This is a genomic window from Roseimaritima sediminicola, assembly GCF_009618275.1.
In the GTDB taxonomy this organism is placed as follows: Bacteria; Planctomycetota; Planctomycetia; order Pirellulales; family Pirellulaceae; genus Roseimaritima; species Roseimaritima sediminicola.
The window spans coordinates 1-57671 of record NZ_WIAD01000016.1 but is presented as its reverse complement, the minus strand read 5'-3'; the positions used below and the strand labels follow the sequence as shown (position 1 = coordinate 57671).

At 62.2% G+C, this 57671-nt stretch carries 44 protein-coding genes and 1 tRNA gene (1 of these 45 running past the window's edge); 13 read left to right on the top strand and 32 right to left on the bottom strand.

Annotated features, from left to right (window positions below; translation table 11 throughout):
- A protein-coding gene (locus GE027_RS10305; protein WP_153557111.1) for a TatD family hydrolase crosses the window boundary here: on the top strand, positions 1-754 show its 3' portion. 59 nt of this gene lie to the left of the window's left edge; 754 of the gene's 813 nt are visible here — the last part of the coding sequence; the start codon falls outside the window, past its left edge; it ends in the stop codon at positions 752-754.
- Between the two features lie 94 nt (positions 755-848).
- Here GE027_RS10305 and GE027_RS10300 read toward each other — a convergent pair whose 3' ends face one another.
- Together GE027_RS10300 and GE027_RS10295 are read right to left on the bottom strand one after the other, a co-directional pair.
- Complete coding sequence (locus tag GE027_RS10300) at positions 849-1877, bottom strand: transglutaminase-like domain-containing protein (RefSeq protein ID WP_153557110.1); 1029 nt, start codon at positions 1875-1877, stop codon at positions 849-851.
- 41 nt (positions 1878-1918) lie between these two features.
- Entirely contained in the window at positions 1919-2296 is a 378-nt protein-coding gene (locus GE027_RS10295) for a hypothetical protein (protein WP_162006668.1), read from the bottom strand.
- 190 nt (positions 2297-2486) lie between these two features.
- Between GE027_RS10295 and GE027_RS10290 the strand changes: the two genes are divergently transcribed.
- The 3 genes from GE027_RS10290 to GE027_RS10280 all read left to right on the top strand — a co-directional run bounded on the left by GE027_RS10290 (position 2487) and on the right by GE027_RS10280 (position 5348).
- Positions 2487-3527, top strand: a complete 1041-nt coding sequence (locus tag GE027_RS10290; RefSeq protein WP_153557108.1) for a hypothetical protein — start codon at positions 2487-2489, stop codon at positions 3525-3527.
- The gene (locus GE027_RS10285) at positions 3524-4384 is read left to right on the top strand and encodes an aminotransferase class IV (protein ID WP_162006667.1); all 861 of its coding nucleotides are present in this window, start codon (positions 3524-3526) and stop codon (positions 4382-4384) included. Before GE027_RS10290 ends, GE027_RS10285 begins: the two co-directional genes overlap by 4 nt.
- Positions 4385-4550: 166 nt before the next feature.
- Complete coding sequence (locus GE027_RS10280) at positions 4551-5348, top strand: SDR family NAD(P)-dependent oxidoreductase (RefSeq protein ID WP_153557106.1); 798 nt, start codon at positions 4551-4553, stop codon at positions 5346-5348.
- 80 nt (positions 5349-5428) lie between these two features.
- Here the strand turns inward: GE027_RS10280 and GE027_RS10275 are convergent, their stop codons facing one another.
- Entirely contained in the window at positions 5429-6106 is a 678-nt protein-coding gene (locus GE027_RS10275; protein WP_153557105.1) for an RsmD family RNA methyltransferase, read from the bottom strand.
- A gap of 112 nt (positions 6107-6218) precedes the next feature.
- On the opposite strand from GE027_RS10275, the gene GE027_RS10270 reads away from it, so the two are divergent.
- On the top strand, positions 6219-7571 hold the full coding sequence (locus GE027_RS10270; RefSeq protein ID WP_162006666.1) for a peptidylprolyl isomerase: 1353 nt from the start codon (positions 6219-6221) through the stop codon (positions 7569-7571).
- 127 nt (positions 7572-7698) lie between these two features.
- Here the strand turns inward: GE027_RS10270 and GE027_RS10265 are convergent, their stop codons facing one another.
- The 11 genes from GE027_RS10265 to GE027_RS10215 all read right to left on the bottom strand — a co-directional run bounded on the left by GE027_RS10265 (position 7699) and on the right by GE027_RS10215 (position 19450).
- On the bottom strand, positions 7699-8118 hold the full coding sequence (locus GE027_RS10265) for an SMI1/KNR4 family protein (RefSeq protein WP_153557103.1): 420 nt from the start codon (positions 8116-8118) through the stop codon (positions 7699-7701).
- A complete protein-coding gene (locus tag GE027_RS10260) occupies positions 8115-9011 on the bottom strand; it encodes a YwqG family protein (RefSeq protein WP_153557102.1) in 897 nt (298 codons plus the stop codon). The genes GE027_RS10265 and GE027_RS10260 overlap by 4 nt, the downstream gene beginning before the upstream one ends.
- A gap of 851 nt (positions 9012-9862) precedes the next feature.
- A complete protein-coding gene (locus tag GE027_RS10255) occupies positions 9863-10654 on the bottom strand; it encodes a hypothetical protein (RefSeq protein WP_153557101.1) in 792 nt (263 codons plus the stop codon).
- A 105-nt stretch (positions 10655-10759) separates the two neighbouring features.
- Entirely contained in the window at positions 10760-11173 is a 414-nt protein-coding gene (locus GE027_RS10250; protein ID WP_153557100.1) for a hypothetical protein, read from the bottom strand.
- Between the two features lie 135 nt (positions 11174-11308).
- Positions 11309-12058, bottom strand: coding sequence for a hypothetical protein (locus GE027_RS10245; protein ID WP_153557099.1), 750 nt, complete (start codon positions 12056-12058; stop codon positions 11309-11311).
- Positions 12059-12199: 141 nt separating this feature from the next.
- Complete coding sequence (locus tag GE027_RS10240; protein WP_153557098.1) at positions 12200-12505, bottom strand: hypothetical protein; 306 nt, start codon at positions 12503-12505, stop codon at positions 12200-12202.
- 1362 nt (positions 12506-13867) lie between these two features.
- On the bottom strand, positions 13868-15613 hold the full coding sequence (locus GE027_RS10235) for a hypothetical protein (RefSeq protein ID WP_153557097.1): 1746 nt from the start codon (positions 15611-15613) through the stop codon (positions 13868-13870).
- A 782-nt stretch (positions 15614-16395) separates the two neighbouring features.
- On the bottom strand, positions 16396-16971 hold the full coding sequence (gene lptE / locus GE027_RS10230; protein ID WP_237607445.1) for an LPS assembly lipoprotein LptE: 576 nt from the start codon (positions 16969-16971) through the stop codon (positions 16396-16398).
- Positions 16972-16975: 4 nt separating this feature from the next.
- Positions 16976-18334 (bottom strand): tetratricopeptide repeat protein, encoded by a 1359-nt coding sequence (locus tag GE027_RS10225; RefSeq protein ID WP_153557096.1) that lies wholly within the window; start codon positions 18332-18334, stop codon positions 16976-16978.
- A gap of 24 nt (positions 18335-18358) precedes the next feature.
- Positions 18359-19123 carry a DNA repair protein RecO gene (recO, locus tag GE027_RS10220; protein ID WP_153557095.1) on the bottom strand — a complete coding sequence of 255 codons (765 nt, stop codon included), beginning with the start codon at positions 19121-19123 and terminating at the stop codon, positions 18359-18361.
- A gap of 3 nt (positions 19124-19126) precedes the next feature.
- A complete protein-coding gene (locus GE027_RS10215; RefSeq protein ID WP_153557094.1) occupies positions 19127-19450 on the bottom strand; it encodes a tetratricopeptide repeat protein in 324 nt (107 codons plus the stop codon).
- A gap of 137 nt (positions 19451-19587) precedes the next feature.
- Here GE027_RS10215 and GE027_RS10210 point away from each other — a divergent pair, with 137 nt between their 5' ends.
- Positions 19588-22440: a DUF11 domain-containing protein gene (locus tag GE027_RS10210; RefSeq protein WP_153557093.1), complete on the top strand. Its 2853-nt coding sequence runs from the start codon at positions 19588-19590 to the stop codon at positions 22438-22440.
- Positions 22441-22958: 518 nt separating this feature from the next.
- Here GE027_RS10210 and queF read toward each other — a convergent pair.
- Positions 22959-23312, bottom strand: coding sequence for a preQ(1) synthase (gene queF, locus GE027_RS10205; protein ID WP_153557092.1), 354 nt, complete (start codon positions 23310-23312; stop codon positions 22959-22961).
- Positions 23313-23401: 89 nt separating this feature from the next.
- Between queF and GE027_RS10200 the strand changes: the two genes are divergently transcribed.
- The gene (locus tag GE027_RS10200; RefSeq protein ID WP_237607444.1) at positions 23402-24124 is read left to right on the top strand and encodes a 7-carboxy-7-deazaguanine synthase QueE; all 723 of its coding nucleotides are present in this window, start codon (positions 23402-23404) and stop codon (positions 24122-24124) included.
- On the opposite strand, the gene GE027_RS10195 is transcribed toward GE027_RS10200, so the two are convergent.
- The 7 genes from GE027_RS10195 to GE027_RS10165 form a co-directional block, all read right to left on the bottom strand.
- Positions 24121-25557 carry a DUF1501 domain-containing protein gene (locus GE027_RS10195; protein ID WP_153557146.1) on the bottom strand — a complete coding sequence of 479 codons (1437 nt, stop codon included), beginning with the start codon at positions 25555-25557 and terminating at the stop codon, positions 24121-24123. The two genes, GE027_RS10200 and GE027_RS10195, sit on opposite strands and share 4 nt — an antisense overlap.
- Before the next feature lie 17 nt (positions 25558-25574).
- The gene (locus tag GE027_RS10190) at positions 25575-28226 is read right to left on the bottom strand and encodes a PSD1 and planctomycete cytochrome C domain-containing protein (RefSeq protein WP_237607443.1); all 2652 of its coding nucleotides are present in this window, start codon (positions 28224-28226) and stop codon (positions 25575-25577) included.
- 507 nt (positions 28227-28733) lie between these two features.
- Positions 28734-29339, bottom strand: a complete 606-nt coding sequence (locus GE027_RS10185; protein ID WP_153557090.1) for a DUF6702 family protein — start codon at positions 29337-29339, stop codon at positions 28734-28736.
- A 109-nt stretch (positions 29340-29448) separates the two neighbouring features.
- Positions 29449-34536 (bottom strand): Ig-like domain-containing protein, encoded by a 5088-nt coding sequence (locus GE027_RS10180; protein WP_153557089.1) that lies wholly within the window; start codon positions 34534-34536, stop codon positions 29449-29451.
- A 294-nt stretch (positions 34537-34830) separates the two neighbouring features.
- Positions 34831-35631: an SDR family NAD(P)-dependent oxidoreductase gene (locus tag GE027_RS10175; protein WP_153557088.1), complete on the bottom strand. Its 801-nt coding sequence runs from the start codon at positions 35629-35631 to the stop codon at positions 34831-34833.
- 102 nt (positions 35632-35733) lie between these two features.
- Complete coding sequence (yidD, locus tag GE027_RS10170) at positions 35734-35943, bottom strand: membrane protein insertion efficiency factor YidD (protein WP_153557087.1); 210 nt, start codon at positions 35941-35943, stop codon at positions 35734-35736.
- 2 nt (positions 35944-35945) lie between these two features.
- A complete protein-coding gene (locus tag GE027_RS10165; RefSeq protein WP_237607453.1) occupies positions 35946-37466 on the bottom strand; it encodes a sulfatase family protein in 1521 nt (506 codons plus the stop codon).
- 218 nt (positions 37467-37684) lie between these two features.
- On the opposite strand from GE027_RS10165, the gene GE027_RS10160 reads away from it, so the two are divergent.
- Positions 37685-39487, top strand: a complete 1803-nt coding sequence (locus GE027_RS10160; RefSeq protein ID WP_153557085.1) for an ATP-binding cassette domain-containing protein — start codon at positions 37685-37687, stop codon at positions 39485-39487.
- 111 nt (positions 39488-39598) lie between these two features.
- Here GE027_RS10160 and GE027_RS10155 read toward each other — a convergent pair whose 3' ends face one another.
- The 3 genes from GE027_RS10155 to GE027_RS10145 form a co-directional block, all read right to left on the bottom strand.
- A complete protein-coding gene (locus GE027_RS10155; protein WP_237607442.1) occupies positions 39599-40702 on the bottom strand; it encodes a polysaccharide biosynthesis/export family protein in 1104 nt (367 codons plus the stop codon).
- A gap of 140 nt (positions 40703-40842) precedes the next feature.
- A complete protein-coding gene (locus tag GE027_RS10150; protein ID WP_153557083.1) occupies positions 40843-42354 on the bottom strand; it encodes a tetratricopeptide repeat protein in 1512 nt (503 codons plus the stop codon).
- 323 nt (positions 42355-42677) lie between these two features.
- Positions 42678-43163, bottom strand: coding sequence for an FHA domain-containing protein (locus GE027_RS10145; RefSeq protein ID WP_153557082.1), 486 nt, complete (start codon positions 43161-43163; stop codon positions 42678-42680).
- Between the two features lie 92 nt (positions 43164-43255).
- Here GE027_RS10145 and GE027_RS10140 point away from each other — a divergent pair, with 92 nt between their 5' ends.
- Complete coding sequence (locus GE027_RS10140) at positions 43256-44503, top strand: TIGR01212 family radical SAM protein (protein ID WP_390621583.1); 1248 nt, start codon at positions 43256-43258, stop codon at positions 44501-44503.
- On the opposite strand, the gene GE027_RS10135 is transcribed toward GE027_RS10140, so the two are convergent.
- On the bottom strand, positions 44500-45810 hold the full coding sequence (locus GE027_RS10135; protein WP_153557080.1) for a Gfo/Idh/MocA family protein: 1311 nt from the start codon (positions 45808-45810) through the stop codon (positions 44500-44502). The two genes, GE027_RS10140 and GE027_RS10135, sit on opposite strands and share 4 nt — an antisense overlap.
- Positions 45811-46066: 256 nt before the next feature.
- Here GE027_RS10135 and GE027_RS10130 point away from each other — a divergent pair, with 256 nt between their 5' ends.
- A complete protein-coding gene (locus GE027_RS10130) occupies positions 46067-46948 on the top strand; it encodes an AraC family transcriptional regulator (protein WP_153557079.1) in 882 nt (293 codons plus the stop codon).
- Between the two features lie 5 nt (positions 46949-46953).
- On the opposite strand, the gene xseB is transcribed toward GE027_RS10130, so the two are convergent.
- Together xseB and GE027_RS10120 are read right to left on the bottom strand one after the other, a co-directional pair.
- The gene (gene xseB, locus GE027_RS23720) at positions 46954-47319 is read right to left on the bottom strand and encodes an exodeoxyribonuclease VII small subunit (RefSeq protein WP_390621581.1); all 366 of its coding nucleotides are present in this window, start codon (positions 47317-47319) and stop codon (positions 46954-46956) included.
- 2 nt (positions 47320-47321) lie between these two features.
- Positions 47322-50387 (bottom strand): vitamin B12-dependent ribonucleotide reductase, encoded by a 3066-nt coding sequence (locus GE027_RS10120; RefSeq protein WP_153557077.1) that lies wholly within the window; start codon positions 50385-50387, stop codon positions 47322-47324.
- A gap of 420 nt (positions 50388-50807) precedes the next feature.
- On the opposite strand from GE027_RS10120, the gene GE027_RS10115 reads away from it, so the two are divergent.
- From GE027_RS10115 to GE027_RS10105, 3 genes are all read left to right on the top strand, one after another.
- Positions 50808-51371: a hypothetical protein gene (locus tag GE027_RS10115; RefSeq protein WP_153557076.1), complete on the top strand. Its 564-nt coding sequence runs from the start codon at positions 50808-50810 to the stop codon at positions 51369-51371.
- 150 nt (positions 51372-51521) lie between these two features.
- On the top strand, positions 51522-53450 hold the full coding sequence (locus GE027_RS10110; protein ID WP_153557075.1) for a cation:proton antiporter: 1929 nt from the start codon (positions 51522-51524) through the stop codon (positions 53448-53450).
- Positions 53451-53504: 54 nt separating this feature from the next.
- A complete protein-coding gene (locus GE027_RS10105) occupies positions 53505-54038 on the top strand; it encodes a dual specificity protein phosphatase family protein (protein WP_153557074.1) in 534 nt (177 codons plus the stop codon).
- A gap of 130 nt (positions 54039-54168) precedes the next feature.
- On the opposite strand, the gene GE027_RS10100 is transcribed toward GE027_RS10105, so the two are convergent.
- From GE027_RS10100 to GE027_RS10085, 4 genes are all read right to left on the bottom strand, one after another.
- Positions 54169-55119, bottom strand: coding sequence for a diacylglycerol/lipid kinase family protein (locus tag GE027_RS10100; RefSeq protein WP_162006665.1), 951 nt, complete (start codon positions 55117-55119; stop codon positions 54169-54171).
- Between the two features lie 147 nt (positions 55120-55266).
- Positions 55267-55341 (bottom strand) — tRNA-Pro (locus tag GE027_RS10095).
- A 138-nt stretch (positions 55342-55479) separates the two neighbouring features.
- The gene (locus tag GE027_RS10090) at positions 55480-56568 is read right to left on the bottom strand and encodes a ParB/RepB/Spo0J family partition protein (protein ID WP_237607441.1); all 1089 of its coding nucleotides are present in this window, start codon (positions 56566-56568) and stop codon (positions 55480-55482) included.
- Positions 56561-57307, bottom strand: a complete 747-nt coding sequence (locus GE027_RS10085) for a ParA family protein (protein WP_202617381.1) — start codon at positions 57305-57307, stop codon at positions 56561-56563. The genes GE027_RS10090 and GE027_RS10085 overlap by 8 nt, the downstream gene beginning before the upstream one ends.
- Positions 57308-57671: the final 364 nt, after the last annotated feature.

Genomic DNA, 57671 nt, shown 5'->3' with positions numbered 1-57671 from the left:
GCTCGCCCGCATGGGCTGTGTGGCGATCAGCGAACCGGCGTTTTGGGCCGGTTTCGACCGCGGTTCGGCCGATGGTTTTCGGGATTACTTTCGGCAACTGACCGAAGTGGAACCGCAACGCGCCGCCCAGTACGGCATCCAGCACTTCTGCTGGCTGTGTATCAATGCCAAAGAGGCGGAGAACGTCTCGCTGGCTCGCGATGTGATCGCGATGATCCCCGAATTTCTCGACGCCCCGGGCGTGTTGGGGATCGGCGAAATCGGGCTGAACAAGAACACGCGTAACGAGTCGATCGTGTTTCTCGAACACATGGAATTGGCCATCAAGCATGACCAGCCGATCCTGATCCACACGCCGCACCTGGAAGACAAGTACCAGGGAACCCGCATGATCCTCGATATGCTCAACGGCGACTCGCGAATCGATCGCTCGCGCGTCCTGGTCGATCATGTCGAAGAACACACGATCCGAGCCGTGCTGGACGACGGTTACTGGGCCGGCATGACGCTGTATCCGGTCTCCAAATGCACGCCCCAGCGCGCGGCCGACATGATCGAAATGGTCGGCCCCGAGCGGTTACTGGCCAATTCCGCGGGCGACTGGGGCCCGAGCAAACCGACGGCCGTGCCGGATCTGATTTTCGAACTGCGGCAGCGCGGCCACAGCGAATCGCTGATCCGTAAGGTCGTTTACGACAACCCCCGCGAGTTCTTCGCCAAAAGCAAAAACTTCCGCTTCACCCCACGCTCCTAAAGCACCATGTTCGTAGCTGAAGTCGCCAGACTTTGGACCAGACATATCCTTCGCGTTTCCCCACCCCACCAAACTCTGGCGAGTTCGGCTACGTTTACTCGACCAATTCGCGGATGAAAACGGGCTGGGGGTCGCCGTTGCCGCGGAGCTTGTTGCAGGTGAAGAACTCCGAAACGTAACGCTGGGGCGCGGAGTGTTCGGGGACTTTGAATCGATCGCCTTTCTGCAACACCGGACGGTACTCGTCCATCTTGCCAAACTGCCGCGTTCCGGCGACCTGACAGGGAAACCAGTGCCCGTTTCCTTCGGCGTCTTCCAAGTAGAACTCCGGATAGCAGTGACCGGGAATCCAGACCATGCGAGCCGGCACGCGGAGGTTGCGGCAGATGGCGATGAACAGGCTGGTCAGTTCTTCGCAGTCGCCCGTGCCGTCGCGGAGTGCTTCGTCGGCGGCTTTGATCGGTCCTTCGGTATAGGTCACGTTGTCTCGGACCCAGTCGTAGGCCAGCTCGACGCGGTGCCAGTCGTTCTCCGCTTCCATGGCGGCGATCTCGCGAGCGACCGCGCGGATGCGGGCGTCGGTGGTCTGAATGTAGGGACTGTTGCCCATCGCCAGACGCAACTCACGGTCGATCCGCTTGGGGATCCGCAGCTCGGCCGCCTGTTCCGGAGTCGGACCCAGGATTCGCGAACGTTCAATCTCGAACGTCAACAACAGCGCTACTTCGCTACCTGCCGGAGCACGATCCATCAGGACGCGAACCTGACGCACGCCACCGGCAAGGTCACGCGGTCCCCAGTTGCTGACCAGCGGATCCACCTGCTGGTCGACCAGACGGACTTTCTGTTCGGGCCATTCCACCGGCACCGGAAACGTGGCCTGGATGTTCACACAGTTCGCGCCACGGGTTTCCAAACGCAGGCCGATCTGCCATGTCTGCGTCTGCCCGTCGGCGTATTCCAGCAGCGGTCGGTCGGCGCCCGCCTCATCGGCCGCGGGATCGCCGGCGTCCGGGTCCAGGCCGGCTTGTGCATAAACCGACGGCGACGCCAGCCCCAGGGCAACCGTCACACAGCAGAGGGAAATCAGGGCCTGTTTCAGGCCGAAAGATACAGTGCTCATACGATCCATGGTAATCGGCGAGGGACGAACAAGAGCGACGACTACGGCGAAACGCTACCCATATTCGTGCTGGGCGTCATCGGCTGTGGCGGGGCACCGTCGCTGTAGAACGTGGATCCGGGCACCGTGTACTCGCCGCGCGGCGTCCAGGGATTACCGACACCACCGTAGGGCAGCCCCGTTCCGATGATGCCACCGTCAAAAGCCGGCGCGTAACTGGTTGCTCCCTCGTACCCGCATCCGGGCTCGCCGGCGTAGGGCGAGACCGCCGGTCCGCAGGCTCCGCCACAGGGTGAAGGCATGGCCGGCGGCGCGATGTTCAGAGCCGGAGCGTCGGAGGCGCAGGGGCCGCAAGCGGCTCCGCGACCAAACAGGATATTCCGAAGGCCACAGCAACCGGTCGTGGACAACGTTGTCAAAGCCAAAACAGCCATTAAAACTTGAGTCTTCATTACATTCCCCATGTCGTGCAAAGCGAGCGTATTCGATTGACTCCCACACGGAGCCGTACAAATCTAGGACGCCGTTGGTGTGGTGCAAACGCAACATGTGTTTTTTGGGCAACAATTTGTTGAGGCAACTCCACAACACCCTTGATTGATCACTCCCATGTTCGCACGGCAATTCCTGTTTATCTTCTGCATGACGCTCACGGCACCGGTCGCCGTGGTGCGCGGCACCACGCCCGATCGAGTTGCGGTTTCGCGGGACGCTGCGCCGTCGCTCGGGGTGCCCGCTCCCGACTCGCCGGCGATCCGCACTGCCGGCACGCCCCAAACGCCGTCCGATTCGCTGTGGTTGTTGGATACTCGCCGCCTGACGACAAACGTCTGCCGGGCCGATCTCCAGCACCCCGGGTTTCGGATCAGCCGTCTGGATCGCTGCGGCCGGGCTGCCGCGTCGAGTTTGGCAGAATACTTGGCCGCCGAACCGGAGGAAGTCTTCGTCATCTATATCCATGGCAATCGCATGGAAGCCGGACGTGCTGCGCACCGCGGTTTGTTGGTCTATCGCCGGACCATGGCTCACCGCTGCGAGCTCACCCCGCCGGTGCGTTGGTTGATCTGGAGCTGGCCCAGTGCGCAGGAAGGTTTGCTGTTGTCCGACGCTCGCGAAAAGGCCCAGCGAACCGATTCGCAGGGTCTGTACCTGGCATGGTTGATGCGTGAATTGATCGACCGAGGGCACCGTCCGCGGTTGATCGGCTACAGCTTCGGCGGCCGCATCGCGACCGGCGGTCTGCACGCCCTGGGCGGGGGAAACCTGGCCGGCCGCTCCTTGCCGCCGCCGCACATCCAGGGCGCTCATGTCTCGGCGGGGTTGATCGCTCCGGCGCTGGGTGAGGATTGGTTGTGCGCCCACGGCTATCATGGCGGTGCCACGCGCAACTTGGCGTCGTTGACGATTCTTTACAATCGCCGCGACGCCGTCCTCAAACGCTATCCGTTTCTCGATCCCGGTTCGCAGGCACTCGGTTATCGCGGTCCCCAAGGTTTCGGACCGCGCTATGACGGCAGCCGGTTGCCGGTGCGGGCGCGCAACTGTGCGGGAACCGTCGGCCGGCGACATGTCGAAGCCGATTACTACCTGGGCGAATGCAACGCCGGAGCCGAGATGTACCGCATGCTGCTGAAAGAAACGCCCCAGTGAGCAACATCGGCAATGACGCAACCATCGGTTTTCTGTCCGGCGACTGGATGCCGCGATCCGAAATGCGAATCGCACTGGAAGACTTCGCCTTCCTGCAGGGCGTGACCGCGGTCGAACGACTGCGCAGCTACGGCGGCAAACTGTTTCAGGTGCCGGCACACCTGGCGCGCCTGCAGCGCTGCTTGACCGGACTGCAGATCGATGCGGCGGACTACGATTTTGATTCGCTGCTGCGAGAACTCGTTGTGCGGAACGCCGACTGGATCGCCACGCAGACCGCTTTCGGCGTCACCCTCTTCGTCACGCCCGGACTGTTTCACGCCGATCAGCCCACCGTCGGCCTGCACTGCAATGCCCTGGACCCTGTGCGGATCGCTCGGCACCAACACGAGGGACAACCGCTGGTCCTGACCGACGTGCATCAACCCAGCGAGCGGTGTTGGCCGCGGAGCTGGAAGGTTCGCACTCGGCTGCATTACTACTTGGCCGATCAAGCGGCCAGAAGAGTTCATCCGGAGGCCCTGGGCGTGCTTCGTGACGACGACGGCTCCCTGACCGAAACCAGCGTCGCCAATCTGGCAATCGTCGCTGGCGAAACCATCGTTAGTCCACCGCGGGATCGTGTGCTGCCCGGCATCACGCAGGAATTTTTGCAGCGGCACGCCCGGCTGGAAGGGATTCCGTGGCGGCACCAACCGCTCCGGCCGGCAGAATTGCGTCAGGCCGACGAGATCCTGTTGTTCGGTACCACGGCCGGCGTCTGGAACGGCTACTGCGACGACAGCGATCTGCGTCCACCCGCCGGGGGTGGCCCGATGTGTCGCCGGCTACGCGCGGCTTTCCCGCACGGCGGCTGACCCTCGGCTGGCAAGGCGGTATACTTTGACCGCGCCGGCCATGCCGCTGCCGTTTACGGGCCCGCCCCGTTTGCGGAGTGTACTGCGTCCAGCCGGCGAGAGGCGTTCTGGTTCAACTTGATTTCAAGCATGATGATTGCTCCGGCCGGAGGAGAGGCAGATTTCCATGGGTGTATTAAGCGGCAAGAAAGCGTTGGTCACGGGTTCTTCGCGAGGAATCGGCCGTGGGGTGGCTGAGGAACTGGCGCGGGCCGGCGCGGACGTGATCGTCAATTACCGCAGCCACGGCGACGAAGCCGAACAGGTGTGCGAGACCTGCCGCGCCCAGGGAGTCCAAGCCCACGCGATCCGTGCTGATATGGGCCAGCAGGAACAAGTCGAAGACCTGGTCGATCAAGCGGTCGACAAACTGGGCGGCCTGGACATCGTGGTTTCCAACGCCGTGTACAGCGACCGCGAACTGTTCTATCAAGCGGACTTGGACGGGTTTCGCAAAACCATCGACGTCAGCATGTGGGGCGCGTTCTATTTGGTCCGCAAAGCATCCCTCACCATGCAGGCCTCCGGAACCCAGGGAAACATCGTCGCGATCAGCAGCCCCCATGCGCACCTGGCCATCCCCGGCGCCATGGCCTACAACATGGCCAAAGCCGCCGTCGATCAAATGGCTCGCACCGCCGCGGTCGAATTGGCTGAGTTCGGCATTCGCGTGAACATCATCCATCCCGGCTGGACCGATACGCCCGGCGAACGCAAATTCTTTTCCGAAGAAACGCTCCGCGAACGCGGCAGCGAATTGCCGCTGGGCCGACTGGGACACAGCGACGAGATCGGCAAAGGCGTCGTCTTCTTGGTCAGTCCCGAAAACGCCTACATCACCGGCAGCACCCTGACGATCGACGGCGGGATCCAGTTGCCCTGGCGCGAGATGTATCGCACCAAAGAGAAACCGGCCGAGGCCTGAACCGGGCAGGCACCTGGGCCGGGCAGGCACCTGGGCCGGGCAGGCACCTGAACCGGACAGGCACCTGGGCCGGGTAGGCGTTAATCGAGCCCGGCGCACAGCGCCGGCGGCTCGTAGAAGCCCAGCTGCGTCGATCCGTAACGGCGGATGTCCCAGGGTTCCATCGGCAACTGAGCCATGTCCCAGTGGGCATCGGTTTCGGTCACGATCACGCTGCCTTGTGGTGCGTGGGCGGCAACCCATCGCAGCATCTCGAACAACTCTTTCTGCTTCTCGTCCCAGAACACGTAGGGCGGGCAGACGAAGACCAACCAGGGCACTGGTTCCTCCTCGCGCGTCATCAACTGCGGCAACATGCGAAACGCGTCCCCGATCACGACGCGCAACCGGTCCTCCACCTGCAGTTGCTTGACCGCTTCGTGGATCGAGCGGGCCATCGGTCGGTTGGTTTCAAAACACACCGCCCGGGCGGCTCCACGGCTGAGCGATTCGAAGCCCAGGACGCCGGTCCCGGCGAATACGTCCCAGGCGACCGCGCCCTGCACCGCTTGCTTTCCCAACACATTGAATAAGTTTTCGCGAACGCTGTCCTTCATCGGCCGAGTCGAACGCTGGCCGTTGTAGCGAATCTGGCGGCCGCCCATCGAGCCGCCGATGATCCGCAGATTCGTCGGTCCAATCGACTTCAGCGGACGCTTTGTTTTGGTTTCGCCACTCTTGCGCGACGAGCGTGTTCGCGGTCCGGATCGCCCAGCCATACAATGCCTTTTTTCGTGTTCGACCGGCCCACCAGCGAAGCATTCTGTGTGGCGGGGGTGGTCGAAGGAGTGCCCATCAAACCTTTCAGGATCGTCCTGCGTAGTGTACCGCATGAATACCGTCCACCGGAACCATCGTTTATTCGTCTGTGCCGCTTCCCTCGTCCTCGCCCTGGCACTGCCCTGGTCGCTTGCGGCCCAGGACAATGGGGGGGATGCCATCGGCCCTGTCCCGCCAGTCGACGCCCAGGATCACTCAGGGCACGTCCATGAAGCACCGCCGGCCGCCCCCGCAACCAGGCCCCCGCGATTTTCCTCCGCGGCCGCGATCAATGTCGATGTCGACCCCGAGATGCAGGAGATGATGACGGAGTTCGACCGGCTGACGACCGCCTGGGCTGAGGAGATCGGGGTCGTCCGCGAGGCTCAGATCCGTTTCCACAACGGGACCGACCAAACCGAACAGGAATATCGGCAGATCGTCCAGCAACACCAACAGGTGGTCCGCGAGCGGTTCGAGGACGTGTTCCAGCAGGCGATCAAAATGCTGCGGCATCAGTCCGAAGGGCAGGGTTACCTGAAAAGGTTTCTGTCCCGCACGGTCGCCCATCGCGGCAACCTGGACTGGTATGAAGGTTTGGCCGAAGCGGTCGATATGCTGGAGCAGTTTCTGGGAGAACACGCCGAGCCGAGTTTCTACTCGGTCGCCGGACGGGTGCACACGGTGGCCGGCAATTTCGAGAAAGCCAAAAACTACCTGCAACAAGCCCTGCAGACCGAGGAGCCGCAGGATAACGACCTGCGGCTGCTGGCCACCATGGACAAGCTGGCCGAGGCGTATCAGGCCGAGCAACAGCGTTTGGCCAACGATCCCGACGACCTGCCGCTGGTGGAACTGAACACAACCCGGGGACGCGTCGTGATCGAACTGTATGAAGACCAGGCACCCAACACGGTGGCGAACTTCATCCAACTGGTCGAGCAGGGTTTCTACGACGAACTGCCGTTTTATCAGGTCATGGAACACCTGTTCGCCATGACCGGCGACCCCTACGGCGACGGCACCGGCAACTCCGGCCAATACATCCCCGACGAAGCCGATCACCCCGACGCTCGCGCGGCCCTGCACGGATCTCTGGTGATGGCCAAGTTAGCGATTGCCCGAGATCCCGAAGGCCGTACCGTTCCCGATTCGGCCAGCAGCCAATTCATGATCATGTACCTGCCGATGGACTTTCGACAAGGCAAGTACACGACGTTCGGGCGAGTTGTCGAAGGCATGTCTGCGGTCGCCTACTTCACGCGGATCGACCCCACCAAGGAAAAGGACGAGAACGAAGTCCAGTTGCCTCCGGACCGTATTCTGACCGCCCGAGTGCTACGTAAACGCGACCACGACTACGCCGTCGAGTACGTCGAACGCGAATCGGCTCTGACACCTGCCGGGCTGCCTGCGAGCAACTAAGCACGTCGCAACCTTTATTTCGGCATCACTCTCCCTTTGGGAGAGTCGGGCTCTTAGGCCCGGAGAGGGTTTGCATCGTCAAAAACGACGGCTCCGCGACCCCGGTATACCGCACTGCTCCGTCGCATCATCTGTTCGAGAGGAGTCCACGTTCGAGAAAAGCCTCGAACGACGGAGCCAGCTCATGGATGCCGCCGAAGTTGTGGTCCTCGACCAACACTTTGCCGGTCGGCGTCTCAATCCCAAACGGATTGCCGCCACCGTCCCATCCGATGACGAACACACCAGCCATTGTCCATCCGGCCTCACGCTCGCATTCTGCCCTGAACCTGCGATGTGTTTCGGGCAGTTCATCGATTCCATCGACCCATTCGCTACCGATCGTGCCACCCCCGCATTGAAGTAGGAACCAGCGAAAGTCATCCGGAATCGGACCAAAGGTCGATTCAAACGCCTTCAGTTGACCTTCCGTTGCGCTGGCGTGCTTGCATCCGTCCGGCAGTGCGGCGAATGCATCGGCCAGCTGATCACGTTTCGAATCGTTCATACCATTTTCCCCACCGTCGGTTGGGGGCAGCAGCATTGTAGCGTCATCCATGCGTTCTCGAATCGTTGATTCACCAAGTCATCTTTGCGAATCCAATAATAGAGCATTCCGCAATCGCCCCACATGATGTCCACGCCGTCGTCGCTGTCGAGCTGGAGCAATAGGACCCAATCATCGGCACCTGGCTCGAGTGTTCTTCGCCTTGGATCTTCGTATCCGGTCGGATCGCCGCAATACAGCCCGTTGGTGACCAGTTGAGCTTCAAGCTGCATGTCGCCTTGGATGTTTGAAGAATGACCGAGCAAGTGATGGTTGCCAGCATTCTCGCGAATTGAGTAAAGATCTTCGATCTGTGCTGACAGTTCAAAATACGAATTCAACTCTTCGTCGGAGAATTGCGCCGTTGCCATAAGCGAATCCCCGGCACGCGAGCCGAAATGCGGCAGCGTTTGCATCGCATAAAAACGAATTGCGCATTCAGAAAGAGCGAACTGGTCGTCGGGAATGTCGTGCGACCGTAGCTCACTCACATCGGGCGTATAGATGACACGGAAACCATCGAGATCCGCCGGGTCGTAGCCCCAGGGTTGGTCGTTGAGGTCGTATAGGAATGTGAGCAGTCCAGAGGCGGGAAGAAGACGCGTTGACTCGTACTCGTGTGCTTCGGCAAGGTTAATTTGGAGCAAAAAGTCCAGCGGCCGCCCCTTGTTGGTTGGCCAAGCGAAATTCGGTGGAAGGTCGGGCCGTCCGCCGAGTTTGCTTACAGCCAACGCGCGCGTCCTTGACATCGGTTCCAGCGAGATGCCGACCGCAGGCATCGCCGCTTCACGAAGTTGCGAAGCGATTCGCGTCAACCCTGCGCTGGTCAAAAGCTTGTCAAATCGTGGGTGCATGATTCTGGTGAAAAACGTCAACGATTACCGGGTCGCGGCGCTTGATGTTCCATCGACTTCGGAAGTTCCATTCGGCGGCTCACCTGCATCCGATGGTTCGCCGCCATGGGAACGGGACAATCTCTGATCCGTGTCAACATCAAGCAAATCCATCCTATCGTGATCCCAAACGACGACTTGCGTACCACGCTCGCCGTTTTCATCAGGCTCAGCACGAAGGTATGGCCCGACGCGTATGTGTCCCGCGTACTTTCCGTCACCTTTGTAACTTAGAAGAAAACTGAGCCATCCGGGAACTTCGTGGGTTTATCCAGACTGCGGGATTTTTGCTAGGCATAGCGGTGGTGTCCGAAGGGTGTGGTCTAACGGACCAAAGATGCTGGCGGCAGGCGATGCTTGCCGCCAGCCAGAGGCACCACGGGTCGCACCCCGACCGCGATATCCCTGGCACCCCCGCGTCCCCGCAGAGCTTGCTTCCGTTTCTCACGGCAACTTCAACGTAAAGGCTGGAGACTCCTTAGGCGATTCACCCGGGCACTACCACGGGTGCCTCCGAAAATCTACTATCCTTGGCTTTCCCACGACAACCCCGGAGGCACCTAAATATCGGTCCATCCGGGATTCTCGTGGGTTCATCTCAACTGCGGGATTTTCTTAGGCATAACGGTGGTGTCCGAAGGGTGTGGTCTAACGGATCAAAAATGCTGGCGGCAGGCAATGCTTGCCGCCAGCCAGGGGCACCACGGGGTGCACCCCGACCGCGATATCCCTGGCACCCCCGCGTCCCCGCAGAGCTTGCTTCCGTTTCTCGCGGCAACTTCAACGTAATGGATGAAGACACCACAGGCACATCATTCGGACACCACGGCAATGCCTCCGAAAATCCACCATCCTTGGCTTTCCCACGACGAACCCGGAGGGACCGAATAGATGGACACGGGAGTCGTTGATTGCAGGTCTTTCGTAATCAACACACCGATAACACGTAGTTCAGCCAGGCTCGTTGCTGGGAAGGCGAGGCAGGTCAACAAGGTCAGTAAGGGAAGTACGCGAATCTGCCACGGTCCTCGCTGTTTAAGAACCGTTGGGAAACACCTTCGACATTTCCCAACGGTTGCTGGAGCAACCGTTGGGCAGATGAAATTGCGGCGTGACAGCCACGGCAGTGGCGACATGTGGTAGCCCTGGGTGCGGGCCCCAGGGAACGGCCCCCCGCCACCACGCAAGTCCCGGAGGGACGACAGGAACTGAAACAACCAAGGCGGTTTCGTGTCGGTTGGAATCTGCGAGTCATCGAGGTAAACGGTCAGAATGATTCGTTCCATATGGTACCAGCCTAACACAATCTCATCGGGTACGATCCCGACAGATCGAAGGTGTGAATTCAACAGTTGGCAGTACGGTTCGGCATCGGTGGCGAAGGAGTGACTCTGCGACGGATGGGTACCGTCACTCAGTTTGCGCTGGTCATCGGAGGACAATGTTGCGGCGTGCTTGGCAAAGAGGTGTCGTCGCAGTTCGCCGTACTCCGCGATGTACCGATTACGGAGTTCAGCGTCGTCTAGCGAGACGAACCCCGCCGGTACGTTTTCCCCCGCCATCCAGGCGTCAACGGAATCGTAGAGCAGATGCCGAGGCGTCATGGATTGTGAATCATTTCATCGACAGAACGTAACCAATCACCCGGCGGCGACGAGAGATTGTCCATCTGAGAACGCCCGAATTCGCCGCTCGGGTGCATTGGATTGTTACCCGCTGTCTGGGCGTTGCAGTTCGGTTTCGCGGTCTAGCGCTTCCCCCCAGATATTGATTTCGCACTCAAATCGTTTCGGGTCTGATGCTTCGATTTTGATCGCCATTGGTATGAAGCTGCGGCCGCGATACTCAGGGACGGCTGAGTAGTTCTGGAGGTCGCCGGATTCAACCAACGGAGCAATGACATTAAGGTCCGTACTGCGTTTGATGTCCGCGATTCCAATTGGAACGTAAACGATGTTTCTGGGGTCTTCAGCACCACCGAATTCCGGTGGCATTAAATACAGCGGTTCGAGTTGCCCTTTTTCGACCAGCGCAAGAGCCTTTTCTCGCGTATCGACGTCGGAGAAATCGGGGCCGTGTGCCGGTGTTCCGAGCTCCTTCGATTTACGTTTCCAGAACGGCATCGGCCTCTTCGCTCCATGGTTGTTGAGTCAGACTCGAATGCGGATAACGTCGGCCATCACCGGGCACGGCCATTGTGGCTTTCATTTGTGAACGCGCCATGCCGTGCTCCGGTGGATGGCATGGTTATGCGGCCTTTACGCATCCTGGAAGTCATCTAAGTCATCAGCAACGTCGCGCGCGGTTGGCCGATAATTATCACCCGAAAACAACCCGCATGCCATCCCAAGCCAACCAAATACACCGCAGCCAAATATGTACATATGCCATGCAGGAACCCGTGCACCTGGGACAATTGCAGTCGCAAGACCGGCGCCAATGACAGCACCAACGAACGTTCCAAGCACAATGTTTCGACGATGGACACCTGATACCGTAAGCGAACCCAATGTGGCACCACACCCGCCGCCGACAAATGCAATGAAGGCGATGCCAATGATTATTCGCTTCACGATTTCAAGGACCATCGGATCAGGCTCTCGATTCGCATCCTGCATGTACATCGCGATCAGTATCGCCGGCGACACGGCAAGGACGGCACCGACCTTCATGCCGAAATACATCCGCTTATCCAATGCGACGGGATCAGCGCTTTGGCCGTGCCTACCTTCAGTATCCTTTTCTTTAACAGGTACGAATTTTTCGCCGCCGGGTATATTTTTCGCAGCGGTGAGTTTCAGGAATATAAGCAAGCCGCGCGAGAATGTTTCTGCGGAGCTAGTTTTGTACAAGACGTTGGAGATAGCCAAGACAATACCGAAAACGCCGCCAATAATCGCGAGTCCAATCCCGTGCTCAATTCGGCCTGCAGTAATCAGTGCGACACCGAGGCCAGAGCCAATGGCGCAACCAATGGTGCAGCGAAGTATGACCATCAATGACTTCATCGTTTCAGGATACAAGGCAAATCGCCAGCTACTCTTGCCGCAGAACGGCAGCGGTAACGGGACCGCCGCCATAAAACTATGATTTCAAAACCGGCGTCTTCGGCGTCTCCCGTTCACCGCATTCTTCTGTCGCGATTCTTGTCAAACGGTAAACCACTTCCATTCCGATTCATCGAGTTCGCGAACGTAGGCAAGCCGCAATCTAGGGGGCGAATGTTCGACCGATTCTACACGAAACTCGTGATGTGCCCAAGGAATGGTACTTGTGTCGCGGTTTGTGATTGAAACAGCAATGGAGTATTCCATTTTGAGGCGGGGTGACCAGAAGAATATCTCGGCATCGGGATGGTCGGATGGCATTGTCTTGGCGTGCATGGTCTGACCAACATCGGGAATCGAGTCGCCGCAGTCGGTTGTCTGATAATGAACGCCAAGTTGTTCGAGCAATAGAGTGTTATTCCGACAGGCTGGGCATCTTGCGAGCTCGCCGGAACACATGCTACCTGCGGGAATTCGATCCGAAATCAGGAATTGCCGGTCGCAGTCGGGGCATCTTGGTGGTTGATATAGGAACGGGATACGAACCGCGGATTTGACAGATGAGCAAGTCAAGCACCCATACAAGTGTTCGACGAAGCAGAATGGTTGACTTTGGAAACCGCATTCACATCGGAGTAATGCTTCGCCGGGCGGCAATTCAAAATCAGGCGGCACATCGTTCATTTAACGCCCCAGCGACAGAACGTCAGTGGTCACACGGCGGCGACCCAGGATTGTGTGAACACGAAACGACGTTGCCGCCGCTCGTGTGCACCACATGGTTCTTGCGCGGCGATTGCATTGGCGGACGGTTCGCCAAGGCTGCCGATCTAGCTCAACTTCAGGATACCGGCCGGATCGGGACCTAGCAACAATTGACCGCGCAACCTGCAAGTCACACCGTGTATTTTCCTACCTCCATTTTCCTACCATCTGCTCGCGAGGGACAGGTAAGAACATGGAGGTAGGAAGATATGTGGGGGTCGATATCCGCGCCCGGTTCTCACCCAACGGCAGGGGCGAAGACTAACGGGAAGTCCAGCAACCATCGGAAATCTTTGCGGTCGACCGTGCGTCCAATACGGACCTGCCCCTTACGAGGCTTGGCACTTGCGGATCGGGGCATTCGACCGCGCAACGACAGACAGCAAGAACAATGGATTATTAGCGGGTTAGTGGGGCATTATAGGGGGTTTTGCGCGGGTCAGCCGGGCTTTTTGCGGAGTTTTGCCGGCTCACCCGGTCATTATTACAAACCACCCGCTAGGACTGTGGGCCTTTGCGTATCCAACAGAAAGTGCGGAGCGTCGTTTGATTGATAGTCGAATCCCAGGACGTCGCCCTAGGCTGACATAAGGTTGCCCCCTTGGGCCGCGGATCGCCCAACGTAGACCGGCCGGGACAGCCGGGCTAGTGTTGCTTGCATTTCACAGGCTGGAAGCCTATGCCACTGTTCACAGGCTGGAAGCCTATGCCACTGTTCACAGGCTGGAAGCCTATGCCGCTGCTCACAGGCTGGAAGCCTATGCCACTGTTCACAGGCTGGAAGCCTATGCCACTGCTCACAGGCTGGAAGCCTATGCCACTGCTCACAGGCTGGAAGCCTATGCCACTGCTCACAGGCTGGAAGCCTATGCCACTACTCACAGGCTGGAAGCCTATGCCACTGCTCACAGGCTGGAAGCCTTTTGCTACGGGTTGCGGCCGGGGAGGGGGAGTTGGACTGTTTCCTTCGCCCTCCCCGGCTTTGATGCTGCGGCCAGGGGACCGTTACCGGGCCAGGGTGTCGGTTTCCTGGCCCCCGTTGGCGATGCGGGGCTGGAACGGGCTGGAGATCGAGCGGACGAAGTCCAGAACCGCTTGCAGGTTCGCGTCGATCTCCTCGAGCCGCTCTGCCGCCAACGCAGCGCCGAGGTCGCCGTCACTGCCAGCTTCCGCCACTGCGTCACCGACTTCAGGAGCATCGAGCTGGACAAGCTCCGAGGCGGCCGGTTCCGAGCGGTCGGTTTCGACTGCGGCAAACGCCTCCTCCGCTTCGCTGTACTCGTACACGTCGGCGAAGTCTTCCAGCGGGCAGCAGACGGTCGGCGTGTCGCGGCGGTCTTCGATGACCACCGCCAGCGACGACTCGGCCGGCTCCGCAACCTCCACCGCCGCGACACTGGCCGCCGGCTCCGCGGCCGGAGCCATCTCGACCGCCAGGGCGTCCGCCTGGGGAGCGGGCGGTCCGACCAGGGCTGGAGCCGCGGCCGCCGCCGGCAGTTGCTCGCCCAGCGAAGCGAGCAGCGACTGGGCCTCGTCGACCGCGCGGTAGCTGGCCGAGTACAGCCGCGCGCCAAAGTGGGCCGGTTGGAGGCGGGTCCGCAGCCAACCATCCTCTGCGAGCGCCTCGCCGGCTCGCCACTTCAGGTCTTCCAGCAAACAGTCCAGCGACCCGACCTGCCGCGCAAGCGCCGCGTCCAAGATCGACTGGGCCGGCTCCGGAGCACTGGCTACGGCCGCCGCGGTCGACGCGCTGGCGAAGGGTTCGATCCGTCCATCGTCGATCTTGTCCAGCTCGGTCGCCACCAGCGGCTGCTCAACCGCCGCGGACGCCTCCGGCTGTGTGGGCTGGGCAAACAGCTCTTCGGCCGCCGGCTCGTGTTCGACCAGCTCGTGCGTGACCGGCTCTTCTTCGGCAAACTCGGCCATGGCGGTGTCGGCGGCCAGCGGAATCTGCAGTTCACGGCGGGGCCGGGGGATGCCGTCCGCGAAGATCTGCCACTCGAGAGCATCGGTCGCCGTCAGGTCATACGGCAGGTACTCTTCCGGATCGCGAAGCGTGCAGATGATGGGCGCGTCCATCAGCCGCGCGACCTCGGGCATCGCCCGCGGCTGGCCGTCGACCAATTCTTCCACCTGCTCGACCACCTCGGTGACCACTTCGATCGCTGGCAGCGTGCTCTCGGGTTCGTCAACAACCGCAACTTCCGCAGCGGCGTCTTCACCGAGCGGAGCGACTTCCTCGGCTTCGGCCGCCTCGCCACCGCTTGCGACGATCTCCGCCACCTCGACCGCTTCCGCCGCTTCGACCATTTCCGTGTTAGCCGCTTCGACTTCAGCGATTTCGACTTCGGCGACTTCGACTTCAGCTTCTACGACTTCGGCTTCTACGACTTCGGCTTCGATGACTTCGATTTCGGCGACCGCGACTTCGGCGGCGGGGTTGTCGAGCGACTGCTGGCCGGCCTGGCAATCGATCTGCGTTCCTAGTTCGGCCTCAGTCGCCGCTTCGGCTTGCGAGCATTCGGCGGCCACTTCCGAATCTGCCTCGAGGGGCGTTTCTTCAGGAACGCAGTAGGTTATGCCGGCCAGGGCGTTGGCCGCGGCGATTCGGGCCGCTTCGTCTGTGGTTACTTCGGCGTTAATCGGAACCGGCGAATGGGAACATTGGTTGATAAAGTGCTGGGCTTGGGCGAACGTGGGGAACAAACACAAAGCCAAGCCGGCCAACCAAGTGCGCAGTTGGAGTTTCATCTTCGAGTCCTCCTGACAAAGCTCGCCGAGCATCCATGATGCGGATATAAGGCAGGCGAGTTTGTAAATAATTTGGGGTGGGAATAAAAAGGATGGGCGACGCGAGGGTCGCAGGGGGATCTGATGAATGCTATCGGCGACTTTGCGGAGGAGGGTCAAGGTGCCGGTTGCGAAAAGCCAGACGATTCGCGGTGTCGGTGCCGGTTGGGTGGTTTGGACCGGTTCGTTGGCGGCGGACCGGGTGTCCGGATTGACCGAGCGCCGAACCCTAGGGGCAATGCGGCGGTTCACAGGCTGGAAGCGGGGTGCCACAGAGTAGCTCGGCTGTCCCAGCCGAGGCGCGTTCTTCCGGAATCGCGGAGCGATTGAGTGTGGTAACCCCGGGCGCAAGCCTGCGGAAACGCCGAAACTCGAACCACAAAGCCCTGGAAGGGCGACATGACGGCGCGGCCGCGGAATTTCATGTCGTCCCTCCGGGACTTTCGCGGTGTGTGGGACGCCGCCACCCCAGGCTCGCGCCTGGGGCTACCGCATGTCGCCACTGTGTGGCTGTTCTTCACAGGCTGGAAGCCTATGCCACTGGGGTTGCCGCATGTCGCCACTGTGTGGCTGTTCTTCACAGGCTGGAAGCCTATGCCACTGCTCACAGGCTGGAAGCCTATGCCACTGTTCACAGGCTGGAAGCCTATGCCACTGTTCACAGGCTGGAAGCCTATGCCACTGTTCACAGGCTGGAAGCCTCTGCCACTGGCTACGGATTGGACGCGTTTGCTGTGGCGACGCTACCAGCGGATTTCCATCTGGGAGACGATCCTGGAGGCGAGGTCTTCGATCGCGTCCTGCAGCTCGGTCTCAATCGACTGGCCGGCTTCGGGCACTAGACGCCCGTTCTGGGAAAAGGTGAACGCCAGGCTGTTGTCGGGCAGCAGCTGGTTCTGCATCAACACCTGCCCTTGGCGGTCGATCCAAGCGGCTTGCACCGAGACGACCGCGTCGAGGGCCCGTGGATCGTCGCCGCTGGTTTCGGTCAGCACGCGTTTGGTCTCGGTCAGAAAACGCATCGTCAAGGTGCTGTCGGCCGTTGGGTCGCCGGTCACCTTGTATGGTGTCCGCCGCTCGATCTCCCGAATCACGGCTTCGGTCAACCGCACGCCAAGATCGTGCCGAAAAGTATCGTTTCTGGCGATCGGGACGTGGATTGTGCGGACGTCACTGCGGTACATCGCATAGGGACCGACCTGGTACCCGGTACAGCCGACGATCGATAGCGCCGCCAGAACGAGGCTCAAAAGCCACGCCCGGCCGGTCGCTGCGCCGGCACACGCCGCGTCGTTATTCCGCTGCGGTAACATCACCATCGCCTTATCGCAGTACCGTGCCGCCTTCGGAAAGAATCAGAGGCTTGCTACGGCGTTCATTGGGAAACGCATCGGACAACCAGGCAAACCGTTTGGGCGGCATGTCCGGTCGATCGGCAAACGCCGCCATCTGCTCTCGAGCCCGTGCGGCAAACGGCGTCGAAGGATGCTTCTCCAGCACCTCCTGGTAATACACGCGAGCGGCGCCGTATTCCTTGCGGCGCTCTCGATAACGTGCTCGGTGATCCAGCTTCTCCGCTTTGCGAAAATCAATCTCCGCGGCCACCTTGGTCAACTCTTGGCTCAACTGCTGATCCTGCAGGCGATCCGGGAACCGACGACGGGTTTGCCGCAGCAGTTTCTCTGCCTCGTCCAGCATGATCCCGCTGTAGCTGGGACCGGCATAGATCAACAACTTGCAGCGGAGGCCCATGATGTGGGCGTTGAACTGGTGCTCGCTGTCGGGAAAGGTTTCGCGCAGGTCGGTAAAGAATTCGTCGGCTTCCTGATAACGTCCTTGACGCATCTTCTCGACTCCGGCCGCCATGGTGGCATCGTCGGACAACAGACCGGTGGGATCGTTGTAGCGGATATTGTCCAGGACGCGGATGGCGTGCCCGTCGGCATCCATGAAGGGCCGTGAGGGGTCAAAGAAATTTACCGGCATCCAGCTGCGGTCGCCCACCTTGGCGGTTTCGATCCAGAACTGGCTGATCTCGAACAAGCGAGCGGCCGCACGGTCGTTGTGACGGTTTCGCGGATGTTCCTTTTGCAATTTGCTGAACATTTCCTCCGCGTCGGTCAGGCGATCGGCAAAGAAGAAACTCTCGCCAGCCATCAACAGGGCGTCCTGTTCCAGAGCCGTACCGCGATGCGCTTCGCCCGCTCGGACAAACAGCTTTGCGGCCCGCTGGTACTCGGCTTTGGCCTGTTCCCGAGGCAGTTCGGCGGCGGCTTGGAACACGCGGTCGCCTTCCTGATACAGCTGGCGAGCCCGCTCGCGGTTTTCGGGTTCGCGGCCGGTCAGGTAGCTGACCAGCCGGTTGGTCGATCGTTCGGCTGCGGCCCGCACGCCGGTTTCCTCTGCCGGTTCGTGCTGAGCCGTTTCAGAAACGCTGGTCGGACGGTTCTCCGGCGACGGACCCTCGAGCGTTCGCACCGAGGGACCGGAATCGGCCAGCCGGGGTCCGGTCAGGCTCTGACACCCGCCGACCGCCGGCACCAACAACACCACCAACAGAGGCGACGCCCAGCGCCGCGCCGGGTACCAGCGGTCGGCGGCTCGGGGAGCCGACGGTGCGCAGCGGCAACCCGGTCGTGACACAGCCGAGGCCGGGTGTTGGTTGCGGATCAGTTCAGACATCCATGTCCTCAACAAGTTCAGTGCTTAGGTGTCAACGGAGCTGGGCAAAAAGGGGCTCAGCCGCGGCGCATAGCCCAGTTGATTGCGAATGTATCGCGATAACAGGACACGCAGCTCGGCATAGGTCGCCGGCGAAACGGCGGGCACCCCGTCGTCCTGTGTCAAAAGTTGTTTTAATTGTCGGAAGCCATCCGCTGAGATCACTTTGGTTTCATGGTGCAGGCGTCGACATCTATCGCACAAAACCCCGCCGGCGATCAACCCGAATGTTTGTGCCCCCTGCTGCGGCACGGCGCCCCCGCAGGCGACGCAGCGATCGGTGCCGGGGGCGTGCCCGAGCATCCGCAGAGCCTGCAGCTCGAAAACCAAGACGGCCGGCCCCAGCGGTGCCGTGCCATCGATGCGGGCGAGCGTATCGAGGGTCAATTGATAAAGTTCCGGATGCGATTCGCCCTCGTCGGTCCAGTGCCGCAGCATTTCAGCAATGTAATAGGCGGCGTACAGCCGCTGCATTCTTTCTGCGGAGGTCAGTCCCGGCAGCTCGGTGACGCGGAAGCGGCGTTCCAGTTTGGCTTCGGTCAACAGGTCCAGCGTATCGCCCGGCTTGCGAATCAGCACCACGCGGCAAACGGCCAACAGGTCCAGGGCGCCTTCGAAAGGTCCCTTGGGCCGCCGGGCCCCTTTGGCCATAGCGCCCAGCTTGCCAAACTCCCGCGTCAGCAGGGTCACGACCAGGCTGGTTTCGCTGAATTCAATCGTGCGCAGGACGATCGCCTCGGACTTTTCCATCGACTACTCGCCTGCGCGTCCCAACATGGCCAGGTACTCGCTCATTTCTCCGGCCGCGTGAGAGTCGTTCTGCCGGCGAGCCTCCTCGATGCCGTCACGTAAGAACGTTCGAGCTTCGTCGACGCGGTCCAGGTCGACCAGCAGCTGGGCGGCCATAAAGAACGCGGGCACATAGGGCGGCGATTCCTGGGTCAATCCGGTGAAGCCGCTGATCGCTTCGTCATTAAGGCCTTCGCTACGCTGCTCCATGGCCAAGCTGTAGCGGAGGAAGGTGTCGCCGGGGTCGTCGGCCAGCATGGCTTCGATCTGTTTGCGTCGTTGGCTCATTGTGTTTCTCGGAGTGGGGGCTCGGGCGATACAACCAGATTAATCGGTACAAACCTCCAAATTGGTTTAACTGAACACGAACGATTTACCGATATCGATGACCGTAGAGATGGAATTTCCCTTGCAGAGGTTTGCGCATGTCTCGCGGCATCAGATACACGCTGGGTGTGAGCCTGTTGGTCGGATTGAGTTTCGGCACAGCGGACGCCCAGGAGGCTCACAGCAATCAAACGATCCAGCAGGTCGTGGGCAAACAGCCCGGCGGTCGGCGGGCTCCGGTCCAGCAGGCGGCCGTTACCGGGCAGACTTCCGGTATCCTGGGTCGCTTGATGACCCTGGGACGCGGTGGCGACGACCGATCGCGTACCGCGCCGCAGCCCAGCGCCCAGCGTGAACCGGCCGACTGGACCGGTGTACCCTACCACGAGGTGCCCGCCGGCAAACAGGCCAGCAGCCGCCGCCGCTCGGCTCCGGTTTCCGACCCCGGTTCGGCCCGGACCGCTCGCAGCACAAAGGCTTCCTCGGCACCTCGCTCGGCACCGGCCAACTCGTCCGCCCTGGGCCCCATCCCTACGCCGCCCAGTATGGACAGCCTGCACGTACCCACCGGCAAGGATCCGGTTATCGAAGTCGGCGACGAACCGGAATCGTTCTCGGCCACGTTCAGCAGCCGTCGCAACGGCCGCCGCAATGTCCAGCCGCTCGAGGCCGATGCCCCCAAGCCTTCGGCAGGGTCCACGCCATCGCCAACAGCGCAAGCGGACAAAGACCCTCGAGTCGCTAGCAACCGATCAACCAAAGTCGCAAGGAGCGAAACGGATACCGAGCCCGGCCCTAAATCCGCATCGACGACCAGTTCCCGGCGGACTCGCCCGAGCGGGACGACGGCGGGGCCCGCACCCGGGTTGGCCGCTGGGCCTCAAGCCGGCAGCACCGCAACCGAAGCCAACACGGCCGCTCGTTCGCCGCGTGCCACAGAGGCGCCGGCCGAATCGCGGCAGATGCCTCGCGCCCACACCCCGCCCAGCCTGAGCCGCAGCACGCCGGCTCCAGCCACCGGCGGCGAAGCCACCGCGGCGGCTCCGCAACACCCCCAGTTGGCGGCTCCCGAACTGGAAATGCCGACGGCCCCGGACGTTCCCACCCTGGCCGGACCGGCTTCGGCTTCGCCCAGCGACCGCGAAGCAGCCGACAACGCGCTGATGATCCCCAGCCCCACTGCGGCCTCGTCAGAACCGACTGCGGCCTCGCCAGACCCCGCTGCGGAGCCGGCCCCCGCCACAGTCGCCGGCAACCAGGCCCTGACGCTCACCCCGGCCGACATGGTCGCGGCAGGCCAACGTGCTAGCGCCCAGAACAAGAACAAGCCAACCGCTGCAAAGCCCAACCCGGCCAGCGGGGACCGTGACAACTCGGTCGCCACGACCGACGCGCCGATCGGATCCGGAGTGGCGCAGCCGGGCACCGAAACGCCCGGCGGCCAGATCAAACTGCACGCCACAGCCGACGGAACGGGCCAAGCTGCGTCCTCGCCTGGCGGATCGATGCAGCCGCGGACCAGTTCGCCGGCCGCGGACACCGTGGCCGCCGAAGCGGCCGAGGTGCCGGGATTGCGTGTGATCGCCGAGGGACCCTCGCAGATCATGATCCGCCAGAACACGACCTACGAGATCCGCGTCGAGAACCGTGGTGCGGTGGCCGCCCCGGGTGTGCTGGTCCGCACCGCCATCCCGGGCTGGATCGGCGTCCGCAGCAATGCGGCGACCCGCGGCGACGTCCAGATCGAACAGGACGGCGGCGATCGGCATCTGCTGTGGCGAATCGAGAAGCTGCCGGCCGGCAAGACCGAACGCTTGTCCCTCGAGGTGCAAGCCGAAAGAGCCGGTTCGTTCGGCGTGGCCGTCGACTGGACGCTGCTGCCGCAAGCGAACAACCTGATGGTCCACGTTCGCGAACCCAAACTGCAGCTGTTGATCGAAGGCCCCGACCAGGTGGTCTTCGGCGAGTCGGAAACCTACAAGGTTCGCGTGTTGAACCCCGGCGATGGACTGGCTCCCAACGTAACGTTCACCCTGTCGCCCAATTCGGCGACGCCTCAAACACAATCCATCGGCGCGATTCCGCCCGGCAAGGAAGCCCACTTCAACGTGGAACTGACGGCCCAGGATTTGGGAGACCTGCAGATTCACGGGTTGGCGACCGCCGACCTGCAGCTGCGAAGCGAAGCGGCCAAGACGATCCGTGTCGCGGCGGCTGAACTAGAAGCGATCCTGACCGGACCGCCGCTGCGTTACCAGAACGGCGAAGCGTCCTACAAGTTGACGCTTGAAAACACCGGAGCGGCGGCCAGCCGCAACGTGGCGGCCAAGTTGCAATTGCCCTCGGGCATCCAGTACGTCGACGGCATGCAGGGCGTCCAGCAAACCGGCCAGACGCTGCAGTGGACCATCGACGAGTTGGCCCCCGGCGCCAGCCGCGACTACGAATTCCGCTGCCAATTGAACGAAACCGGCGCCCACCACCTGGCGTTTGAGTGCCAGGGATCGGCCGCGGGCCAGGCCGCCGTCTCGCTGACCACCAAGGTCGAAGCCCTGGCGGACCTGGTGCTGGCCATCAACGACCCGCCCGCTCCGGCACCGACCGGCCAGGCCGTGACCTACGAGTTGAACATCACCAACCGCGGCTCCAAAGCGGCCGCCGACGTGCACGCCCTGGCTCACTTCAGCGATCACATCGAACCGGAACGCGTCGAGGGCCACAGCGGCAAGGTCAGCGTCGGCCAGGTATTGCTGGATCCGATCGCTCGCATCGAGCCCGGCCAGACCGTGACGGTCCGGATCGTCGCCAAGGCGATGCAGGAAGGCCATCACCGTTTCCGCGCCGAAGTCAGCTGTGGCGAAACGATCCTGGTCGCCGAGGAAGCCACCCGCTACATGAGCCCGGTGGACGATCAGATCAGCCGCCGCAGCAGCGAAACCTCGGCCCGGTAAAGAGAGTCGCCTTTCGCTCCGCCGAAAGTTGCAGAGAGTCGCCTTTCGCTCCGCCGAAAGTTGCCTCAGCGCAGCAACAACAACTTTCGCGGGACGCAAGGCGACACGGCCAGGCCGCCTGGGCCGACGCTAAAGCTTCACGTCGCCGCTTCGTTTGTAGGATCGCCCCGCTGGAGCTTTTCGTCGCGGAGTCGGTCGAGACCCCGTGGCGGTGCCTTGGGCTGGCATCAGGCTACCCTTTTGGGGCGGATTGCCCAAAGCCGCTCGGCTGTCCCAGCCGAGGGCCGAACACCGCTGACGGCTGGGACAGCCGAGCTAAGCACGTCGCAACTTTAATTCGGCATCACTCTCCCTTTGGGAGAGTCGGGCTCTTAGGCCCGGAGAGGGTTTTCGCAGGGCCCTCCCCGGGCCTAAGAGCCCGACCCTCCCGCTGCGCGGGAGGGTGTTGTCGCGGGGTTTCACCGAAAGATTTATGCCGACGTGCTTACTTAACTTTCGCGGAGCGAAAGGCGGCTCTGCTATTCGGGGTACTGGACGGTGATCACGCTGCTGATCCCCCCTCGCGGGGTCCAGCGGCTCTCCAGCGTGCAGCTTCGCGGCTGGACGACGGCGACAAAGTCGTCCATGATGCGGTTCGTGATTCGCTCGTAGAAGATCCCCTCGTTGCGGTACTTTTGCAGGTACAGCTTCAGGCTCTTCAGTTCAATGCAGTGCTGATCTGCGACGTAGCGAAACGTCAATGTGCCGAAATCCGGCTGGCCCGTCTTGGGGCACACCGAGGTAAACTCGGGACATTGGATCTCGATCGTATAATCCCGCTCCGGTCGCGGGTTCTCAAACGTTTCTAACGTCTCTCGAAAACTGTCGGACAAAGTTGGTTCCTCCCGAAAAAGTTGCCGAATTCTCGCATTCTCTGCCCGTTTCGAACAGGGGCGAAACGGCGGCGACGTCGCGTTTGCGCGTGACCGAAACGTTCGACAGCCGGCAGGGTGAAGGCAAACTGACCGGGACGCAGAGCCACTTCATTCGCCTGGCCGGCTGCAACCTGCGATGCTGGTTCTGCGATACCCCCTACGCCTCCTGGGCTCCGGAAGGCGATTCCGAGTCGATCGACCGGATCATCGAGCGGATGGAGCGGTCGGAGTGCCGGCATGTGGTTTTGACCGGCGGCGAACCGCTGATGTTCAAGCAGGTCACCGAGCTGGCCGAGCGAATCCGCCGCACGGGGCGTCACCTGACGATCGAAACCGCCGGCACGCTCGCTCCTCCGATCACCGCCGACCTGATGAGTATCAGTCCGAAACTGGCCAGCAGCGGCCCTGAACACGGTTGCCAAGACGCGGCCACGATGCCGGTTGAGATGGCCCCCGACCAACTGGCCCGCTGGCAAACGATGCACGAGCAGCGCCGGTTCGCACCGCAGGCAATCGCCAGTTTGATCGCCGACAGTGTGGACTACCAAATTAAATTCGTGCTGGACACACCGGCCGATACCGCCGAGACGCTGGAACTGATTCGGCAGATCGATGTTGCCGCCGATCACGTCTGGATCATGCCACAGGGCGTTACCGTCGACCAGCTTCGGCAACAGGCCCGCTGGCTACAGCCCTGGTGCCGCCAGCACGGTTTTCACTACTGCGACCGGATGCACATCCACTGGTACGGCAACCGACGCGGCACCTAGGCCAGCACGTCTTCGATGATCCGTCCGTGGACGTCGGTCAAGCGAAAATCGCGTCCCGCATAGCGATAGGTCAGCCGTTTGTGGTCAAAGCCCATCAACCGCAGGATGGTCGCGTGCAGGTCGTGAACGTGCACACGATTTTCCACGGCTTTGAAGCCCAGTTCGTCGGTGCGGCCATAGCGTTGACCGCCTCGGACGCCGCCGCCCGCCATCCACACCGTAAAACCGTGGTGGTTGTGATCGCGGCCGTTCATCTTGCCCTGATTAGCGCCCTCCTTGGGCATTTCCACGACCGGCGTCCGTCCGAACTCGCCGCCCCAGATCACCAGCGTATCTTCCAACAGCCCACGCGCCTTCAAGTCGCTCAGCAGGGCTCCGATTGCGCGGTCGCACTGACCGGCCAATCGGCGATGATTGGTTGCCAGGTCGTCGTGGTTGTCCCAGGGCTGGCCCGCGCCGTGCCACAATTGCACGTAGCGGACGCCGCGTTCGACCAGCCGCCGCGCGATCAGAATCTGCCGGGCCTGCACGCCGGGACCGTAGGCGTCCAGCACGTGTTGGGGCTCCCGCGACACATCGAAGGCATCGGCCGCGTCGCTTTGCATGCGATAAGCCAATTCGAAGGATTCAACGCGAGCCTGCAGACGTTGGTCGGTTTCCCGCTGAGCCGCAAACTGCTGGTTCACCTGCTGCAGCAAGTCCAACTGTTGACGCTGGGCATCGCGGCTGATGCGGCGGTTGTTGATGTTGGCGATCAAGCGGTCGATGCGGGTATGGCTGCTGTCGACGTACGTGCCCTGGTAGCTGCCGGGCAGAAACGCCGACTGCCAATTCTGGGATTCTTTGATCGGGTAACCGCCGGGACACATCGCGATGAATGCCGGCAGGTTTTGATTCTCGGTTCCCAGACCGTAGGTCAACCACGATCCCAGGCTGGGCCGGACCTGCAGCGATTCGCCGGTGTTCATCAACATCAGCGACGGTTCATGGTTGGGCACATTGGCGTGCATCGAATTGATGACGCAGATATCGTCGATATGCTCCGCCGTGTGCGGAAACAAGTCGCTGACGTGGATACCACTTTCGCCGTACTGCTGGAACTTGTAGGGCGAGCCCATCACGTTGCCGGTCGGCCGCTCGGTCTTGAGGTTTCCGCCCGGCGCCGTCTTGCCATCGAACTTGGCCAGTTCCGGCTTGTAGTCGAACGAATCGACGTGGCTGGGACCGCCATTCATGAACAAGTGGATCACCCGTTTGGCACGCGGCGGGAAGTGCGGCTGACGAACGGCCAGAGGCGACCCTTCGGCGGCGGCCTGCTGGGTCAGCATCTCGCCCAGGGCGAGCGTTCCCAGGCCCGTGCCACACATCCGCAACATCGCTCGCCGCGAGCATCCGCTGGTCGCGCCGCCGGTCAAGTCGTTTGGATCGATCATGTTTTCGTACACGGCAATTAATCCACAAAAATAAATTCGTTGCTCATCAACAGGGCGTGCGCCAGTTGTTCGGCGCGACCGAGCGGTTGCTGTTCGCCTTGTTGCCAGGGGCCGGAGAAGTCCGATTCGCTGTCCGATTCGATCCGCTCGCCATGGTCGCCTTCGAATTGGATCGCGATTTTCCAGTAGAAAGAATCGCTGTTCAGGTCGCCTTTGTCGGAGGTCAGGAAATCGATCGCTTGACCTTTGCGAACGCGGAAAGTAATCGGACCGTAGGGTCGCGGACGTTTGGCCAGATGGGTTTGCCAGAGAACGCGGTTCTCCGTGGCGATCGTCATCTGCACGCCGTTACCGTTCATCGAGGGATGTTCCATCGTCCCGATCACGCGGCAGCGTCCATCGGCCGGAGCGGTCCAGCGGCGGTTGGTGGCCAGATCGTTGCCGGGACCGGGATGCCCGCCGGTGCGAGTCAGTTGCAGGTAACGGAATTTCCCGCCCTTGGCGAAATCGGGGTGCTGCCAGCGACCATCGTGATAGTGGGTAAAGGGTTCGAAACTTTTGGCCGTCAGGTCTTCGCCAACAGTGCTGAACCCGTACTGCCACAGGGCTCGCGGATCGGGCAGGGGTTCCATTTCGCTTTGCGGCAATTCCAGAAACGCGAGTGCCGTTCGCAGCTCGGTTTCGCTGGGTGCACGGGCCAGCACGGTTTCGTAGATTGCTCGCACCAATTCCGTTTCTGCATCGCCTCCCGTTCCCGCGCCGGAACCTTCCGTTCCCGCACTCGAAGTTTCCACCGACCGCTGGGCAAAATCCGCGACGCGGCCCGCCGCGGCCAGGACCGTCGGATCGTTCATCATGAACAGGGCCTGCTGGGGCACGGTCGTATAGGGTCGACGCGGCGTGTGAGCATCGGGACTGGCGAAGTCGAAGATGCGGAATACGCCGGGCAGGTTCTGGCGATCGATAAAGGCGTACACCGTACGGCGCGGTGGCGTGGGCGTGCCCTGGAGGTCCACCGGTTCGCCGCCCACCTGGCTGCGAAGATGCTTCGAAACAACCAACAAAGCATCGCGGAGGGATTCGAAGTCTCGGCGTCGCCGCGTCGCTCGCGCAAAACATTCGTTCTCGGGATCGGCCTGTAGCGCGGCCGGCGAGGTATGCGAGCTGCGCCGATAGATGTCGGTCATGACAATCCGCCGCACCAACCGTTTGACGCTCCAGTCGCGATAGAAATCCGCGGCCAGATCTTCCAACAACTCGGGGATCTGCGGCTGAGGGCTGCGAACGCCAAAGTCGCTGGGCGTGTTCACCAGGGGCGTTCCGATCAGATGCGTCCAAACGCGGTTCACAAACACGCGTCCGGTCAGCGGATTCTCGGTGGTGGCGATTTTTTCGGCCAAGTCCAACCGCCCGCTGCCCGTCTTCAGCTGCCAATGCTGGGCAGGTTCCGCCGGCGTCCGCAGGGCGGTCAAGAACCTTCGCGGCGCGACCTCGCCGCGGTTGCCGGCTTGGCCACGAATGAACACCCGAGCATCGGAGGGTTTATGGTCTTCCAACATCAACGGCGACGGTCCGTCCTCCTTCAAGCGACTGCTTCGCATCACGCCGTACAGGGCGTAATAGTCGACCGTGGGAATCGGGTCGAATTTATGGTCGTGGCACCGCGCGCAGGCCACGGTTAATCCCAACAGTCCGCGGCTGACGACGTCGATGCGATCGTCGATCGTGTCGTTGCGGTTGAGAAACCGACGGCCCACCGTCAAGAATCCCATCGCGTCCAGATGGCCGTCCAAATTTTCGGGGTCCAGCCGATCCGCCGCCAACTGGTAACGGATCATCGCGTCAAAAGGCAGGTCACGATTGAACGCAGCGATGACCCAGTCGCGGTATTGATGGCTGCCCGCCAGGCGGCGCTCGCGGCCGGCCAGCGTATAACCGACGGTGTCGGCATAACGGGCCACGTCCAACCAGTGCCGCCCGAAACGCTCTCCAAACTGGGGCGAAGCCAACAAGCGATCGACCAAGCGTTCGTAGGCATCGGGGCGGGAATTGTCGAGGTACGCGTCGACCTGTTCGCGGCTGGGCGGCAGACCGGTCAGGTCATAGTACAAGCGGCGCACCAGCGTCGCGGGATCGGCGGGCGGATTGACCTGCAAGCCGTCGTCGCGACTGCGCAGGTGGTCGGCGACAAAAGCATCCAGCCGACTGGACTGACCGTCGGCATGCCGCGGCGCCGCGGGGGAATGGACCTTCTGAAAAGCCCAGTGATCGGCCGGGTCGACCTCCGCGGTCTCGTCCTCGGCCGGGGCATCTCCATCCGGTTCGCGTGGATCGACAGCCCCATCCTCGATCCATTTTCGCAGCACCTCGATCTGCTCGTCTTCCAAGCGTCCCTCGGGCGGCATCTCCAGTTCGCCATCTTCGTAGGTGACCGCACGCAGGAGCAGGCTTTCTTCCGGTTCGCCCGGCACGACGGCCGGCCCACGCGTGCCACCGGACCGCAGCGCCTCGCGGGTATCGACAAGCAACTCGCCCGAGGATTCGCCGGTTTCCACGCTGTGACACTCATAACAGTGCTGGACCAGCAGCGGGCGGACCTTGGATTCAAAGAAGTCCAGACGTTCATCGGCGGTCGTCTCACCGGCGGCGAACGCCACAACCAGTAGCACGTAACACAAAAACCAGCTCGCTTTCCGCGGCGGAAAAGCAAGCCCAAAGCGACGTATCATGCAGGAACCGTCCGAGGCGGGAGACGTGGGAGGGGCGTGCGAGGCGGATCCCAAGTCGGTGGAAGGTGGGTGGAGTGATTTTACAATCAGTATTTTGTATTGTACACCCTGCGGCAATCGCGTGGGCCCAGAGTAGCTCGGCTGTCCCAGCCGAGAACAGGTCTTTCGGAATCGCGGAGCGATTGAGTGTGGTAGCCCCAAAACACAAGCCCGGGGAAACGCCGAAACTCGAACCACAAAGCCCTGGAAGGGCGACATGGCGGTGCGGCCGCGGAATCTCATGTCGTCCCTCCGGGACTTGCGCGGTGTGTGGGACACCGACACCCCAGGCTCGCGCCTGGGGCTACCGCATGTCGCCACTGCGTGGCTGTTTTTCACAGGCTGGAAGCCTATGCCACTGTTCACAGGCTGGAAGCCTATGCCACTGGCTTTACGCACTGCTGCTCGTTATTGCTTGGCGGCGGATTGCTCGGATTCGATCCAGCGCTGTTCGGCCTTGTCGCGGCTGAACACCAAGGCGGGCCGCTTGCGGCTGTCCGAAAAGACCCAGGTGCTCAGGTGTGTCGGTTCCGTCTTCATCAACAGACGATTTTCCATCCACAGCGATCCCTCGCCGGGCGGTGGCGACCACTCGAAATAGGCCCACAGGAACTTGCCGCGATCGTCCAGCTCGTAGCCCACCCAGTGCATGGTCGCCCGAGCGGCGTCGCTGTCGGCTGCGTCGCCACCGCGCCGCGAGAGCTGGAGGACGTGATGCAGGTAACCGGCCAAAAGCTTTTCGCCCTCGCGGTCGGTTGCGATGACCAACGATTCGCGATCCGACGAGTCCTGCTGTGCGGAATCCTCGTCGGCTTGCGCCAGCGCCGCGGCGGCGGCGTCCAGGTGTTCCAGGTTCACGCGGCGACCGTAGTGGTCGGAGAGGGCGGATTCGAGATCCCGCGGATCGATTCGCAACGCCACTTCATAGCGGTTCGACTGCGCGTTCCATTCCACTTCGGCCAGCGTGCGATGGTAGGGATGGATCAGCGTAAAGAGCAGCAATGTCCACAGCATGGTACTTCCTTATCGATCACGGGCTGGGCGAGGGTTTGCAAAAAAGAACGACGAGCCGATCACTGCGTCGGCTCGCCGTTCATTGTTTTACCGAAAAGCTCGGTGGGTCCTAGGACCAGACGTTGGAGACATCGTCGGCCAACAGGCTCAGCACGTCATCCTCGTCGTCGTCCTGCCCATCCTGGCGAGACTCCACTTGCGGCACGACCGAGACGTGCGGCGAAGCGGACGGTCCGTCGTCATCGAAGGACATCGCGGTACCACTCGCGTCGTTACCGAGCGACTGGAAGACGTCGTCGGCCGATCGCGCGGCTGCATCGCCGGCGGCAAACGTCGAGGGCGCCTCGCCATTGACGTGGCTGGCTCGTGCTCGCTCGTTCAAGTGATTGACAACCTTCAACACGTCGAACGGCGTGATCTGGTTATCGCCGTTAACGTCGGCGAACACTCCGCCGGGCAGGGCTGCGGATTCACCCTGCGCGACGCCGGCTCGTCCCATGTAGTTGAGCGTGTTGATCACACCCAGGGCATCGATCGGCGAGACGTAGCCGTCGGCGTTGACGTCCAACGGGTTCAGACCGTTCTGCATCGGCGATTCGCCAGCAGGCATGGTGATCTGAATCGTTTCGACGTCGTAACGAATCCGATCCGGCTCGACTCGTTCCGGCGGCTCATACAGCAGCGTATCCTGGAACGGCGAGAAGTCCGCCTTGTCACCGACGACTCGCAGATCGCCGGCCGCATCGGCACGGAAGAACAACGTCGCCATCAACTGAGGCTCGGCTCCGAGCGGTCCGGTTGTGCCCTCGGGATCATTCTGGAAGGCACCGAATTCGTTGATAAAGCCGGGTGCCGTTAGCTGGCCCACGGCTCCCTCGGCCTCGAACGCAGGCGAGAAGACCACGTCGAATCCGAAGCGTGTACCCAGCGTATCGGTCGGCGTAATCAGCATCCGGTCATAAAGGATGTCCAGGTATCCGGCGAAGACGCCGAACGTCGTTGCCGCCTGCGGACCACGCAGGTCATCCAGATAAACCTCGACGCCGAAGCGGTCGCCGACATTGATCTCGTTGATCGGGTTGCCGGCTTCGTCGACGTAGCGGAAATCGATAAACACCTCGTCGTCGGCGGCCGCGGCCCCCACGGCCAAGCTGACTTCGGCCGAACTGCGGAAGCCATCGGCGTCAACAATCACATAGGTAAAGCGATCTACGCCATTAACGCCGGCGTTGGCGCGATACTCGACAAAGTCGTCCGAGAAATCATCGGGAGTGCCGTTCCGATTGATCGTGGCGGTGCCAAAGTTCGGATTGGGACTGTTCTGAATTTCAAACTGGATCAATCGGCCGCTCGGGCCAACAAGGTCATTCGCCAAGACGTCCAGGGCAACGTTGCTGCCGCCCTGGATTAAGGTACCATCGGGAAGCAAGCCGTCGGGGTACGAATCATCGACCGCCTTGGTCGGTTGGCCGTCCGCCGAGTCCAGGATCAACAGCTCGGTGCCGCCCAATCGCAGGCCTTCGACCGGTACCGGCGTGTCGCTGCCCAGGACCAACGTTTCGCTGACCGCCAGGTCAGCCGGATCGGCCTGGAACGTGGCCACGCCTGCGCCCACGGCCTGCATCCGCACGGTAAACAGGACCGTCGGATCGGTGTGCTGTTCGCCTTGGCCGCCCGGCCCACTGCCAAAGGGCTGCGTGCCGCCGATCTCGTTCAGCAGTCCCGGCGTCTGGGCATCGCCCAGCGTGAAGGTCGCACCGCTGAACAACGGTCCGAACGTCACGTCGAAGGGGAATCCGTTGGTGGCGTCGTTGACCGGAATGGTGGACACCAGTTCGTCGTTGTACAACATGTCCAGGAAGGCGCTGCCGACACCTTCAAAGGTCTGGAACGGCTCGTTGCGAACGTCTTCAACCAATACCGACACCAGAAACTCGTCGCCGACCTGCACGTTGTCCAGCAAACGGTTGTCGACCGGATCGCGGATCTCGAAGGAGAACGCCACCTGGTCGTCGTCCAACGCATCGGGCAGAACGTTGATCGTCACCTGGGCCGTACTGGACTGGCCCAGTGCGTCGGAGACCGAGTACGAGAATTGCTCGGTGCCGGCAAAACCGATCGCCGGCGAATAACGCAGCGACTGGCCGCCACCGACCATTTCGATCCGGCCACCCTGGTTGCCCTGACTGAACGAGGTGATCGCCAACCCGCCGTTGATGCTGGCGACGTCGTTGTCCAGCACGTTCAACGGTCGATTGCTCGAACCCCGAGCCACCTCGTAGGTGTCGTCGACGGCGATCGGTACGTTGGTCTGGAAGTTGACATTGACCGTCACCAGTGCCGACTGTTCGCCACCGCCGGGGACCGGTACGAAGTAACGGAACTGGTCGATGCCCACAAACCCGTTGGGCGGCGTGTACAAGACCGTTCGGCTGTCGGCTCCGATCGTGACCACGCCCCGGGTGCCGGTGGTCTGCAAGCGGCTGATCGCCAAGGACGTGCCCGGCAACTCGAAGTCGTTGCTCAGCACGTCCAGCGAATTGGCCAAGCTGTTGCGGGCGACCGTATAGCGGTCCTCGTTAACCACATCCGCCGTGGCTTGAATGGTGAAGATGTGATCCTCGACTTCGCCGGAGTCGGCCGCGCCGGTGGGAGCCAAATCTCGCGTGTGGCTGTAGCGGAAGCGAGCCACGACATCGCCCGTGGCGACGCCGGCGGGGACACTGACCGAGACGTCCCGGGTGCCGGTGCCCAGTTCGAGGTTCGTGACGATCTGTTCGCCGGGATCGGACCAGTCGCCATCGCGGTTAAAGTCCATCCAGGCCTGTAGATAGGCCGGCATTCCGGTCGTGTTGGTGGTTGTCACGCTGAGCGCCGAAGTGGCTCCGGGTGACAGGGGGGCGACCACCGTGACGCCGTCTTCGTCGTCCAGAATCGTGCCGTCCAGCTGGGGAACGCCGTTCAGGTCATCGAAATCAGCGTTCGGACTGTTGGTACCGTCCAGCTCGCGATCAACCGTGGTGCCCAGCGTCAGCCCCGTCACGATCCCGTGATTCGCACCGTCGTCGGCCGCCGTTACCGGATAACCTTCGGGAGCGTCACCCCAGTCCCGAGCCGGCAGATTGCCAAAGTTAAAGTTTCCGTTGAGCGCTCTGCCGTCGAAGACCACCGTGTGTTCGCCCGACGCCGGGAAGGTCTGGATGAATCCGGCTTCGACAACCTCGCGAATCGTATAGGTCCCAGGCCCCGGGAAGTTAATACTGTACGTTCCATCGGCGGCCGTGATCGCGCGCGGTTCGCCCAAGTCGGGCCGGTCGTCGCCGTCGAGATCCAGATAGATAAAGACACCGCCGATCCCGGGTTCGCCTGCTTCGCGGGTGCCATTGCCATTCAAATCGGCAAACTTGACGCCCGTGATGTCCGAGCGGACTTGATTGAATCCAAACGCAAGCGCTTCGACTTGCCCCGCCGAAGCCGACTGGGCCGTCGCCGTCGTGGCCACGTAATTGGTCGGCGTGATCGCGCGAATCGTGTGTTCGCCCGCGGCCACGGTCAGCGAAAACGAACCGTCGGCGGCCGACACCGTGGACTGCTCGGTGGGATCCAGCACCCCGTCTCCGTCGACGTCGTCGAACACGGTGACCCCGGCTAATCCGGGATCGCCGGCCGCCAAGCCGTTGGCATTGACATCGTTGAACACGACGCCCGTGATCGTCTGGCCAGCCATCCCGGTGGACAGTCCGAAGGCGAGGTTCACCGCCGGATCTTCGACGCCCAACAAAACGCCTTCGGCAGGCGAATAAATGTCGTAGACAAAGTCGATGTCTTCGTCGTCAGCGGTACCAAAAATGCCGTCCGGGCCGACTTCGGTAAAGGCCGGGATGTCACCGCCCTGGTCCATCAGCGACAAACGCGAATTGGAATTGTCCTGATGCCAGGCGCCAAAGAAGTGGCCGGCTTCGTGCGCCGCAACGTTGCCGATAAAGGTGGCGAACTGCTCGATCCGGCTGACCCCGCCGGCCCGTGGGATGGGGTCGACCAAGTCAAAAATCTGGTCCAACAACACGATCGACGATTCTTCGGTGTCGAAGTTACCGATGTCGATACTGGCCGCCAAACCAATCGTATCCTCGCCCGATTCGGCAACCGTTCCGCCGATAATGATCCGGCTGACGTTGGGCTGACCATACGGATCCGCATGATCGCGACTGTTGAGGATCTTGATGCCGAACTCGCCGGGCGTCCCCGAGTCGGCAAAGCTGCCGTTCAGGCCGTTGAGCGGCAGGGATTCAAGGAAATTCTCTTCGACCTTGGCAACGACCTCATCGATAAAACGATCTTCGTCCGACGGCAGGATCTCCCAGCTCTCCAAGAACGAACTCAGCGGCGATAGCCGCGCCGTGCCCGTCGTCGGCAACCCCGTCACCGGATCCAATGCGGTCAATTCCGACCGCGAATAGATCGCTCCGTCAAAATCCAGGAACAACACCTGCTCGGTGCCGATCGGCTCGCTCTCCAGGACCGGGCGGTAAACCCGCAAGCCCGCCGTGTAACTGCCCGACGTTCCATCGGGTGCCACGCGCAGGTAGTAGGTTCCGTCAAACGGCACCACCGTCGCTCCGATCGCATCGCCGGCCGTCTGCAGTGGAGACTTGAACGGGTAGGGCGACGTCAGCGTGGAATTGCCCGCAGCATTGACATTGGCCCCGAATAGATGATCACCGTACTGGTAGGGCAGGGTGTCTTGATAAAAGACGTCAAACTCCCCTACGCCACCGCTGACCGACACATCCAGAATGTCGCCGGCCCGCAGATCAAACCGAAACCAGTCTACGTCTTCGGGGATCCGGTTGGTGAAATCCACCAGCGACAGCGAACCCGACACGTCGATCGTGTCCTCGTCGTCCGGCCCCGTTCCCAAAGGCAGAAACTCCGCCGTCGCCTTGGTGTCGTTCAGCCCCACCGTGCCCAGGGATTCCGATTCGGCGGCGACAAAGGCGGGCACCGAACCCACATTGCGGGCCTGGGTAACCGTTCGCACCCCCACGTCCGCCGCAAAGGCGCCGCCGGGAAATAGATTTGCCGCTAGCAATTGACGGGCTTCCAAACCTTCCAGTGTCAAGCGACGCTTGGCATGCGTGGACTGAACGGCTCGTGACCGGCGACGATTGGCTTTGATTGAGGCTGACTTCACCATCTAGTCCCTGCTCGATTGAACGGAGCATCGCAAATCAATGCGATCCAAAACGATTTTCTTGAAAGCGGAATTGCGAAACTGAACGTGCTAGCTGCATCGAATCACACGACAGCAAACGGTATCGACGGATTAAGGTGCACAGTTTCGGCAAACTGGGTTATTTCGGACACCTGGATAAGTTGTGGTCCCGATTCTAGTTAAGGCCCCTAACCTGTCAACGAAACGCTTTTCTTGCGATGCGCGTTTCCTGCCTGAAGTTCCGATTATGCGTCCGAATTGACCGAATAACCGTCGCTATTGTAATTTACGGCCCTGGATGCCCGCCACAATTCGCGCCGACAGGGCGCGAGGCATCCAGCGGGTAGCCAAGGTTCCCAACCGATTGCCCCATCCGGGCGTGCAATTCCGCTTGCCGCGGCGGAAGGCGCGGTGTCCGGCGGCGGCCACCCGATCCGCTGGCAGGCTGTTGCGGTCGAAAAAGCCCAGCGAATCGATTCCGCTGCGACTGGCGAACTCCGAGTCGACCGGTCCTGGGGCCAGCGAGGTGACCGTCAGCGGGGAGTCGCGGAGCTCGTGGCGGAGGGCGTCTGAAAACGACTGGACGTACGCTTTGCAAGCGTAATACACGGCCATCAGCGGTCCCGGCGGATAGGCCGCGACCGAGGAAACATTCAAAATCCCGCCTCGGCCGCCCTGGAGCATGCCCGGCAGCAGGCGATGGGTCAGCTCGGTCACGGCGGAAACATTGACGGCGATCATGGCCATCTGCAGGGGGCGTTTGGAATCGGCAAAGGGTCCGAGGATGCCAAAGCCGGCATTGTTGACCAATACATCGACCACCAAACCGCGACCGGCGATTTCCTCGCACAACGCCGCCGGCCCGTCGGGAGCGGCCAGATCCACCGGGATCACCTCCACACGCACGCCGTGACGCTCAACCAGTTTTCCCGCGACCTCGGTAAGTTCTTTCTCGCGACGAGCGGCCAGAATCACCGTCGCTCCGTCGGCGGCAAAGCACTCGGCCAACGCCGCACCGATTCCGGAACTGGCGCCGGTGATGAGCACCGTTTCAGGCGTTCGAATCGCATTGGTCATCGATAAAAACTTTTCGTTGGCACAGGATTGTAGCGCGACTCGGCTGGGACAGCCGAGCTACTTTGTGGCATAGGCTTCTAGCCTGTGAACATCGCGACTCGGCTAGGGCGGGTCGTAGCCGCCGCGGTTCCAGGGGTGACAACGGGCGATGCGGCGGACCGCTTTCCAGCCGCCGCGCAGCAGCCCGTAACGCTGCAGCGCCTCGATCGCATACTGGCTGCACGTGGGCGTGAACCGACAACACGGCCCGACCAGCGGGCTGATCCCCTGCTGGTAGAACCGAATCAGCGCGATCGCGAGGCGGCGAAACAAACCTACTGGGCCTCGCGATTCAGCGGTTCTTCGACCACGAACGCTTCGGGAAAGTCCGCAGCCTCGTGCCCGCCCCGCTCGGCCCAGCGTTTATTCTGCGAGCGGCCGCGTGGCTGATTCATGGGGATGTCCATGCCGCCGGTCTGACCGAGCATCGCGTACAGGCGGTTTTCCATCTTCTTGCCGATCTGGCGATACTGGGGGTCGTACAGCAAGTTCTTGGTTTCCCCTGGATCGGCTTGCAAATCGTACAGTTCGTCGGCGTCCCACAGGCCGTAGTACGTGATGTACTTGTAACGGTCACCGCGGAGGGCGAACTGGGTGGGGGTTTGGGGAAAGTTCTTCTCCCAGTAGTAAACGTACAGAAAATAATCACGCCACTGGGCATCGTCCTGATTCGGTAGCCGCAGGAAACTGCGTCCGTCCATGTAGTCCGGTGTCGACAACCCGGCGGCGTCCAGGATGGTGGGACCGACATCGATATTGCCGATCACCTGTTCCAAGACCTGGCCCCCGGAATACAGCTCGGGGCACTGCACCATCATGGGCACGCGGATCGAGGCTTCGTAGGAGACGCGTTTGTCGATCAGTCCGTGCTCGCCGAACATGAAGCCGTTGTCGCCCATGTAAATCACCAGCGTCTCGTCGTGCACGCCCATCTTCTTCAACTGGTCGAGAACACGGCCCACGCTGTCGTCCACCGCCAACAGGGATTCGCAGTAGCGGCGGTACAGGTAGTCCAGGCCTTTATCGCTGTGGTAGGAGAAATCGATCCCGTGCCAGCTGTTGCGTTGATCGCGGACCCAGCGGGGCGTATTGTTCTCGGCCGAGAGTGCCTCGCCGCGGGGCAGGAAGTCCAGGTTTGCCTCGGCGTAGCGACCGGCGTGCCGCTCGGCCGGCGTGAAATTGGCATGCACCGCTTTGTGCGACAGGTACAGAAAGAACGGTTTTTCGCTGTCGCGTTGTTCCAGCCACTGCACGGCGTAATCGGTCAATTCGTCGGTGATGTAACCGCGCTGGGGCACGCGTTTGCCGTTCACGTTCAAGGTGTATTTGGGCCCGGGCGCGAGGTAATGGCCTTGGCCGCGGAAACTGATCCAGTGATCAAAGCCCGGGCGGGGATCGTCGTGATGGCCTCCCATGTGCCATTTGCCGACGAAGGCTGTCTCGTAACCGGAACGCTGGAGGTACTGGGGAAAGAAAATCGTTCCCTCGGGCACCAAGCGATTGTTGTCGATCACGCGATGGCGATGGGTGTACAGCCCGGTCAGGATCGACGCTCGGCTGGGCGAGCACAGGGAGGTGGTCACCAAGGCGTTCTTGACGTGCACGCCGTTGGAGGCCAACGAATCCAGGTGCGGCGTTTCCAGAAACGGATGCCCCATAAACCCCATCGCGTCGTACCGATGATCGTCGGTCAAAATAAAAACGACGTTTCGGGGTTTCGCATCGGGACGTTGTTCGAGCGTGGGCAGGTCGGCCTCGGCCGCCTGCGTTTCGGCCGCGTTGTTCCCCCACAGCATTGCCAGACACCAGGCCGCCAGGATCAGCGTGGGACGAGAGAGCAGACAGGACATAGACAACCAACCCATTTTGCAAAACCAAGAGGAACGATCAGAAAACCGCCCTTGATGATAACCCGTCGCGCCGGCGGTCGGCTAGAATGGAAGACGCGCTGCGGTAACCGCGTCGCCGCGATTGCAGTGGCGTTTCCGCGACGGCCCTCGATGAGACGACACCCATGATTTTTTCTGGTTCCTTTGCAAACGCCCGTCACGAAGTCGACGGCCGCCAATCGGTTGGCGGGACCATTGCCGCGGTCCTGGCGGCGTTGATCATTCCGATCCTGATTGTTCTGATGGGATTGATCGCGTACGTCCTGGCCCCGGGCCTGAGTACCTCGCCGGTCGTGCTGGGCCGGCGGCTATCGATCCCGCTGCCGGACTCGTTGCTGGAGCGGACACCGACACAGCAGTTGATGGTATTGATTGCGATCGCGGCGGTCCTGGCGATCTGTCTGGCAGGTTTGCTGTGGCGAAATCAACTGGGGATGCTGCGCCGCAGCCGGCTGGTCATCGAACACTTTCATCGCCAGATCCTCGAGCGTTCCCTGGTCCGCGCCCAGCGCGAGGGCGCCAGCGCCCAGCGAGCGCGCGTGCAGGAATTGATCGCCCATCGTTTGCCGGTCCTGCGGTCCGGATTGGTGGCCTGGTGGCGGGTGGTGCCGCGAGCCGTATTGGTGCTGGTCGGATGCGTGGTGCTGGGCCTGTTGGTCGATATTTGGTTGGCGCTGTTGGCCGTGATCTGCGGCTTGATCGTCTGGCGGCTGTACGTGTGGCTGGCCGACGAGGAAACCGATCGCACGGTCGACTGGGAACTGGCCCGCAGCCAGAACCATCTGGTGGAGCTGGTGCAGAAGGCGCCGTTGTTGGCGAGATTGCAAAGTCAGGCAATCGTGGCCGAAGCGTTCGAGGCGGAGCTGCAGCGGATGCAGCGGCGTCACAATTACCTGGACAACCGCCGTTCGCGAGTCATTCCGGCCGTGGCCCTGGCCGCGCTGTTGGGCATCTGTTTGTTCCTGCTGGCCCTGGGCGTCAATCGTTTCAGCACCACCGACGCGCTGGGATTGCCCGCCGCGGTCGTGCTGGGGCTGTCCCTATCGGCGGTCGCCGTTTCGGCGCTGCGGATCGGACAAACGGTTTACCGGACGCGAGCGGCGGCCGATGCGGCCACGCAGATCTATCGCTTTCTGTCCAACGACCAAGACACCGATCCCGGCGAGCGGTTGGGGATTACGGGGTTGCGGGAGTCGGTGGACCTGGACAATGTCACCCTGACCAACGACGCCGGACGCGAGATCCTCAGCAGTCTGACGCTGCGTTTGCAACCCCGCAGTCTGGTCGCCGTGATGGGGACCGACCCGGTCAGCACGTCGGCGTTGATCGAGTTGTTGCTGGGATTCGGCCAGCCCTGCGGTGGCGGCATCGCCATCGATGGCCTGCCGATCGGCGAGATCCACACCAATTCCCTGTCGCGACAGGTGTCCTGGGTCGGTCAGGACGGGCCGATCTGGCACGGTACGGTGTCGGAAAACCTGCTGGGCAATCACGCCGGCGGCGGCGAAGCGGCGATGCAGGAAGCCCTGCGCCGGGTGGGCGTGTACGAAAAATTAAGTGACTTGAGCGACGGCCTGCAAACCGTACTCAGCCCCGACGACGAACGCCTGGACAGCTCGACCCGCTATGCGATCGGCGTGGCCCGAGCGCTGATTCGGCGACCGGCGATCGTCGTGGTGGAAGAGCCCGATACCGAGGAATCCTTCGACGACGACGCCTGTTTGGACGCCCTGTTATTCCTGGCCGAGAACGGTTCGCTGGTGATCATCCTGCCGCGGCGGCTGCGAACCCTGCGAGCGGCCGACCGCGTGATACTGCTCAATGGCAGCCGCTTGGCCGGTGAGGGCAAGCACGACCATCTGCTGGCCAACAGCGACCTGTACCGGCACTTGAACTATCTGCTGTTCAATCCCTACCGCAATCGCTGAACCGAGCCCCATAGTAGCACGGCCCCATAGTAGCACGGCTGTCCCAGCCGTGAATGAAGCTCCTCTCGGCTGGGACAGCCGAGCTACTTTGTGAAGCGGGATGCACGGCTCTTAAAAAGCGTTCTGCTCGATCGTGAATCCGTTGAAGGGAACGACACCGTAGATCCCGTTGGTGAAGACTTGTTGGACGAAATCGTTCAGCACGCGAATCGGCGACTTGGGCACGATCACGACGTCGCCGTCGCGCAGCCAGATCTCATCGGCCGGCGTGGGCCGTTTGCCCAGAACCGCGCCCTGCAGGTCCAGCATCGTGGCCACCAATCGCCAATCGTCGGCTCGCCGCAACACGACCACCTGTCGCATGTTGGCGCCGGGCAGGTACCCGCCGGCCATCGCGATCGCGCCGAGCACTGTGGTCGGGGCTTCCATCTGAAAGCGGTTCGAGGTGCCGACTTCGCCCAAGACATAGACAAAGTGCGGAGCCTGCTGGGCGAGGATCGGCTCGACTTCCAATCCGACCACGATCTGCTCGTACTGCAGGTTGATCTCTTCTTTCAGCTCGCTGAGTGATAAACCTTGTGCGCGGACCGATCCCACGCCGGGCAAGCGAATTTTTCCATCGGGCGTGACCCGCACGGTGACCGCTTGTTGCTGCAGACCGCTTTGGCCACCCACGGCGTTGCGGATGTCTTCGGCCAGGGTATTGGTTTTTACCGGCGTCACGTCGATGGCCGGTTCGTTGTAAAACCGTTGGTATCGTTTCTCCAGCAAGCGCCGCAGTTGATCCACCGTCAAACCGGCCGCGTGCACCTGCCCCAACAAACGGACGGTGATCGTCCCGTCGGGCTGAATCTGCAGTCCCGACTCCAGCGTGCCGCGTTGGAGGTCGTCATTGGAAATCGATTCGATCAGTACTTCGTCGCCCACGGTCAAGCGGTACTCGCCGGCGGTTTGCCGGCGAGTGATCAGGTAGATCAGCTGGACTTCGTCGCCCGGCCGCAAGCGGTACTGCGCCAGGTGCGCCAGCCGCGGCGGACCGGCGTACTCGCCCTGGGCATAGGGCTGGAAGTCCATGGGTTTCATGTCCTGCCAACGGGCTTCGGCTCCGCTGCACGTCTGGCTGTCGACCGCCTGCATGCAGGGCTGGCCGCGGCCGTCGCCGGCGCACAGCGGTGGGCCCTGGGCGCGGGCCGGACCGGCGACCGACGCGAGCAAAACGATCGCCGCCGCGAGCCCCGCTGTGAATCCGAATGTGCGTCGCCCAGGACTCCTGCGTCGATCCCTCACGCGACGCTGAGGCTCTGGACCGTGGCTCCGTTTGCCGGATTGTTGTTTCAGCGCATCCATGGCGAAACTCACTTCCAAAGTTCAGAAAGGGCACTGGCGACACGACCGACGACGCTCTCGGACTCGGCGGGTCGAGCCGGCTGGACCGGAGTCGGTTCGGCGGCCGGCCCGGCGGTGGCCTGGGGCAGCGGCCTGGCGGTGGCTTGGACTTGGCTGCCGGCCTGCAACTGCGGGGCGGCCTGCGACGCCGGCGCGGAGAGCGACGGCGGGGCCGGACCGATTGCGGGCCGGGACGGCAGCGACGTCGGCGGCGACATCGCGGCAAACTGCTGGGGGCTGAGGGCCAGCAGTTGCGGGGCCGCCGGCCGATCCTGGGGCAGGGTCGCCATTGCGGCGACCACCTGTCGCGCCGCGGCTACGTCGCCGCGTTGCCGCAGGGTCTCGGCCAAGTTCATCGCCGCCACCCGGCTCGGACGCAGCCGGTAACTGTGCGTGAGCGACCACTGAGCTTCCTCGAGCAATCCCTGGCGGAGCAACTGGTAGCCCAGTTCGTTGGCGACCACCGGATCATCGGGAGCCGCCTGCAGGGCCGCTCGCAGCAAACTGATGACTACCGCGTCGTTGACCGGCCCCTCGTTCGTCCCGGCCTCGCCGGCATCCCCGTCCGCTCCGGCTCGCCGCGTCTCGGCCAACACCATCAGGGCCTCGATCGCGATCGGATTGGCATCGGCTACCTCGGCGAACTTCGACCGTGCGAAATCCAAATACAGATCGATCGCGCGGCCTCCGTTCAGCCCCTGCGTGTCGCAGTGCTGCAGCACCGGCGTCTGATGCGACGCGACCAGCCGTGCGATCGCTTCGGGGCCGACCGGCCCATACTTGCCGGTGAAATGCTCCGCTTCACGCAGCGCCTGCTCGGCCTGCACCAGGGCGGTCGCCGAACGGACCGAGCCGTCCAGCAAATCGTTGGCGTCGGCGATCAGTGCCAGGGCTTGCCGAGCGCTCTGGCGGGCCGACAACCACGTGCCGCGACGGGTCTGCGCCCGCGCTTCGGCCAGTCGATCGGCCGCTTGCTGGGCCAGGCGCCGCGAGGTCAGCGTGGCGACCTGGGGGACCGGCGGCGGGGCGCTAGCATCGCGGTGCTGCGTCAGAATCTGACGGCTGACCTGACGAGCGATCCGCGACCGTTGTGAGTCGTCCGATTCATTCGGCGAACGCTGCGACACTGCCGCGTCTTCCCGTGCCGCGTCTGCCCGTGCCGCGTCTGCCGGTGCCGCGTCTGCCCGTGTCTGCTGCGCCAAGGATGGCAGCCGCACGGGCGGGGCCGGCGTCGAGGCGCGTGACGGAGCGGGGCGGTCGCGATCTGCCGGTTCTCGCACGGGCCGAAACGCGGCCACACGCTGCGGTTCGCGGATTGCCCCGGCAGGCGCCGCCTGGGCCTCCTGCTGGACCAGCACCGGTTCGCGAATCGCAAACGGATCGACCGGATCGCCAGCGGCTTGCGGCACCGCACCGGCCGCCACGACACAACCGGTCAGGATGCGCTGCAGGAGCTGGCGGCGACGTTTGCTGACATCCATGTCCACAGGTCACGATTCCGATTTGTAAGAGACGAACCGACGGCACCGCACAGCCACAGGCGGCAAGCCACGCGACGGCAAGCCACGCGGCTTCAGGCGAAGCTCACATGACGCGGTGACCGGTGCGCGGCCAGCCATCCATTGGTCGGCCACGGGGGCGAAGCGAAACCGCTTCCTGCTGTCTCCATCGGCCGTCGACACACAGAGGGGCATCAAAACCCGCTGGCCCCGGCCCCGAAACTCGGTTCGAGGCGAATCAATCCTTGCGAGGCCCATAACCCGTCGAGCCGTTACAACCGGACGGGATCAACCTGTGGCATAGGCTAGTCGTCCAGCACGTTCTTGTTGGTACCGGGTTTGGAGGGGTTGCGGCGAGTCAACCCGGCGCGATCCATCAGCGAACGGCGGAGCAGTTCTTCGGCGTCGTCGTCGTCCGGCGGCGGGGTGCCAAAGGCGCCCAGAGCTTGCGGATTGTATTCGACTTTATAGTCGTGCTTGGCGATCGACAGCACACAGCCCGGATCCAACCGCTTGCGAAAGATGCGTCGACCGTCCACCTTGGTACCGTTGCGGCTGTTCAGATCCCGGGCGAACCAGTACCCGCTCTCCAGAGAAAGCCGACAGTGTTGTCCGGACACATTGGCGAACTTCAACGAAATATCGCAGGCTTCGCGACGGCCGATGACCAGTTTGGATTTGAACAACGGGATCGGGTCGCCGCCACCACAGGGGACCAATTCCCCCAGGTCTTTGCCCTGTTCGGTATCGTGCGAAGAATCCGAGCGATCCGGGGACGATTGAAATGGCATGGTGCTAGACTGTTGCGAGAACCTGGTTTGGGTGGGAAACGTTTGCCACCGCTCTATTGTTTCTGATTCTCCCTGCGTGACAACGGATGGCAGTGAATAATCCCCAAAAAAGCGACAAGGGTACCGATACAAACGTACCTGCCCGAACACTCGACGCCCCGGAATCGCTGGCCTGGCAGCAGGAGGGGCTGGCCTTCAACGCGTTTGGGGCCTGGTTGCGGCGTCGGTTTGGGGGCCGCATCCAACGCGTCAGCATCGATGCCGGGTTTACCTGTCCCAACGTCGATGGTGCCGTGCTCCGCGGCGGCTGCAACTTCTGCGACAACCGCTCCTTCAGCCCCAGTCGCCGCGTGCGTTTGGCCAGCATGCTGGAACAGCTCCAGCGCGGCATCACTTCGGTTCGCCGGCGTTACACCAAAGTGGCCGGTTTCATCGCCTACCTGCAACCGGCCACCAATACCTACGGACCGCTGGACCAGCTGGAAACGCTGTACCGGGCCGCCCTGGACGCTTCGCCCGAGGTGATCGGGCTGGCCATCGGTACCCGCCCGGACTGTGTGCCCGATCCAGTGCTGGACTTGATCGATACGCTGGCGGCCGAGCACTATGTGTCGCTGGAATACGGCATGCAAACGGTGCACGACCGCAGTTTGGACTGGATGAACCGCGGCCATCACCACCACAGCATGGTTGATGCGATGCGGCGCAGCCGAGGTCGCCGGTTTGAAACCTGTGCGCATGTCATCTTGGGTATCCCGGGGGAATCCCACGCCGACATGATGCAGACGGCCCAGCAGATCGGTCCGCTGGGCGTCGATGCGGTGAAACTGCACAACCTGTACGCGGTCCGCGGCACGCCGCTGGGCGAGCAGGTGTTGGCCGGTGAGGTGAAGATGATGGCGCGCGAGGACTACATCCACAGCGTGGTGGATTTCCTGGAACGCATTCCCCCGCAGGTGATCGTCGAACGCGTCAGCGGAGACGCGCCGCCAGACTTCTTGATCGAACCCCAGTGGTGCTTGGAGAAATCGCTGCTGCGGCGTCAGATCGAAGCGGAATTCGCCCGCCGCGGAACGCGGCAGGGCGATCGCTATGACCGCTCGATCGCGGGCCTGCCGGCGGCCCCGGACGAGGCGGAAACGGAATCGTCGGCGGAAACCGCCGTGTCCGAAGAAACAAAAACGCCCAAGGAATTCAAAACGCCCGCGGAATTAAAAACGCCCGCGGGAGTGAGCACACCCGCGGGAGCGAAAGTGGCCGATCAAACGCCGGCCGCGATCCGGCAACGCATCGCGCGAGCGCGGACGCTGCCGGTGTTGAAGTTAAGCGACGAAACTTAGGTCAGCTTGGTTTTGCCGGGAATCGCGTAGGACGGTTCGGGCAGGCTGCCTTCCCACTTCAGGTTCTTGGGGAACAGGTCCAGGTTGGATTCCTTGGAGACGAAGTCCCAGGTCACGCGTTGACCGGTGTAGGCGGCCAGGCGTCCCATCGCGGCGGTCAGCGAGCTTTCGGCCGTCTCGCGCAGTTCCACGATCGGCTTGCCGCTGCGAATCGAATCGATCAGGTCCTTGTGCTCCTGCTTGTAGGCCGCGGCGATGCTGCCTTTCATCGACCAGATTTCTTTGCCATCGCGATCGGTGATCGTCGAACCGCCACTGCCGGCGTGGATCGTGGCGATGCCCTTGGTACCGTAGATCACGTTGCCGTTGTCGGTCTTGGTACCGGGGATCTGGCGGCACATGAACGACAGGACGCGATTCCCCGGATAGACGTAGTCGATCGCCATGCTGTCCCACATCTCGCTGCCTTCGGGACGCGTGAAGCGGCCCCCACCGCCGTAAGCGGTTTCCGGAGCTCCACCCATCACCCAGTTCATCACGTCGATGTTGTGGACGGCCTGTTCGCAGATCTGGTCGCCGGCCAACCAGGTGAAGTGCATCCAGTTGTAGATCTGGTACTGCACGTCGCTCATGCCTTCCTTGCGGTTCTTGAACCAGATACCGTTGGAGCAGTAGCGGCTGGTGGCGCTGACGATGTCGCCGATCATGCCTTCGCGGATCTTTTCGATCGCGCCGACGTAGTTGGTCTGACGACGGTACTGCGTGCCGGTCACGATCGCCGTGCCGTTCTCGACCGCTTTGTCGTGGGCTTCCAAACAGGTTTCGTAACCGGCGTGGTCGACGCACGAAGGTTTTTCCACGAACACATGCTTGCCGGCTTTGACCGCTTCGAGGGTGTGCAGCGGGTGGAAACCGGGCGGCGAAGCGATCAGGACCACGTCCACGTCGGGATCTTCCAAGACCTTCTTGTAAGCCTCCAGACCGGCGTGCATTTTGTCCTCACCGACGTCGACCTTGTCGCCGTGCTGCTGGGACATGCCGGCGGCGGTGTTCTTGCATTTCTGCAGATCGACATCGGCCATGGCGACCAGTTTGACGTTGTCGTTGATCGTCAGCGAATCGTTGATCGCTCCGGTCCCACGACCACCACAACCGATCAAGGCCAGTCGGATCACACGATTGGGATCTTCGCTTTGTCCGGCGGCGTAGACACCGCGCGGAGCGGCTGCGGCGGCCAGCAGCGAAGCGGAAACGGCGGCGCCGCTGCGTAGCGCGGTGCGGCGATTGGGTTGATCTTGGTTGCTCATAAATAGCCTCTGGTGAGGTGGAGTAAGGCGGGAAAGACGGATTCGAGGGTCGACCGGCCAGGAAAATCCGGCGGTCGCGGCCCGGAAACCGGACGCGGCAGGCGACCGGTCCACTCGATCCAGTCTAGCAGAATTCGCCAGCTTTCATCCTCACCATGGACGACTTAGTGTGATACAATTTGTGCGCTCTTCTTTGCCTGCTGTGCCACTTTCGGCCAGCTCGATCCGCGCTCTCGCTCGGCTGCTAAGTCTGCCTATGAAGCCTTCATTTGAAAAACTCGTCCCGGAAAGCGGGCAGTCGTTTCGATGTTTCGAGCGTTCGGCGCTGCAGTCGCCGGTCAAGTGGCATCGCCACCCGGAAATCGAGCTGACCTATATCGTCCAAGGCTCCGGTTCCCGCGTCGTGGGGGACCACATCGGCAGCTACAGCGACCATGATTTGGTGCTGAGCGGTTCGCAGCTGCCCCACACGTGGGACTCCGACGAGTTCCGGGGACAGCCCTACGACCGGCACGAGGCCTTCGTGATTCAGTTCCATCCGACGTTCCTGGGCGAGTCCTTTTTTGAGACCGCCGAGATGCAACGGATCGCCGCGATGCTCAAGCGGGCCTCGCGGGGACTGTGGTTCCCGCCGGAGATCGCGCAGACCGTCGGACGAGAGATCGTCGCCCTGGTGGCGGCCCGCGGTGCGGCCCGCTTGATCGGCTTGCTGAGCATCCTCGACTCGCTGTGTGACTGCGCGGCGGCCGTCCCCTTGGCCAGCGAACATTACGGTTCGCGTTTGGTGGACGAAAACAGCAACGTCAAGGAAACCAAGATCCAGACGGTCTGCGATCATATCGCCACGCATCTGCCGGATCCCGATTTGACCCACCGCCGCTTGGCGTCGATGGTCCAGATGAATCCCTCGGCGTTCAGCCGCTTCTTCAAGAAGTCGACCGGCCGAACCGTTTCGGCCTACATCAACGAGCTGCGCGTGGGGTTGGCTTGCCGGCTGCTGTGCGATACCGACGAGGCGATCCTGACGATTTGTCACCAGTCGGGTTTCGCCAACCTCTCGAATTTCAATCGCCGTTTCCGCCTGCTCCGCGAGATGACCCCGCGGGAATACCGGCTGCGGTTTCGCAAGGCGATCTAACGACGTCAGAACAGGCCGAGATCGTCTTCGAGGTCCGTTTTTCGCCGCGCCGCGCGGGTTTTGGTCCGCGCGGTTTCCGCTTGGCCCTCGGCCTCTGCGTCCCGGGTCGCCGTGGGCGTGTCGTCCAGGGGCTCGAGCACCGGATTGCCCTCGGCATCGAACCCCGACAATCGCTCGACGCGGCGCTGGGCGGCTTGCAGATGCCGATGGCATTCTTTCAGACGCTGGATGCCTTGTTCGTAGGCGTCCAGCGACTGTTCAAGCCCCAGGTCGCCGCTTTCCAGGCGGCCGACGATCTGCTCGAGCGACGCCAACGACGCCTCGAAACTTTGTGGCGGCTGCGTTTTGGCGGATGCCTTCTTCTTGGCCACGACTAGCTGCATCCCATGCTGTTGCCACAGTTGTGACAGAGGTAACAGTTGCCGTTGCGAACCGTGATGCTGCCACAGTTATCGCAGCTGGGCGCGTCGCTTTGGAAGCGAGCGAATTGATCGCTGCGTCCCCCGGCTCCGCCACCGCTCTCTTCCAGCCCCAGGTTCCGGCTCACCCCGGCTCGCTCCAGCGCCGCCAGGTCCAGTTTGGGCCCGGTGAATCGAGCGGACGTGCTGGTGGAATCGATCGCCGGTCCGTTGCCGCCCAGCGTGGCATTGGCGCCGTTGCTGGCGGTCGAACCGTTGCTGGCCGGCGTCCCAGTCTTGGGCTTGCTGTCGGCCGCCGGCGCGGCGGCCGCCGGCACACTGGCTTCGCGATACCCGGCCAGGAAATGGATGCCCAGGTAACGGAAGATGTAATCGACCACGCTCTTGGCGATCCGGATATCCGGGTTGGTGGTGTGGCCCATCGGTTCGAAGCGCGTATGGCTGAACTTGTTGACCAACACCTCCAGCGGCACGCCGTACTGCAGGGCCATGCTGATCGCCGTACCGAAGGCGTCCATGATGCCGCCGATCGTGCTGCCCTCTTTGGCCATCGTGATGAACAATTCACCGGGACGACCATCGGGATACAGTCCCACGCACAGGTAGCCCTCGTGGCCGCCGATGCTGAACTTATGCGTCAGGCTCTGGCGGGTGTCGGGCAAACGTTCGCGGCGGGGTTTGTAAACGATCTTTTCGACCGTCTTGGTGATCACCTCGGTGGCGGCCTGGACGTTCTTGTCGTCGCTCTTGGTGTTCAGCGGCTGCGACTGTTTGCTGCCGTCGCGGTAGATCGCGATCGCCTTCAGGCCCAGTTCCCAACCCCAGAAGTAGGCGTCGGCGATGTCCTGCGGCGTCACATCGTTGGGCATGTTGACCGTCTTGCTGATCGCTCCGGACAGGAACGGCTGGGCGGCGGCCATCATCGTCACGTGCGCCTGCCAGGGGATGCTGCGCACGCCACCGGCGGGTTTAAAGGCACAGTCGAACACCGGCAGGTGCTCATCGTCGAGGTCCGGAGCGCCTTCGATCGTATCGTTCTCGTCGATGAACTTGATGATCCGCTCGATCGCGTCGGCGTCGTAGCCCAGGGTTCGCAGGCCCGCGGCCACCGTACCGTTGACGATCTTCAACATCCCGCCGCCGGCCAGTTGCTTGTACTTGACCAGCGCGATGTCCGGTTCGATGCCCGTGGTGTCGCAGTCCATCATGAAACTGATCGTGCCGGTGGGCGCCAGCACGGTGGCCTGGGCATTGCGGAAACCGTTCTTCTCACCCAGCTCCAGCACTTTGTCCCACAGCTTGCGCGCGGCGTCCTTGAGTTCGGCCGGACCTTCGTCGCGGATCTCCTCGACGGCCTCGCGATGCATGCGCATCACACCCAGCATCGGTTTCTCGTTCTCGGCATAGCCGTCGAACGGTCCCACGACGCCGGCGATCTCCGCACTGGTCAGGTTGGCCGTGCCGTGCAGCAGCGCGGTCAACGATCCGCACAGGCTGCGGGCCGCGTCGGAATCGTAGGGTACGCCCGACGTCATGATCACACTGCCCAGGTTGCTGTAGCCCAGCCCCAGGGGCCGGAAGCGATGGCTGTTGGCCGCGATGTCGCTGGTCGGATAACTGGCGTGATCGACCAAGATCTCCTGGGCGATCAAGAACACGCGAGCCGCCGCCTGGAAACGCTCTGCATCGAACGTGCCGTCGGTGCGGACGAATTTCTGCAGGTTGATCGAGGCCAGGTTGCAAGCCGTGTTGTCGAGGAACATGTACTCGCTGCACGGGTTCGATGCGTTGATGCGGCCGCTGTTGGGACAGGTGTGCCAGCGGTTGATCGTCGAATCGTACTGCACGCCGGGGTCGCCACAGTGCCAGGCACACTCGGCCATTTGATTCAACAGCTCTTTGGCGTCGTATTCCGGCGGATCCAAGTCGCCGACGCGGGGATCGATCCAGCGCGTCTTCCAGCGTTTTCCGTCGCGAACCGCTTCCATGTAATCGTCGGTCACCCGCACCGACAGGTTGGCGTTCTGGAAGCACACCGAGGAGTAGGCTTCGCCGTTGAAGTTCGACTCGTAACCCTCGCGGATCAAAGCGTGAGCCTTCTTCTCCTCGTTCCATTTGCTCTGAATGAATTCCAGCACGTCCGGATGCCAGATCTTCAACGACTGCATCTTGGCGGCCCGCCGCGTCTTGCCGCCGCTCTTGACCACGCCGGCGATCGAATCGTAGACCCGCATAAAGGACAGCGGGCCCGAGGGCGTACCGCCACCGCTGAGCCGCTCGCGGCAGGAGCGGATCGTCGAGAGGTCGGTGCCGGTGCCGCTGCCGAATTTGAACAACATCGCTTCGCTGCAGGCCAGCCGCATGATGTCTTCCATGTTGTCCTCGACCGACTGGATGAAACACGCCGAGCCCTGCGGGAACTCGTACGGGTTTTCCGGTTGGTCGACTTCGCCCAGCTCGCGGTTCCAGTGCCAGTTGCACTTGGCACCCTCGACGCCGTACTGGTGGTACAGCCCCACGTTGAACCACACGGGGCTGTTGAACGCGCCGTGCTGATGCAGGCACAACCAGGTCAGATCGCGATAGAAGTTCTCGCCGTCCTCGGCGGAATCGAAATAACCGTCCTGCAGTCCCCAGTCGGCGATCGTGCGGGTCACCCGGTGCACCAACTGACGAACACTGCTCTCCCGCTCGCCGGGATTCTTGGGGTCGCCGTAGAAGTACTTGCTGACCACGACGTTGGTCGCCAACTGCGACCATTTGGCCGGAACCTCGCAATCGTTCTGCGCAAACAGGGCGTTCCCCGATTCGTCCTTGATCGTCGCGCTGCGAAGCTCCCACTCGGTCGTGTCGAAGGGGTTGTCGACATCGGTCGGACAGAACTGAGGCGAAACCTTCAGTCCCGGCCCCTGCACCTCAAGCGCCGCTCCGAACTGCTCGCGAGCGTACTCGATGCCCTGTTGCTCTTGCAGTCGCGTGTCGAGATCCGGACGCGCAGGTGTGGAAATGACCGATGCCATATTGAAGACTCCTAAGGGTTCGTCCGTGGACTGCGACTCGTCGCGATGGTTCGATTCTGCGTCGTGCAGGGCGAGCGAGAGCAGCCAAGCGAGAAAGAAAGACCAGTGACCGCACGTATATCACTCTAGCGCCCAGTGCGTCAAAGCCAAGCGAGGGGAAACCGCCCCGTTACTTCACCTGACCCGAACATTGATAGCAAAGAGCAAAAACACTACCGGTAGTGCTGTCATTGACCGGCAACCACTACATGCGGGATTTGCAACACTGTAGCGATCGGCTTAGGGGTGTCAAATCCAATCCTGACAAACGCCCAAGCCCTTGCGGGTAGAGCACTTACATCGCTAGCAAAAACCGAGCGGAACGGGTCCCCCCAGCACGCTAGCGGGCGCAACTCGTTACCCTGTCGCCGGTTAGGAAGAATGACCGGCGCTCTCAACGCGGCTGGGGAAAACCTGTCGAAAAGGAAAAAGATTTGTCTCCAGCCGACGGGCCTGAGAGGGGCTGGGCAAAGCTTGCCGGCCAGGGCAGAAAGAGGGCCGGCGAGGCGACCGCGCGACACGGCGGAAGTGCTAGCAACGGCCGACAAAACACCGGCCATTCGGGGGATCGGACTGCGGCCAGAGACGAAACAATCGCGTGCCGAAACAGAGGAAACCGCCGCCGAGAAAAGCTTCAGAAAACCGTGCTATCAAAGACAGCACATGGACATTTGGGTTTTCCCACGGGGTTTTTCTGCGGCGTGCCGTTCAGGGTTTTTGCGGCTTGCACAGCAGGCGTTTGCGGCTGGCAGCACGCCCGCATTTGCGGCACACAAAACGGGCCGCCCGGGCTTCGGCCAACAGCTGCGGCAGGTGCGCCGCAACGACGTCCTTCTTCCATTTGCAGATGGAATTCTTGGGAAGCCGGTCGGCGTCGGGACGGTCGTCGGAATGGGATGGGGAACTCAGGAGCGGATTTCCTTGGATGCAATGGGGTTCGGCTGACTTTAAAGGATTCTATCGTGTAGGGTGTTTTAAGAGATCTGAGCAGCCCACCGACGGGCTCTCCCATTGTAGTTCCCTTGGATACAGCTACCTTTTTCCCGTTGATTGGCCTGTAACTGAATCCGTAGAACCCGGTGGTTGACGCTCGCGATGGAACTTCTTTCGTATCTGGCTCTGGTGCCGGCTTTGGGCATTCTGGCCCAGTGGCTCGCTTGGCGCACTCGCTTGCCTTCGATCCTGTTGCTGCTCCTGTTCGGCATCGCCCTGGGACAGTTTATCAATCCCGACCAGTTGCTCGAGGATCTGACCGGAGCGGCGAAGCTGGAATCGTTGACCGGCGAGGCCTCGCAGGTCGGGCCCGCGCTGCTGTTTCCGCTGGTGTCGCTGTCGGTGGCCGTGATCCTGTTTGAAGGCGGCCTGTCGCTGCAACTGCGCGAGCTGGGCGAGGCCGGTTCGCCGACGTTCCGGTTGGTCACCGTGGGGACCCTGATCACGCTGGGGCTGACCGCGATGGCGGCTCACTGGATTCTGGAATTTCCCTGGCGATTAAGTCTGTTGCTCGGGGCGATCCTCACGGTGACCGGGCCGACGGTGATCGGCCCCTTGCTGCGGCAGATCCGTCCCAGTCGCCGCGTGGCTTCGACCCTGAAGTGGGAGGGCATTGTGATCGATCCGGTCGGCGCGGTGCTGGCCGTGTTGGTCTTTGAAGAGATCGTGATCAGCCAGAGCGAATCGCTGGACTTCTTCGGCACGGTTTGGTTGCTCAGCAAGACCGTGCTGTTGGGCGTGGTGCTGGGGATTTCGGGCGGAATGTTCCTCTCCCATGCCCTGCGTCGATACTGGATGCCTGACAATTTGCACGGCATCGGCGCCCTGGGCCTGGCCTTGCTGTTGTTTGCCATCAGCAATCACTACGCCCACGAATCGGGTTTGATCACGGTGACGGTCATGGGGCTGTGGTTGGCCAATCAGAAGCACACCGAGATCGAGCACGTGATCGAGTTCAAGGAGCATCTGAGGACGCTGCTGATCGGCTGTCTCTTTATTCTGTTGGGCTCACGTTTAGACCCCATGGAAGTGGTGCATCTGGGCGTTCCGGGCATCTTGTTCTTGGTCGTGATGATCCTGTTGATTCGCCCGCTGTCGGTGTTCGCTTCGTTATGGGGCACGCCCCTGTCGTGGCAGGAAAAGTCCTTTATCTCGTCGATGGCGCCGCGCGGCATCGTGGCTGCGGCGGTCAGCAGCGTGTTTGCCCTCAAACTGCAAACCCACGGCGGCGGCGATGGTTCGCTGGACCTGTACGGCCAGCACGCCGCTCAGTTGAGCACGGTGACCTTCCTGGTGATCATCGGCACGGTCACCCTGTACGGTCTGGTCGCCGGCACGGTTGCCCGCAATCTGGGGCTGGCGCGTCCCAATCCTCAGGGTCTGTTGATCGCCGGTGCCGACGCCTGGGTGCGGCAACTGGCCAAGGTGCTGACCGAACTGAAAATCGACGTGCTGTTGGTCGACTTGAACTACAACAAAGTGGCGGCGGCCAAGATGGACGGGATCCGGGCCGAATGCCTGAACATCCTGAGCGATCACGTTCAACAGGAATTACCGCTGGACGGGATTGGCAAATTCCTGGCCATGACGCCCAACGACGAGATCAACTCGTTGGCCGTTCACCAATTCCAGTCCTTGTTCGGCCGCGCCGAATCCTATCAACTGGACTTCACCAAACGCTCGAAGTCCGAACTGCGTTCGCTGTCCGAATCACTCAGCGGCCGCATTCTGTTTGAGGAGAAGCGTACGTTCAGCTCGTTCCGCGACCGCATGGAAGCCGGGGCCGTCATCAAGACGACCACGCTGAGCGACGAATTCACGTTTGAAGATTTCCGCGAGCGCAACGGCGACGATGCCCTGATCCTGTTCGTGCTGTCGCCGCAGGGCAAGGTGCAGGTCAACACGTCCGACCGCGAGCTCGAGGCGAACCCGGGTGATAAACTGGTCGTCATGGTCTTGGCGGTCCCCGTCCCCGAGGACCATGCCGCGACCCCCTCGCCGCAACCGTCCTCGAGCCACCCGAGCGGCTGATCACTCTGCCGGCCCGCCTGTTCCTATCATTGCCAGTTACCAGGGTTCTTGACGATGCTCCCTCCGCGTTCGCTGCAGCGTTTCTACGCGCGTTCGGTGTTTTATCCCACGCTGTGGTGGAACATGCTGCACGGCCGAGTCCTGAAGGTCCGCAGCTGGTCGACGCGGGTCGATCCGCATCTGATCGTCGGCGCCTATCCCTTTGCTCGCGACGTGCCGCGGATGACCAGCGAGGGCGTCAAAGCGGTGGTCAACACGTGCGAGGAATATCCCGGTCCGCTGGACGCCTACCGCTTGGCCGGGATCGAGCAATTGCACATCCCCACGGTCGACTTCACCCACCCGCGTCTGGAGGACGTCCAGCGGGCGGTGGAATTCATCCAGGACCACGCCGCCGCCGGCAGCACGACCTACGTGCACTGCAAGGCCGGTCGGGCGCGCAGCGCTACGGTGGCCCTGTGTTGGATGGTCAAGTACCGTCAGTTGTCGGCCGAAGAGGCGCAAGCCCAGCTCTTGAAATTGCGGCCGCACGTCAATCCCCGCGTCGCCCGCCGACCGGTGGTCCAGGCGTTCATCGAAGGGCTTTGAGCGGCCGCATGACCTGGGTCGGGTGAGCGTAGATGCCGGGGTCCGGCATGGCGTCCGCATCTTGCGGTACAACGCCCCGGATGCGGCACAACGGCCCGGGTGCGGCACAACGGCCCGGGTGCGGCCTCCGCTACAACGGTTCGGCTCGGTACTCCGGACCCACAGCCATCCGTACGGCTTGGGGGACGGCGCGGAAGACCGTGGGTTGTTCCAGCAGCGTTTCGCCATCGATCGAAAAGCGGAGCGTCGGCGTGCTCTCGAACCGGACGCTGTGGGCTTGGCGATAGTGCACCTGATCGCTTGCCAGGTAATCGGAAATGGCGTACTGCACCAACAACGAAGGAAGGTCCAGGATGTCGCCGTCGCGGATCAGGATCACATCCAACAGACCGTCTTCCGGGTTGGCGCGGGGGGCGACCTGCAGGTGGCCGGCGTTGGTACGGCCATTGGCGACGATCACATTCCAAACCGTCATCCGCTCGGGCGGCTGGGCGTCGATCGTGACGGTCGTCTCAAAGGCTTGCAGATCGGTGATCACGTTCAACGCCCCGCGCAGATAACACAGCGGTCCCCAGCGACGTTTCAGCTCGCTGGTCAACTGCCGGGTCACTTCATGGCTGTTGCCGCCGGCGGCGATATTGGCGAACCATCGCCGCTGGCCGCCCGCTTCGTACTCGATCACGTCCAGCGTCCGGCGTGGTCCGCTGAGGGCGACGCCGGCGGCCAACATCAGGTCTTCGGGAATCGCCAGGGTCTGCGCGAAATCGTTTGCGGTTCCAATCGGCAAGACGGCAAAGCTGGGGCGGGGCGTGTGCTGCATGATCCCGTTCAAGGCGACGTTCACCGTGCCGTCGCCCCCGGCGGCGATCACATGCCGAAACCCCTCGGCTGCGGCGCTGGCAGCCAACCGGCAACAATGCTGGGAGTTCTCGGTATCGACCAGCTTGACGGTCGGCAACCGCTGGAACTGTTCGCGCAGCGCCGTGCATCGAGCGGCGCATCCCGAGGCAGGGTTCCACAGCACCAAGGTTGGTTCACCATCGACCGGAGCGATTTCGCGGAAGTCGTCGGAGAGGTTCAAAGGCGAGGTCGCTTTGGCTGGAGTCAGGAAGCGGACGAAACACCCAAAACAAGGGTAAAATGATGGTAGCGTCCTGCCCAGGGGAGCCCCGCGATGCGGCTACGAAAAAAGCCGCTGCGTGAAATCACGCAGCGGCTTTTTTTTCAGTCGGGGCGACACGATTCGAACGTGCGACCTCCTGCTCCCAAAGCAGGCGCTCTAGCCAGGCTGAGCTACGCCCCGCGGCGTTTCGGCACGGCCCGCTTTTCAGACCCGGCGTAAACCGGGCGGGCCATCTTAACCGGGCGGGCCATCGAAGGGGAAGTGTAGTTTGCCCGCCGGAATTTGAACAGGCGGGTGGAGTCCTTTTTCGGCTTTCCTTTAGGCCGCCGCCGCCCGTTCGCTGGCCATCAACTGTTGCAGCCGCTCGAATTCTTCGGGGCTGGAAAAGTGGATCGTAATCTTGCCGCGTCCCTTGGCCGTTTCGCGGATCTCGACCTTGGTCCCCAGCTGCATCCGCAGGTCCTGCTGTAGAGACTGGATGTGCGGCGAAACGGTTCGCCGGTTTTTCTTGGCGGCCGGCGGGGCCGGGATTCCGTTCTCGGCTTCGTCCTCGGCTTGCAGGAGGGCCGCAACGTGGTGTTCGGTGGCCCGCACGCTCCACTTCTCGTCTTCGATCTGCTTGGCCAGCTGGACCTGCTGTCGTTCATCGCCCAGCGGCAACAGGGCCCGGGCGTGGCTGCTGGTGATGCGTTCGGCATTGACCTGATCGATCACCGCCTGGGGCAGTTCCAACAGCCGCATCAGGTTGGCGATCGTACTGCGATCGATCTTCAGTCGCTGGGCAAATTCATCCTGGGTGCACTGATGCTGGTCCAGGTAGCGGCGGAAGGACATCGCCTTTTCGATCGCGTTGAGGTCCTTTCGCTGCAGGTTTTCGATGATCGCCAGTTCGGCGACCAACCGGTCGTCGGCCTCGCGAATGTCCGCGCGCACGGTCGGCAAGCCGGCGTGGATGCAGGCCCGAAGCCGCCGTTCGCCGCTGATCAATTGGTACCGCTGGCCGACCTTGCGGACGATCACCGGTTGCAGTTGCTCGTGCTCCTTGAGGCTCTCGGCCAGCGAGGCGATCTCCGACTCGTTGAACTCCCGCCGCGGCTGGAACGGGTTGTTATCGATTTCGTAGACGCTCAGTTCGACACTGCGGTCGCCGACGCTGGCGGCCTGGGCGGTAGCCGGAGCCGGCTCGGTTGCCACCTCGGCCTTCTTCGCTGCCGCCTCGGTCTTGTCCTTCCCGCCGGCCGGCTTGGCCCGTTGGCTGGGCCCTTCGCCGGCGGCCGGTTTCGCCTCGGCGGCCGCGGGTGCCGGCCGTTCGTTCAGCGGATTGGGTTCTTCGTCCAGGGGCGTGCCTAACAGGGCCGCCAATCCTTTGCCGAGACGACGGTCTTTCGAACCGGTGGGATTACTCACGTTCAAGCACCTCCATGCATAGTTGGGTATAAGCAAACGCACCGCGACTGCGGGGCGAGTATTCAAACACGCTCTGTCCGTGGCTGGGCGCTTCGCTCAGCGAGACGTCGCGAGGCACGACCGTGTCAAAGACAATGTCGCCGAAGAACTCGCGGACTTCCTGGTCCACCTCGTGGGTCAGTTCCAGCGACGGATCGTACATCGTCAGCAGGATTCCGCCGAAGGTCAGCCGGCCGTCCGTCTGATGGATCGCTCGGCGGATGACCTGGATCAATTGGGTCAGCCCTTCCATGGCGAAGTACTCGCACTGGATGGGCATCAACACCTCGGTACTGGCGGCCAGGGCCGCCTGGGTTAATGTCCCGATGCTGGGCGGACAGTCCAACAGGACGTACTGGTAGGCATGCACGCCTTCGTCCAGGTGTCGCCGCAGGCGATCGGCCTCGGGGCCATCGGTCTTGGCCAATTGATCGACGTCGTGGAACGTTCGGCTGCCCGGCAACAGATGCAGGTCGGCGATGTCGGTCTCCACGATGCTGTCGCGGATCGGCTGGTTGCGGACCAGGGGATGGCCTTCGGTGGGGCGACAGCCCAGGGCGCCGGTCGCATTGCACTGCGGGTCCATATCGATCAACAACACCCGCTGGCCGGCCAGAGCCAGTGCTGCCGACAGATTTACGGCGGTGGTCGTTTTACCGACGCCACCTTTCTGATTTGCAACACAGAGGATCTTGTTCACAACCGTCACTGCCTGAAGCGGCATCCTTGCACAGACATGTTTCGGCAACCGACGCGTCCCAGCCCGCCGTGGCCCGGGGCCGGTCGGGTGCCGAACGCATTGTAAGCGGCAGAGGGCAACGAGCAGAATGCCAGTTTCACGCGAAACCTACCCCACCGAAACGTTCGTTTCACACGGAACAAGCGGCAGCCTTTGCACCGCGGAGGTCGCTCGCAGCAGAACTCGTAGCTGAACTCGCCGGAGTTTGGACATGCGGTCTCAAACTCTGGCGACTTCGGTGACGGGCGTCCTACCTCGGATTAAGCACGTCGGCATGAATCTTTCGGTGAAACCCCGCGACAACACCCTCCCGCGCAGCGGGAGG

Coding starts and splice junctions, on each gene's coding strand:
- GE027_RS10300 (WP_153557110.1), bottom strand. CDS start 1,877: ATGAGCACTGTATCTTTCGGCCTGAAACAGGCCCTGATTTCCCTCTGC.
- GE027_RS10290 (WP_153557108.1), top strand. CDS start 2,487: ATGTTCGCACGGCAATTCCTGTTTATCTTCTGCATGACGCTCACGGCA.
- GE027_RS10280 (WP_153557106.1), top strand. CDS start 4,551: ATGGGTGTATTAAGCGGCAAGAAAGCGTTGGTCACGGGTTCTTCGCGA.
- GE027_RS10275 (WP_153557105.1), bottom strand. CDS start 6,106: ATGGCTGGGCGATCCGGACCGCGAACACGCTCGTCGCGCAAGAGTGGC.
- GE027_RS10270 (WP_162006666.1), top strand. CDS start 6,219: ATGAATACCGTCCACCGGAACCATCGTTTATTCGTCTGTGCCGCTTCC.
- GE027_RS10265 (WP_153557103.1), bottom strand. CDS start 8,118: ATGAACGATTCGAAACGTGATCAGCTGGCCGATGCATTCGCCGCACTG.
- GE027_RS10260 (WP_153557102.1), bottom strand. CDS start 9,011: ATGCACCCACGATTTGACAAGCTTTTGACCAGCGCAGGGTTGACGCGA.
- GE027_RS10255 (WP_153557101.1), bottom strand. CDS start 10,654: ATGACGCCTCGGCATCTGCTCTACGATTCCGTTGACGCCTGGATGGCG.
- GE027_RS10250 (WP_153557100.1), bottom strand. CDS start 11,173: ATGCCGTTCTGGAAACGTAAATCGAAGGAGCTCGGAACACCGGCACAC.
- GE027_RS10245 (WP_153557099.1), bottom strand. CDS start 12,058: ATGAAGTCATTGATGGTCATACTTCGCTGCACCATTGGTTGCGCCATT.
- GE027_RS10235 (WP_153557097.1), bottom strand. CDS start 15,613: ATGAAACTCCAACTGCGCACTTGGTTGGCCGGCTTGGCTTTGTGTTTG.
- lptE (WP_237607445.1), bottom strand. CDS start 16,971: ATGGTGATGTTACCGCAGCGGAATAACGACGCGGCGTGTGCCGGCGCA.
- GE027_RS10225 (WP_153557096.1), bottom strand. CDS start 18,334: ATGTCTGAACTGATCCGCAACCAACACCCGGCCTCGGCTGTGTCACGA.
- recO (WP_153557095.1), bottom strand. CDS start 19,123: ATGGAAAAGTCCGAGGCGATCGTCCTGCGCACGATTGAATTCAGCGAA.
- GE027_RS10215 (WP_153557094.1), bottom strand. CDS start 19,450: ATGAGCCAACGACGCAAACAGATCGAAGCCATGCTGGCCGACGACCCC.
- GE027_RS10210 (WP_153557093.1), top strand. CDS start 19,588: ATGTCTCGCGGCATCAGATACACGCTGGGTGTGAGCCTGTTGGTCGGA.
- GE027_RS10195 (WP_153557146.1), bottom strand. CDS start 25,557: ATGATCGATCCAAACGACTTGACCGGCGGCGCGACCAGCGGATGCTCG.
- GE027_RS10185 (WP_153557090.1), bottom strand. CDS start 29,339: ATGCTGTGGACATTGCTGCTCTTTACGCTGATCCATCCCTACCATCGC.
- GE027_RS10180 (WP_153557089.1), bottom strand. CDS start 34,536: ATGGTGAAGTCAGCCTCAATCAAAGCCAATCGTCGCCGGTCACGAGCC.
- GE027_RS10175 (WP_153557088.1), bottom strand. CDS start 35,631: ATGACCAATGCGATTCGAACGCCTGAAACGGTGCTCATCACCGGCGCC.
- GE027_RS10165 (WP_237607453.1), bottom strand. CDS start 37,466: ATGCTGTGGGGGAACAACGCGGCCGAAACGCAGGCGGCCGAGGCCGAC.
- GE027_RS10160 (WP_153557085.1), top strand. CDS start 37,685: ATGATTTTTTCTGGTTCCTTTGCAAACGCCCGTCACGAAGTCGACGGC.
- GE027_RS10150 (WP_153557083.1), bottom strand. CDS start 42,354: ATGGATGTCAGCAAACGTCGCCGCCAGCTCCTGCAGCGCATCCTGACC.
- GE027_RS10145 (WP_153557082.1), bottom strand. CDS start 43,163: ATGCCATTTCAATCGTCCCCGGATCGCTCGGATTCTTCGCACGATACC.
- GE027_RS10135 (WP_153557080.1), bottom strand. CDS start 45,810: ATGAGCAACCAAGATCAACCCAATCGCCGCACCGCGCTACGCAGCGGC.
- GE027_RS10130 (WP_153557079.1), top strand. CDS start 46,067: ATGAAGCCTTCATTTGAAAAACTCGTCCCGGAAAGCGGGCAGTCGTTT.
- GE027_RS10120 (WP_153557077.1), bottom strand. CDS start 50,387: ATGGCATCGGTCATTTCCACACCTGCGCGTCCGGATCTCGACACGCGA.
- GE027_RS10115 (WP_153557076.1), top strand. CDS start 50,808: ATGACCGGCGCTCTCAACGCGGCTGGGGAAAACCTGTCGAAAAGGAAA.
- GE027_RS10110 (WP_153557075.1), top strand. CDS start 51,522: ATGGAACTTCTTTCGTATCTGGCTCTGGTGCCGGCTTTGGGCATTCTG.
- GE027_RS10105 (WP_153557074.1), top strand. CDS start 53,505: ATGCTCCCTCCGCGTTCGCTGCAGCGTTTCTACGCGCGTTCGGTGTTT.